Here is a 44320-nt window from a genome sequence, read left to right as displayed (position 1 = left end):
ACAATCGGACATTTTGAAGATGAAAAATCAACAGTACTTTATGGGAAATGTGGATCTCATTGCGAATGTGACCATACAGAACATACAAAAGCTTAATAATTAAGAAAAAACGCCTACACATGTAGGCGTTTTTTTAATAGATTGTAGTTGTATGTCCGACTGTTGCAACGATTGCATCATCTCTAATAGGAATAAATCCTATTGATGTTTGTGGCGTGTTAGGAGAGGCATATTGACTCATCATACGGCTATCAATACGAGTAATAAAATCGGTTAAATAAGCTGAAATAAAAGCATAAGGAATCCTTCGTTCATTCAATGAATAAATAATTTCCTCTTTCGTTTTTACGCCTACGCCATGTCCGTAAAAAAAGAAGTTTCCTAGATAGATTGTATTTTCTCCTTGCCACTCAATCGTAGCTGGATTAACTTGTGGGTTTTTAAAGTAAACGAGGTCACCTGGAACGATATCGCCACTCGTTTTTGTTATGAGCTTTAAGTCGCGATCGTAGTCCCATGTATAAAGTAAGAGGTTTGCGAATAGACGGTTGAAAGTTTTTTCCTCATATAATGATAGTAATGCTTTGTAAAAAATGATAATCATTGCGGTGGCACATTCAGTTCCATATAGTTTTCCGTTTTTAAAAATATCTTGGATGGCAATAGAGGATGGTACGTTTGGGAGTAGTTGAAATCCGCCAAGTGATGTTCTTTCCCAAAACTGAGGGTTGCAAAAAGATTGTTGAAATGTACGAAACTGAAAGCCACTTTGAAAAAGTTCTAGCGCGGAAGTAATAATATTAACTCGTAAATTAAGATCAAAGCTGAGTTCATCGGCTGTTCGGAAGGAATGAACTTCTTGATTTCCAGCCATTATGGATAAAATCTGTTGTTTTTCAGCTGCAAATGGCTCATATTCATTTGTGATATAAGGGTGTACAATAGAACGGCCTATCACAATCATAAGGGTATCCCCACCTATACGTTACAGATTTCGCGATACGGAAAATCCCATATTGGACTTTAGTCCGCCTTTAAGCATAGGATGAAAGTATCGCTTTTTCATAGAAAAACATTTATATTTTGGTATACGTTAACTATCGACAAGTACAAGTCTTTAAAACGCCAATGTGTTCCTTGAATAAAAGATATCATATGGAGTTCGATATCCGAATTCAAGCATGATATGTGTCGTCAAGAACAAAGCGCTAAAACACTTGAACACGAATCTGTACGGTTAGTACCGTAGCTCACGAACCTATACGGTCTGTTGTGAGAGTGGTGATGGCACACCGCAATCTAGCGCGTTAGCGATACCAGAAATGGACTTCGCCTTTCATAGCAAGAGTCCCACTGACGTTAGTCAGCTGGCCCCATAAGGGGTGGGAATGTCAAATTCTTTAGTATCGTATGAAAAAAAGAGAAAAAAGGTGAAAGAAAAGCCTATCAACTGATAGGCTTGTACTCTTTAATAACACGTAATGTTTGTAATGTCATATCTTCGGGACCTTGTACAGGTAACCCAGCTTCTAAATTTTTACGAATATACTCTAAGTTATCTTGTGTAATAATTTCCCCCGGAGTAAAGATTGGAATCCCTGGCGGATAAACCATAACAAAATCAGCTATAATACGACCTGCTGCGTTTTCAAATGGAATGACTTCTGTTTCTGAATAAAAAGCATCTCTAGGAGAAAGTGCTAGCACAGGTATTTCTGGTATTTCTACTTGTACCTGAACACCTTTATCTGCTCTATTTCCATATGTTGCTGCTAAATCTTGTAATGCTGTAATAAGTATATCTGTTTCACTTTCTGTATCTCCAAATGTGATAAGACAAAGTATGTTATATAAATCAGAGAGTTCTACTTCAATGTTGTAATGTTCTCTAAGCCATACTTCAGCCTGATGGCCTGTAATACCTAAATCTTTTACAGATACAATTATCTTTGTAGGATCATAGTTAAAAGTAGCATCTGTACCTAGCATCTCTTTTCCAGGACAATAAAGATGCTCAATAACATTTATAGCATCACGAACATGTTCAGCTAATTGTATTGTTTGTTCTATGAGAGCTGTTCCTTCTGTAGCAAGACGTTTTCTGGCAACATCAAGAGATGCTAACAAAATGTAAGAAGTTGATGTAGTCGTAAGCATGCTAATAATGGATTGAACATGTTTTACGTTAACAAGACCCTCTTTTACATTAAGAATAGAGCTTTGGGTTAAAGACCCTCCTAATTTGTGAACACTTGTTGCTGCCATATCTGCACCTGCTTGCATAGCTGACATCGGCAGTTCATCATGAAAATGGATATGAACACCGTGAGCTTCATCAACAAGTACAGGAATATCGTAAGAATGAGCTAATTCTACAATCTGCTCTAAATCTGCAGCAAATCCAAAATATGTTGGATTTATAACAAGTAAGCCTTTCGCATCTGAGTGCTCTTCAAGAGCTTTTTTGACAGATTGAATTGTGATCCCATGTGAAATACCGAGCTTCGGATCAATCTCAGGATGCATGAAAATTGGTTTTGCACCTGAGAAAATAATAGCTGACATTACTGATTTATGCACATTCCGTGGCACGAGGATTTTATCCCCAGGACCGCACACGCTCATCACCATTGTCATAATTGCACCACTTGTACCTTGAATAGAAAAGAACGTATGATCTGCACCGAAAGCAGCGGCTGCTAAATCCTGTGCTTCTTTAATCATACCTTTTGGATGATGTAAATCATCGAGCGGCGCAATATTAATTAAATCAATTGCTAATGCATTATGCCCAATAAATTCGCGAAATGTAGGATCCATGCCCTGTCCTTTTTTATGACCAGGAATATGGAATTGAACTGGATTTCGCTTACTGTGCTCAACTAAAGTGGTAAACAATGGTGTTTCGTATTGGGACAATCTATACACCCCTTCTTCTTCGTAATATTTATTAGAGTTTGTTTTATATGATTTCATCTCATTCTAAAAGGAAATTAAGATGACAAACTTTTAGAACTTGACTTGTTTTTCTGCCATTCACAAGCGTCTTTTTGGGGATGGTAGTCTCACTTTATTCTCTATAAAACAAAAGCATTATATCACCAATAATTATAGATGTATAGAAAAATCTCATTTTCAAGGTGAGTATGTTTAATAGTTATATTTTAAATAATACAAAGAGGAAGACAATTCCATCGAAATGGATAAATGGTGTATAATGCAGAGTGGCTATAGTGAGGAATAAAAGGTTCTCTTAAAGGTAGCATAATGGAAAAAGAAAGAATACTGAATGAGGTGCAAAAATGGAATATCAATATCCACTTGATTACGATTGGTCAAATGAAGAAATGGTAGCAGTTGTAAAGTTTTATGAAGCGATTGAAAAGGTATATGAAAAAGGAGTTTTGAGAGAAGATTTGATGGAATTATATCGTCGTTTTAAAGAGATTGTGCCATCGAAGGCAGCGGAGAAAACAATTGATAAAGAATTTCAAGAAGTAAGTGGATATTCTATATATCGTACGATTCAAAGAGCAAAAGAAGTAGCGGAAAAAAAGATTGTTAAAATGTAAAAATATTTTGAAAAATAAAATACAAAGTGCTATAATGTGATAACAACTAAAAACGGACAATATAAATTGTCCGTTTTCTACTATCGATTTATCGATTAGAAATCGCATATAAAGGAAGGAGTGATTGCATCGTAGATTCAATCTTAGCAAGGAATTGTTCGTTGGTCATTGCTGAAAACTCCTCTGGTGATATATGAATACCGACTAATAATTCTGCTTTTTTCACAGTAGCTAAACGTTCAATCATCTTTTGTAAGTCTTCCGTTTCAAGCGTTTTATGTGATTTTACACCTGGTTTAGTATGGTCAATGGACCAAACGAAGTCATTTGGAATATTTGTTTTTAAATCATTTAAATGTTCTAAGAAGGCGTGAGCCGTCTCCACTTTTTGTGGACACTCATAGATTAAACCAAAGTATATGAAGGCATGAGTACCCCATAAACCAATTTGGAAGTGTGGTAACATTTTATATCCACGTTTATTTGTTGAAAAAGCAACCCAAGTATCGTTTGGTGGATTGACTTTGCGGCGTGCATGTTTTGCTACATGGTAGAAAAAGTTTTCATCGGTTTGTTGTGATAAATATTCTGCAAACTGTTCCCCTAAAGCTTCTAGCTTAGGATGAATATTCGTTTTAATTGCGCTCATTCGTTCTTCAAGACCATCAACAGTAAAGACTTCAAAATCAGTTGATGTGAATGTTTGTAGTGTCATGATTGTTCCTCCAACTCCTATTTTGTTTTAATTTTAGCATAGCTTGTACTATTCATAAAAAAAACAGCACAAAAAAATTTAAATAAAAAAATATAATTGTGTTGCATAGATGATTTATCCAACATAGTATAGTATAAAACAAAAAATCAGAAAATTGAATCAATTCTAGTCCGAGGGCAGACGAATATTGGGAGGAGGCAAAAAAATGAGACAGGTGATTAATGCGTTAAAGAGAACAGATGCTGAAAAGAGAATTCCGGTGCTACGTTTGGAGCTAGATTATGAATTAGCAACTTTATATGATGCGATGATGGATAACGACAACCAGAAAAAAGAAGAGTGCGTACAAAAATTAGAAGTGTTAAGACTTGAAATGATCCGTTTAGAAGCGTAATAATAGTATATGTATAAATAATTAGTTGGTGCGAACCTTATAAAGGGTTCGTTTTTTCTGTGAACAGTATAGATCGGAGTGTTTAAACATGCAAGAAGTATGGAAAGACATCGATACACACGCGAAACAGTGGATTCGAGAAGCGGGAGAACATTTAATGGCGTCACTGAAAAAAACACTTATTATAGAAACAAAGTCAAATGCAGCTGATCTAGTAACAAACATGGACCGAGAAACGGAGCAGTTTTTAATTGGGAAAATTAAAGAAACATTCCCGGCTCATAATATTTTAGGAGAAGAAGGCTACGGAGATGAGATTACCTCTTCTAATGGGGTTGTTTGGTTAATTGATCCAATTGACGGCACGATGAACTTTGTTCATCAAAAAAGGAATTTTGCAATCTCAATCGGGATTTATGAGAACGGTATCGGAAAGATTGGTCTTATTTATGATCCAGTTCATGACGAACTATATCATGCGGTAAAGGGAGAAGGGGCTTTTTGCAATGATTTAGCTATTCCCATGTTGGAAAAAGGAACGGTAGAGCATGGAATTATAGCTTTGAATGCGATATGGCTTACTGATAATCCATTGCTTAATATGGAAAAAATGATGATGCTCGTTAAGAAGGCGAGAGGTACGAGGTCATATGGTTGTGCAGCGTTAGAAATGGTATATGTTGCAACGGGAAGATTAGATGCATATGTAACACCGCGCTTATCGCCATGGGACTTTGGCGGGGGACAGATTATTGTAGAAGAAGTTGGCGGTAAAGTGACAACGTTCTTGGGAACACCTCTTTCTATTGTAGAGAAAAGCAGTGTGTTAGTTGCAAAACCAGGAGTATACGAAGAATTATTACCATTTGTATCGCAATAATAAAAAAAGTAAGAGGCATAAAGAAGCTTCTTACTTTTTAATGTTATTGCGATTTACGCATTTTTCTTTTTGTTACAAAACCGTATCCGACTGTAACAAATGTGCCGATAATGCAAATGATAATGCCGATGGGACTATTTTCAGCAATCATAATTCCGATACCAATTAAGAAGATAACACCGATAATTGCTGTTAATAAAAAGCGATATTGAATGTGTTCCATTTCTTCACCCTCCAATCTCATTTTACTTTCACAAAAGTAAGAATACAACTATATTTTCATTCTAGATTTTATTTTGATTGCCATTGTATCCCCTTCGCTCTTATAATAGAGAAGGATTAAAAAGACATTAGGAGTTGGACATGTTGAAAAAACGACAAGATTTACGAAATATAGCAATTATTGCCCACGTTGACCATGGTAAAACAACACTTGTTGACCAGTTATTACGTCAAGCGGGGACGTTCCGTGCGAATGAACATATTGAAGAACGCGCAATGGACTCAAATGATCTAGAAAGAGAACGTGGTATTACAATTTTAGCGAAGAATACTGCGATTCACTATGAAGATAAAAGAATTAACATTTTAGATACACCTGGTCACGCTGACTTCGGTGGAGAAGTAGAACGTATCATGAAAATGGTTGATGGTGTTCTACTTGTTGTTGATGCATATGAAGGTTGTATGCCACAAACACGATTTGTTTTAAAGAAAGCTCTTGAGCAAAACTTAACTCCAATCGTTGTTGTAAACAAAATTGACCGTGACTTCGCTCGCCCTGATGAAGTAGTTGATGAAGTAGTTGACTTATTCATCGAACTTGGTGCAAACGAAGATCAATTAGAGTTCCCAGTTGTATTTGCATCAGCAATGAACGGAACAGCAAGCTTAGATTCAAATCCAGCAAATCAAGAAGAGAATATGAAATCATTGTTTGACACAATTATTGAACATATTCCAGCACCAGTTGATAACAGCGAAGAGCCACTTCAATTCCAAGTAGCACTTCTTGATTACAATGACTATGTTGGTCGTATCGGGGTTGGACGCGTATTCCGTGGTACAATGAAAGTAGGACAACAAGTTGCATTAATGAAAGTTGACGGAAGTGTAAAACAATTCCGTGTAACTAAATTATTTGGTTACATTGGATTAAAACGTCAAGAAATTCAAGAAGCAAAAGCTGGAGATTTAGTAGCTGTTTCAGGTATGGAAGACATTAACGTAGGTGAAACGGTATGTCCGGTTGAGCATGAAGAGGCTTTACCATTATTACGTATTGATGAGCCAACACTACAAATGACATTCCTTGTAAATAACAGCCCATTTGCAGGTCGTGAAGGTAAATTCATTACATCTCGTAAAATTGAAGAGCGTCTTCGTTCACAATTAGAAACAGATGTAAGTTTACGTGTAGATAATACAGATTCTCCTGATGCATGGATCGTATCTGGACGCGGGGAATTACATTTATCTATCTTAATTGAAAACATGCGTCGTGAAGGTTATGAACTACAAGTATCTAAGCCTGAAGTAATTATTAAAGATGTCGATGGCGTAAGAAGTGAGCCTGTAGAGCGCGTACAAATCGATGTGCCTGAAGAATACACTGGTTCTATTATGGAATCAATGGGTGCACGTAAAGGTGAAATGTTAGATATGGTGAATAACGGAAACGGTCAAGTTCGCCTTACTTTCATGGTTCCAGCACGTGGTTTAATTGGTTACACAACAGAATTCCTAACATTAACTCGTGGTTATGGTATTTTAAACCACACATTTGATTGCTACCAACCAGTACATGCTGGACAAGTGGGTGGACGTCGCCAAGGTGTTCTAGTTTCACTTGACGCAGGAAAAGCATCACAATACGGTATTATGCAAGTTGAAGATCGCGGTGTAATCTTCGTTGAACCAGGTACAGAAGTATATGCTGGTATGATCGTTGGAGAACATACACGTGAGAATGATTTAACAGTTAACGTTGTAAAAATGAAACAACAAACTAACATTCGTTCTGCAACGAAAGATCAAACGTCAACAATGAAAAAACCACGCTTAATGACTTTAGAAGAGTCATTAGAGTACTTAAACGATGATGAGTTCTGTGAAGTAACTCCAGAATCAATTCGTCTACGTAAAAAGATTCTTGATAAGAGTGAGCGCGAAAGAGCTGCTAAGAAAAAGAAATCTGTTGAAGCATAAAATAATAGAACAGCTACCTTTTATAAAGGTAGCTGTTTTTTTGTTTTATGTTTATTTTTTTGGAATATTTACTCTTTTTTGTGGACAGTATTTTTTTTGCGAGTTACTCTTGTATTAAGTACATAAAGAGAATTTGTTTCATGAGAAGAGGTGAAAGATAGTGTTAGAAAGAATGTCATTTTTCGCGAAACTTTGCAAAGTTGATGAAAATCCAGAGTTAGGGATGTGGTTGCTTTATGGAACAATAATTTTATTAAGTGCACTTGTATATAATTTAGGATTTGCAAGGAAGCTATCGGTACTAAAAAATATGGTGATATATACATCTTTAGCAATTGGATGCACGGTATTAACTTTTTTTGCAGTTTTTTTACCCGTTGGAGAGGGGCTCGTTGTAGCGGCAATTGTACTTGGAATTTATAGACTGCGTTTACGTCAAGCTAAACAACAAAAAACAGGGTGAGAAAAGGAGGGGCTTTCATGCGCTCAGTACAAGATGCATTATATAATTGGTTAACAATTAAAACGGTTGCGGAAGCACGTCCAGATGATAGCGCTGCACAAGAAACGTATGTATTATTTCAAAATATGATATATGAAGAGCATAACTTACGAAATGTAGAAGTTGAAAAGAACGAGGAAATGTATTTGATTACATATGAAATTGATGGAGAAATAAGGTGTGCAAGATTTCCGGTAGAAGCCATTGATTGTTTTTTGGATCAGATGAATCGTGAACCAGAAAAATACAAATAAGTCCTTATCTATATGATTAAGGACTTATTTCCGGTTTACCAATCGTCTTCTACTTTTTTATCACGATATAATCGGAAATTACCACTCGCATGGCGTTCCATAGTACGCTCTGCAATTCGTTCCGTACATTCCATGCATATATATGTATGAATAGGGCGATTACGCAGTTTTTTTGCCATAGGATTTTCGTCATCTAACATATCTTTTTTATCACAAATCATACATTTGACTCTCATTTCGTCACCTCAATACGAATTCTATCAGTATAAGTATATCATGGAAGTATAATGTTTTTGAATAATAGCAGGAAAAAATAATATTTTCGCAATTCGAAAAATAGGTTATGATAAGGATGTATAAATAATATTTGGAGGTGGAAATATGGCGAATGTAGTTGAGCCTACATTGACAGGTGATTTAGTACAATCTTTGCGTAAAGAGTGTATCGTTATGATAGCAACAACAGATTTCGAAAAACAAATTCCTAACGTAAGTGCTATTTCTTGGGTATATGCAGTGAGTGAAACTAGTATTCGATTTGCGGTAGATCAACGCTCACGTATTGTGGGGAATATACGGCATAGTGCAGGGGTTGTATTGACTATAATGGCGAATGAATCCGTATTTTCCATAAGTGGTGAAAGTAAAATTTTAACAGATAGAATGGAAGGGATTCCTCTAAAATTAACGGTAGTAGAAGTGAATGTACAAGAAGTTCGTGATGTTATGTTTTATGGTGCGAAACTTGCTACTGAACCAACATATGAAAAAACATATGATCTTCGAGCTGCTAAAAAGCTTGATAATCAAGTATTAGTAGGAATGAAAGAATTATAAAGAAGATGAATAGGAACATCGTTCATAAACTTTTATAAGTGAGTATTGTGATTTAATGTGAAAAATTATAATAAAAAGTAATATATTGAATAGAAATGAATAAAAAATAAAGAAAAGGTTTAATTTCTATGAATTTCGATTCTACCTCGTTTTTACGGTACATATAATTATAACAATGGTTCGTCCATATTTTATGGATGAAACCCTTGTTCTACAAATTTAAAAGTGGAGTCAGGGGGTAACAGGTTGGATAAAATTTATGTGTTAGATACGAATGTACTTTTGCAGGATCCTTTATCTATTTTTTCATTTGCAACAAATGAAGTAGTGATTCCAGCAGTTGTATTAGAAGAGGTTGATTCGAAAAAACGTTATATGGATGAAGTAGGACGAAATGCTCGCTATGTATCTAAGTTAATCGACAAATTTCGCGAAATAGGAAAGCTGCATGAAAGTATTCCGTTAGAAAACGGCGGTACATTTCGTATTGAATTAAATCATCGCTCATTTGTTCAACTGCAAGATATTTTTGTAGAAAAAACAAATGATAATCGAATTTTAGCGGTAGCGAAAAACCTCTCTTTAGAAGAACAAGAAAAAGAGGACGGAAAATCAGTTATTTTAGTAAGTAAAGATGTACTCGTAAGGGTAAAAGCTGATGCAATCGGATTGCAGGCCGAAGATTATTTAAGTGACCGAGTAATCGAAGTGGAAAATATATATTCAGGATTTTTAGAAGGGTATATATCAAAAGAACAGTTAGATTATTTTTATGAAAAAGGTGAACTACCTTTATCTGAAATCGCAAATCATCCTTTTTATCCAAATCAGTTTGTTGTAATGAAAGATGCACTAGGTGGTTCTAGCTCTGCACTTGGGATTGTGGATCATTTAGGTAAGAAGGTAAAAAAACTTGTTTTTCACAATGAGCAAGTGTGGGGGATACGCCCACGAAACGTGCAGCAAATTATGGGGTTGGAATTGCTACTTCGGGAAGATATTCCACTTGTAACGTTAACAGGGAAAGCCGGTACAGGAAAAACGTTACTTGCATTAGCTTCGGGACTAATGCAAACGGAAGATTTAGGGTTATATAAAAAACTACTTGTCGCGAGACCAATTGTACCGGTAGGAAAAGATATAGGCTATTTACCAGGAGAGAAAGAGGAAAAATTAAGACCGTGGATGCAGCCGATTTTTGATAATCTAGAGTATTTATTCAATACGAAAAAGCCTGGGGAGCTAGATGCTATTTTAGCTGGAATGGGTTCGATTGAAGTAGAAGCGCTTACCTATATACGCGGGAGAAGTATTCCAGATCAGTTTATTATTATTGACGAGGCACAAAATTTAACGAAGCATGAAGTGAAGACGATATTAACAAGGGTAGGCGAAAAAAGTAAGATTGTATTAATGGGGGATCCTCAGCAAATTGATCACCCGTATTTAGATGAATATAATAATGGTTTAACATACGTTGTAGAGAAGTTTAAAGAACAACGTATTAGTGGTCATGTAAAGTTTGTTAAAGGAGAGCGTTCTAATTTAGCACAACTAGCAGCGGATTTATTATAAAAAGGAGTGAGCCTAAGCTCACTCCTTTTTTTCCTTTTAATTATACAATTTAAATGATTGTAAATTTACGGATGTTACGAATCGGGTTTTGTCTATTAGATCCATCATGGAAATATAGATGAACAGGCCCGTCTTCTCGTAATGGTTTACCTTCTTTTGAAAAACCGAGAATAGCTTTATGGGCTGTTTCTAACGGAAGTGTAATTGTATTGTCTGTGGTTTCAATTTCGACTTGAGTAGCATCTTCTAAAATTTCAGCATTTTTAAGAAATGGATGAAGTGGTATGCCAAATGTCCCGTTAATAAGCTGTTCTTTTTTATATTTCTTTACACTTTGTTGTATTGGCGGGAAGGCAGCACCATCACGGATTTCGCGATCCCAATGCTCTGAAGTATGTTTTAAGTATGTTTCTAATTCGGATGATTCTTCTCTAGTTTCATCAAAGTAAGTTGTCAAATCTATTTTTCGATCATCGAAAATCCATACAGTTGGATCGATAGTGATTGGAAAACGAACTTTTCCATTAATAAATAAAATTTCGCTCATTGTTGTTCCCCCATTTGTGTTATACTCCCACTTTTCAGTATAATAGTATTAGGCACTGTTGTCACAAAAAATGTTTCTATTGCAATTTATTAAAACTATCGCTAATATTAATAGATATGAGAGAGTAGGACGGAAACGGAGGGAATCAATTTGGCGTCTGAGACAGTATCAAATCATCAGGAAAAGGCACTAGCCCTTCTACAAGCGGATGCAGAGAAGATTTTAAGACTTATTAAGGTACAAATGGACAATCTTACAATGCCGCAATGTCCATTATATGAAGAAGTATTAGACACACAAATGTTTGGACTATCCCGCGAGGTCGATTTTGCGGTTCGCCTTGGTCTTATTGCAGAAGAACAAGGGAAAGCCATGTTAGGAGAGCTCGAACGTGAGTTGTCTGCACTTCATGAAGCATTTACAAACAAACAACAATAACGGGTTCAAATAAGGGGGCTCAAACTGAAATAGTTTGGGCTTTTTATTTGTATAATAAAGAAGGAAGAACCTATATACATATGGAATACAACAATAATTAAATTGAAACAGAAAGAGGAAATGAAATGAAAAAAGTATGGAAATCGATGGATTATTCATTATTACTTCCTCTTGTTATCTTATGTGTGTTGGGAGTTATAATGGTATATAGTTCTAGTTCCATTGTTGCGATTTCGAGGCATAACTGGCCAGCAAATTACTTTTTTAAAAAACAATTAATTGCTTTAGCTATTGGAACGATAATGTTAGCGATTATCGTTGCTATTCCTTATAAGTTGTGGAGAAAGCGAATAGTTTTGATCGCAATGGGAATAGGGAGTATTGGTCTATTATCAGCAGCCTTGATTTTCGGTAAGGACGTAAATGGTGCAAAAGGATGGATATTAGGTATACAACCAGCTGAGTTTGTGAAAATAACGGTTATTATTACGTTAGCAAACTTTTTTGCTAAGAAACAAGAAACGCAAACAGCTTTTGTACAAGGGATAATTCCTCCTCTAGCTGTTGTTGGTGGAGCGATGGGATTAATTTTACTTCAAAATGACTTAGGTACCGATTTGTTAATTGCGGGAACGGTAGGAATTATGTTTCTTTGTTCGGGAGTCCGGATTAACTTATGGATTAAACGAATTGTTTTAACTTCTATAGTGTGGATTCCGGCACTATATTTTCTCGGAAATTATGCATTAAGCCCATATCAAAAGGCACGTTTTTCAGTTTTTCTTGATCCATTTAGCGATCCGCAAAAGGATGGATTCCAATTAATAAATTCATTTATTGGAATTGCTTCAGGAGAGCTAAACGGTAGAGGATTAGGGAACAGTGTCCAAAAATATGGCTACTTACCAGAACCGCAAACAGATTTTATTATGGCAATTATATCTGAAGAGCTAGGTTTTATTGGTGTAGCTGTTATTTTGATTTGCTTGTTACTCATTATTATTCGTTCATTTAGAATTGCACAAAAGTGTAAAGATCCGTTTGGAAGTTTAATAGCTATCGGAATTGCAAGCTTGCTTGGAGTTCAAACTTTTATAAATGTCGGTGGTATGTCGGGGTTAATACCGCTTACAGGGGTACCGTTACCGTTTGTTAGTTACGGTGGGAGTTCCTTATTAGCTAATCTACTTGCAATGGGCATATTATTAAATATTGCTAGTCAAGTCAAACGACAAGAGAAACAACAAAATGAAATGACTAAAGAAATAGAACAAGGTGGACCACATCTTGTTGTTGTAAAATAAAAAACACATTGAGCTCTAGAGTTCAATGTGTTTTTTATTTTGTTAGGTTTCAAATGTGATATAATATTGATTCTTTTAAAATGAAAAGTATATTACATTTAAGTGAATGTGATATACAATAGTGTTGTTAGAAAAGGAAGAGGTATGCTATACTATTTTTGTGAAACAAATTGATCAGAAAACTTATCATTTGTTGAAAAATAAGGTATGATGGATAAAAATAAAGTGAAGCTTTCTAAGTATAATATAATGTAGAAAGTGAAGAACTTCACGCTCTTTAGAGTGTGTATGTATTTTATCTCTAGAGTGGTAAGAAAATAGAGGGGGAAAATCATGACAAAGCTGCAACGTATTCAAAAAGTATTGGTAGCTAACCGTGGAGAGATAGCAATTCGTGTGTTCCGAGCATGTTCAGAACTTGGATTAAACACAGTTGCGATCTATTCTAAAGAGGATAGCGGTTCTTATCATCGCTATAAAGCCGATGAGTCCTATTTAGTTGGGGAAGGGAAAAAGCCAATTGATGCTTATCTAGATATTGAAGGCATTATTGAGATTGCGAAAAGTAATCATGTAGATGCAATCCACCCTGGATATGGTTTCTTGTCAGAAAATATTCAATTTGCAAAACGTTGTGAAGAAGAAGGGATTATCTTTATCGGTCCAAAAAGTAAGCATTTAGACATGTTTGGAGATAAAGTTAAAGCAAGAACACAAGCGCAGCTAGCACAAATTCCAATTATTCCTGGTAGTGATGGTCCAGTAGATTCAATAGAAGAAGTTAAAGAATTTGCTGAAAAGTATGATTACCCGATTATTATTAAAGCATCCCTTGGTGGCGGCGGTCGCGGTATGCGTATTGTACGTGCTAGTGAAGAATTAAGAGAATCGTATAATCGCGCGAAATCAGAAGCAAAAGCAGCCTTTGGTAATGATGAAGTGTACGTTGAAAAATTCGTTGAAAAACCTAAACATATAGAAGTACAAATTTTAGCAGATGAAGAAGGTAATGTTGTACATTTATATGAGCGTGATTGCTCTGTACAACGACGCCATCAAAAAGTAGTTGAAATTGCACCGAGCGTGTCGCTTTCAGATGATTTGCGCCAGCGTATTTGTGATGCTGCAGTAAAGTTAACGAAAAATGTAAATTATTTAAATGCTGGAACAGTTGAATTCCTAGTGAAAGATGATGAATTTTACTTTATTGAAGTAAACCCACGTGTTCAAGTAGAACATACAATTACAGAAATGATTACAGGAATCGATATTGTTCAATCACAAATTTTAATTGCAGATGGACATGCTTTACATAGCAAGATGGTAAGTGTGCCGAAACAAGAAGAGATTATTGTGCATGGTTATGCAATTCAATCTCGTGTAACGACAGAAGACCCACTTAATAACTTTATGCCGGATACAGGGAAGATTATGGCGTATCGATCAGGCGGTGGTTTTGGTGTGCGTCTTGACACAGGTAATAGTTTCCAAGGTGCAGTTATTACACCGTACTACGACTCTTTACTTGTAAAAGTTACAACTTGGGCGCTTACTTTCGAACAAGCTGCTGCAAAAATGGAACGTAACTTAAAAGAATTCCGTATTCGTGGTATTAAAACAAATATTCCATTCTTAGAGAATGTAGTGAAACATAGAAACTTCTTATCAGGAGAATATGATACTTCGTTTATTGACGCGTCACCTGAACTATTCCTGTTCCCGAAACGTAAAGACCGTGGAACGAAAATGTTAAATTATATTGGTACAGTAACAGTAAATGGTTTCCCAGGAGTAGGGAAACAAGAGAAGCCAATTTTCTCAGATGCTCGTATACCAAGTGTGAAACATTCAGAAACGATTCAAAACGGAACGAAACAAATTTTAGATGAACGTGGAGCAGATGGATTAGTAAAGTGGGTTCAAGATCAAAAACGTGTACTTTTAACGGATACAACATTCCGTGATGGACATCAATCTTTACTTGCAACACGTATTCGTACAAAAGATTTACATCAAATTGCAGAACCGACAGCGAGAATGTTACCAAACTTATTCTCAGCGGAAATGTGGGGCGGTGCAACGTTTGATGTTGCGTATCGCTTCTTAAAAGAAGATCCGTGGGAAAGATTACTAGATCTTCGTGAAAAAATGCCGAATGTTTTATTCCAAATGTTACTTCGTTCTTCAAACGCAGTTGGATACAAAAACTATCCAGATAATTTAATTCAAAAATTTGTAGAATGTTCTGCGCAAGCTGGAATTGATGTGTTCCGTATTTTTGATAGCTTAAACTGGGTAGAAGGTATGAGAGTTGCAATTGATGCTGTACGAGATACTGGTAAAATTGCAGAAGCAACAATGTGTTACACAGGAGACATTCATGATCCGTTACGCAGTAAATATGATTTAAATTATTATAAAAATTTAGCAAAAGAGTTGGAAGCATCAGGAGCTCATATTTTAGGAATTAAAGATATGGCGGGCTTATTAAAGCCAAACGCAGCATATGATTTAGTTTCAGCACTAAAAGAGACGGTGTCGATTCCAATTCACCTGCATACACATGATACGAGCGGAAATGGTATTTTAACGTATACGAAGGCAATTGAAGCAGGTGTTGATATTGTCGATGTAGCGGTGAGTTCTATGGCTGGTCAAACGTCACAGCCAAGTGCGAACACACTATACTATGCGTTAGGTGGAAACGAAAGACAGCCAGATGTTAATATAGATTCATTAGAAAAACTATCTCATTATTGGGAAGATGTACGAAAATACTATGCCCCATTTGAAAGTGGTATGAACGCTCCTCATACAGAGGTATATATGCACGAAATGCCAGGCGGACAGTATAGTAATCTTCAACAACAAGCGAAAGCGGTTGGCTTAGGAGATCGCTTTGATGAAGTTAAAGTGATGTATCGCCGTGTTAATGATATGTTTGGCGATATTGTAAAAGTAACACCATCATCTAAAGTTGTCGGTGATATGGCATTATTTATGGTTCAAAATCATCTGACAGAGCAAGATATTTTAGAACGTGGACATGCTATGGACTTCCCAGGATCTGTTGTTGAAATGTTCTCTGGAGATTTAGGTCAACCATATGGTGGTTTCCCGAAAGAATTACAAAATATTATTTTAAAAGGGAAAGAGCCTTTGACGGTAAGACCAGGTGAATTATTGGAGCCAGTAGATTTTGACGCTTTAAAAGAAGAGTTATTCCACAAACTTGGACGCGAAGTAACAATTTTTGATGTAGTCGCATATGCATTGTATCCAAAAGTGTTTATGGACTACGAAAAAGTTGTTGGGCTTTATGGAAATGTATCTGTGCTTGATACACCTACTTTCTTCTATGGAATGAGACTTGGTGAAGAAATTGATGTAGAAATCGAACAAGGTAAAACATTGATGGTTAAACTAGTTTCCATTGGGGAGCCACAGCCAGATGGAAATCGTGTGCTTTACTTGGAATTTAATGGACAACCGCGTGAAATCGTAGTGAAAGATGAAAGCGTGAAAGCAACTGTTGCACAGCGTGTGAAGGGGAATCGTGAAAATCCAAATCATATTAGCGCAACGATGCCGGGAACTGTTATTAAAGTAGTTGTAAAAGAAGGCGATGAAGTGAAAAAAGGTGATTCCATGGCAATTACAGAAGCGATGAAAATGGAAACAACGGTTCAAGCGCCATTTAATGGTAAAGTGAAAAAAGTACATGTAAATGATGGGGATGCAATTCAAACGGGAGATTTACTCATTGAATTAGATCATTAAAATAAAGAAAAAGAGCTGTGCGAAAGCAGCTCTTTTTTGTGTGTAAATAATACCTTGCCGAATTGGCAAGGTATTAAAGTTTTACTTTATTTTATTTTGCTTAGAAGTTGATTCAGTTTCTTTTGCATTGACTGTACTTCTTGTACCTATCATAACTAAATAGCATAGTACAGCAAACAGGCAAGAAATGAAGAGTGAATGTAATAATGCCATTGCTAAACTAGCATTTGTAAATACGACTAAAATCCCTACTATAGCTTGAAGTGTAACAAGGATAAATGAAATAATCCATCCCCAGTATACTACACGCTGCTGCTTGTAATGACGAATAGCTATAAACATTGCATATAGTATCCAAACGAATATTAACATAGCTGCAAGTCTATGCCCCATTTGGACCCACTCATGTAGTTGAGTTGGCATAGGTCTATTTTTACTGCATAAAGGGAAGTCTGGACAGGCTAAGGTAGCTCGTTCGTGACGTACTAAAGCTCCTGTGTAGACAACAATATAACTGTAAATTGTTACACCATAAATATGAAATTTCATTTTTTTGTCCATAATAAGTGAGCGTGCATCAAATTTCTGATCAATTTCAAAAATAAGACACGTTAACAAGATGACAGAAGCAAATGAAATTAAGGAAATACCGAAGTGAATAGCTAATACTGCAGGCATTTGTCCCCAAACAACTGCTGCCGCCCCCATTAATGCTTGTGCAACTAAAAATACGAAGGATAAAATTGCTAACGTTTTTGTTTCGCGCACATGTTTATAATATTTCCAGGACAAGATACAAAGAAGAGTAACAAGGATTCCTGCTGATCCCGATGTTAAGCGGTGACTTAGCTCAATAATAGTTTCCATTGATAAATTAGATGGAAACCATTCACCGTTACAAAGTGGCCATGATTTACCGCATCCTTGGCCTGAACCTGTTTTTGTAACTAAAGCGCCTCCTAGTAAAACTACTAATAAATCGAGACTTGTAATGACTGCTAACCATTTAATAAAGCGTTGCAATCTCTTTCACCATCTTTCTGCTATGAAGTTATTGAGAAATATTTTCATTCCATTATATATAGAATAAAACGTGCTACAGTCCTATGATATATAAAAAATAATAAAATAGCAAAGAAATGGAGGGCGAGGACAACGTACGTAGTATAAAGAAAAAAATGGGATTTTAAATACATATTTTAGGTGAAAATCAGGCTGTTTTGAAAAGAAATGGGGAGAATACATGCTAAATATGACAAAATAGTTTATTATAGAAGATAACATCATGGTATGATAAGGATAAATTAGAATAAAGTTTTTTAATGTTCGACACAAAAAGTTCATGTTTTCTTCACAAAATGTTCGGGAAATGTGATTTAATATATTGGAGTATGGGCGTAGATTAGTAGTAGAATGGGTTAACAATATTTCTACTGTAATAATATTGCTATATAGAAGCGAAATATTTCACATGAAATATATGCTTAGAAAGATGATAGGTTTAAGAGGGGGTTAAAGTGATGAACCATGCAACAAGTGAGCTGCATGATGAGTCAGCTGTTTCAAGTGTACCGGAAACAACTCGGTTACAAGATTTATCAGCGCTCGTTAAAATGGGTATTGTAAACTCAAATACACTTACTGTATTTACAGGATTTTGGTTGGCTTTATATTTTAATGGATTGAGTGTTATGGACAATCTGGATAAGTTGTTTTTCACAATCGTTGGTTCTGCATTAATTATGGCTGGGGTATGTTGTTTAAATAACTACATTGACCGAGATATCGATCCATTAATGGAAAGAACAAAAAACCGTCCAACGGTAACAGGTAAATATAAACCTGGCTTTGCACTTGCATTTGGACTTGTAATTTTACTTCTTGGCTTTGTATTTTTATTACTTACGACACCGATGGCAGTATTAATCGCATTTATTGGTGCCTTCACATATGTAGTTTTATATACATTATGGACGAAGAGAAAATATACGTTAAATACTGTTGTGGGTAGTATATCAGGAGCAGTTCCACCTTTAATTGGATGGGCGGCAATTGATCCGTCTTTAAGTCATCCAATTGCTTGGATGTTATTTTTAATTATGTTTATTTGGCAAATCCCACATTTCCTCGCATTAGCGATGAAGCGTGTTGATGAATATCGAAATGCAGGAATCCCAATGCTTCCTGTTGTACAGGGATTTGATATTACGAAACGTCAGATTATGATTTGGACAGTATGTTTATTACCACTACCATTTTATATGAGTGGGCTTGGAATAACATTCATGGTAATTGCAACATTGCTTAACATCGGATGGATCGCATTAGGGCTTTATGGCTTCCGTAAGCAAGATGACATCAAATGGTCCGTAAAAATGTTTGTTTATTCCCTGAATTACTTAACAATCTTATTTGTGTCAATGATTGTAGTTACATTCTTCTAAGACAACGACATGATTGGATTTCTTTACGTTGAGATTTACTTTACTTAACTATAAAGTGCAATCTAATTCACAAAGAAAGTGGGGGTTGTTTGTATGAAGAAACAGTGGCGACTGCTTTCGTTCGTTTCACTGCTGGCTTTACTGTTAGGGGGATGCGGTAAAGCTTTTCAGTCTACTTTAATTCCGCAAGGGGAAGTAGCAAAAATGCAATATGATTTGCTCTTGCTAGCGAGTGCAATCATGGTAGGAGTAGTACTTGTAGTTACTATTATTTTCTTATATGTAATTGTGCGTTTCCGACAAAAAAAGGGTGAGGAAGATTATATTCCAGAGCAAGTTGAAGGAAATCACAAACTAGAAATTATATGGACAGTTATTCCGATTATTCTTTTGTTAATCTTGGCTGTTCCGACTGTTACATATACATTCAAGCTTGCTGATGTAAGTGCGATGGAGAAAAAGAATATTGATAAAGATACTATCGTTGTTGATGTAACAGCGAATCTTTATTGGTGGGAATTTTCTTACAAATCAGAAAAAATAGTAACTTCTCAAGATTTAGTTATCCCCACAGGTAAGAAAGTGTATTTGAATTTGAAGGGTGCCGATATTAAACACTCGTTTTGGGTTCCATCTTTAGCTGGGAAAATGGATACAAATACAGATAATGTAAACAAAATGTGGTTAAAGGCAGATAAATCGGGCACTTATAATGGTTTTTGTACAGAATTTTGTGGCCCATCACATTCTTTAATGCAGTTCAAAGTGAAAGCTCTGGATGAAAGCGAGTACAAAAAGTGGCTTGCTGACATGAAGAAAATTGATGGGAAAAAAGAAGTAGCTTCTACAAAGGCGCAAGAGGGTCAAGAAATATTTAATAAAAGCTGTATTGGTTGTCATGCAGTTGGATCAAATGATAGTAGACCACCTTCTGCTCGTATCGCACCGAACTTAGCAAACTTTGCAGATCGCGATATGGTTGCTGGTATTGCCGAAAATAATGAAGAGAACTTAAAAAAATGGCTCAAAGATCCTGAAAATATGAAACCAGGTAATAAAATGACTGGTAAATATGGCAACTTAACGGATGATCAAATTAATGCATTAAATGCATATTTACAAACGTTAAAGATTGAAAAGTAAAGAGGGATCATTTGCGAAGGGGAGGTTGAAAACGTGAGTTCTGTAGCAAAAAAACAGGGGATGGGTGCTGTCATATGGGATTATTTAACGACAGTAGACCATAAAAAGATTGCCATTCTCTATTTAATTGCAGGTGGATTGTTTTTTGTAATAGGTGGAATAGAAGCACTATTTATTCGCCTGCAGTTAGCGATTCCTAACAATGCTTTTCTTGTTGGGGATGCTTATAATCAAGTATTAACGATGCACGGTACAACAATGATTTTCCTCGCAGCTATGCCACTCGTGTTTGCATTTATGAACGCCGCTGTACCACTTCAAATTGGAGCACGTGATGTGGCGTTCCCGTTTTTGAATTCGCTCGGATTTTGGTTATTTTTCTTTGGTGGATTATTTTTAAATTTAAGTTGGTTTTTAGGAGGAGCGCCTGATGCAGGGTGGACATCGTATGCATCTTTAGCTTTAGCCTCTAAAGGACATGGTGTTGATTTTTATGTACTCGGCTTGCAAATATCAGGTATTGGTACATTAATTGGAGGTATTAACTTCCTTGTTACAATTATTAATATGCGCGCGCCAGGGATGACTTACATGCGCATGCCGATGTTTACATGGACAACATTTGTAACGTCTTCACTTATTTTATTTGCATTTCCACCATTAACTGTAGGATTAGGACTTTTAATGTTAGATCGTTTATTTGGCACAAGTTTCTTTAATCCGGCACTAGGTGGGAACACGATTATATGGGAGCATTTATTCTGGATCTTCGGTCATCCGGAAGTATACATTCTTATACTCCCAGCTTTCGGAATATTCTCAGAAATCTTCGCCACATTTTCGAAAAAACGATTATTCGGTTATTCCTCGATGGTGTTCGCGACAGTATTAATAGGGTTTTTAGGATTTATGGTATGGGCGCATCATATGTTCACTGTTGGTCTTGGGCCTGTTGCAAATGCTATCTTCTCAGTTGCAACAATGGCGATTGCAGTTCCGACGGGTATTAAAATATTTAACTGGCTCTTTACAATGTGGGGTGGAAGTATTAGGTTTACAACACCAATGATGTGGGCGGTAGCTTTTATTCCATCCTTCGTTATGGGTGGAGTTACGGGCGTTATGCTTGCTTCTGCACCAGCTGATTATCAGTTTCATGATAATTATTTCGTAGTAGCACACTTTCATTATGTAATTGTTGGCGGTGTTGTATTTGGTTTACTTGCAGGTGCGCATTATTATTGGCCACTTATGTTTAATAAAGTATTAAATGAAACGTTAGGAAAGATAACATTTTGGTTATTCTTTATCGGTTTCCATTTAACGTTCTTTATTCAGCATTTTCTGGGTCTAATCGGTATGCCGCGTCGTTACTACACATATCTAGAGGGGCAAGGATTGGAAATGGGGAATATGATTAGTTCTATTGGGGCAGTGTTTATGGCTCTTGGAACGATTGTTCTTTTATTCAATGTAATAAAAACAACGGTATCAAAAGAGAAGGCTGGTCGTGATCCATGGGATGCGCGTACGTTAGAGTGGACAATGCCAGCACCTACACCGGAATATAATTTCAAACAGTTACCATTTGTTCGCGGATTAGATCCGTTTTGGATTGAAAAACGTGAGGGTAATAAAGAGATGACAGCAGCGGAACCGGTCGGTGATATTCATATGCCAAATTCTTCATTTTCACCATTTATTATTTCTCTAGGTTTATTTATAGCTGCTTTTGGTGCGATGTATATGCAGGGTGGCAAAGATAAATTTTGGTTATTAGTAGCAATTATCGGTTTAATCATTACATTTGGTACAATGTTCCTTCGTTCAGTAATTGATGATCATGGATATCATATTCATAAGGAAGATTTAGATGATAAGGGGGGCAAGGCGTAATGCATGTAGATGAGAAATTAACGAATGAAACATTTCCAGCAGAGCCTGAAAAAGCAACCCTTGAGGGAAAAAATAAGTTTGTTGGTTTTTGGTTATTTCTTGGAGGCGAAACAGTGTTGTTCGCTTCCTTATTTGGCACATATTTAGCATTAAAGAACTCTACAAATGGTGGACCAACATCTCAAGAGATGTTTCAAATGCCGCTCGTTTTCATTATGACGATGCTTTTGTTAACAAGTAGTTTAACGAGTGTATACGCAATGTATCATATGAAAAATTTCAACTTTAAGAAAATGCAACTTTGGTTACTTGTAACAGTGTTGCTTGGCTTAGGATTTTTGGGGTTTGAAATATATGAGTTTTATCATTATACGCATGAATTTAAGCATACTATGAGAAGTAGTGCATTTGGTTCTGCATTTTATGCTCTTGTTGGTACACACGGGCTCCACGTGTTGTTTGGATTATGTTGGATTTTAACATTAATCTTTAGAAACGCGAAGAGAGGTTTAAATTTATACAACGCACCAAAGTTTTATGTTGCATCAATTTATTGGCACTTTATTGACGTAGTTTGGGTGTTTATTTTCACTGTAGTATATTTGATGGGAATGGTGGGATAAACAATGGCGGTTAAGCAAACGAATAATCCTAAGGTGGATCTTGTTTATCGGAAGAGAAAAAGTGCAGAGGAAATGAAGCACCAAGTTGTTACATTTTCACTAATGATTTTTTTAACATTAGTTGCATTTGCAGCGGTGGCATATCCGAAAACATTTAGCCCGATTTTTTCGGTTCCATTTATATTATTGTTAGCAGTCATTCAAGTTATATTTCAGTTATATTATTTCATGCATATGAGTCATAAAGGGCATGAAGCGGCGAGTTTCTTCTTGTACTCTGGATTGTTAATTGGTTTATTAACAATATTAGCCTTTATGACAATTGTGTGGATTTAAACAGTGATAGTAGGGGGCTCTGATTTATCATAGCCCTCTTTTTATATGAAATATAAGGATTTTGAAAAGGTAGGTGTGGAAATGGAAAACTTATGGGTATTTGGTTTTCAAGCTTTATGGAGTCCAATTTTTTTATTATTTATGATCTCGATTCTTATTAGTTATTTTTTAATTATTGGACCATATAGAACGCGATTTGAAAATGCGACGAAGGTAAGTAAGAAGAAAATTTTTTATTTTACGACCGGGATTGTTCTTTTGTATTTTGTAAAGGGAGGACCTATTGATTTAATTGGTCATATTATATTTAGTGCACATATGTTTGAGATGGCAGTAATGTATATTGCGGTGCCGCCGTTATTACTGCTTGGTATACCAGTTTGGTTATATCGTTATATTACTTCTTTTAAGTTCGTTCAAATTGTGATAAAGTTTTTTGCTAAGCCGCTTATTGCGTTGTTTGTATTTAATGGCCTGTTTTCCTTTTATCATTTGCCAATTGTTTTTGATGCAGTAAAACAAAGTCAAATAGCGCATCCGATTTGCCTTGCTATATTGTTTTTTGCAGCAATGATGATGTGGTGGCCGATGTTAAATCCGCTGCCAGAATATCAAACTTTAAGTGATATTAAGAAGCTTGGTTATATGTTTGCTAATGGTATGTTATTAACGCCAGCTTGTGCGTTAATAATTTTTGCGACTGCACCATTATTTGCAACATATACAGATCCGGCCGCTTGGATGAAGGCAATGGAACTCTGTGTACCGGCGGGTACTTTATCAGATTTAAATATAACTGGACCAGAATTTTTACATTGGATGCCGGTAGTACAAGACCAGCAAACAGGTGGTATCATTATGAAAATTGTCCAGGAAATAGTGTACGGTACGATTATCGGTTATGTGTTCTTTAACTGGGCACGTAGAGAGCGTGAAAAGGATAAAGAGCAGCTGCAAGAGTTACCTCCTTATTTGCAGACGAAATAAAAACTAGCGCATCGTGTTAATGCGCTAGTTTTTTTGTTATTCAATAATTTGAAATTCTTTCAACTCTTTTTCAATATTTTGTAGGAGTTGTTCGCTTTTTTGAAGTACATTCGTTGGGAAAATCTCATCATCTCCATATTCAACGCCATGAGGATAATAATGTTTTCCTAATAAGGGTGGCAATAGTTTTACTTGAGCGTGTCTGCCGCCGATGTCACCTTCAACAGCAAATCCTTGTACACGTAAATAATAAATATCCTTTAATATTTCAAATTTATAATCATATGTAACGCGTTCGTAATCCCATTGTCCAGCAAGTACAAAATGATTGTTTTCCATAATCTCAGTTAAAAGAGTTAAATCGACGACTGCATCATTAAAGTTTGTATTTGTAAATTGCATAGAATACCTCCTTCTTTTAATGTTAGTGCATTATTTTTATAATAGTATGAATAATAAGAAAGTGCAATTCATATTGCGAGAAAAGGGATATTCCAGACTTTTTTCGTGAAAATATGATATAGTGAAAAGAGTACGGTACACACAAAAAAGGAAAGAAAAGGATTTGTGTATATCTCGATTTTATGCTTTGTTCAGGAGGTATATCGTTTGAAGAAATTATTGCGTATCGTAATGATTACATTTTTAATTTTAGCTGTTGATTTATACGGGAAGTTACTCGTATCACAATATATATTAACCCCATCTCACTCTAAGCAAGAAAATAAAATTGTGAAAAAGAAGAAGCAAGTAAATGAAGAATCCACAGATACTGTTTTAAGTATGATTGGTGGGGACTCTGAGAATTTATTAGCGAAGTGGGGCGAACCGTCTCGAATAGAGCCGTCTGCTTATGGATATGAATGGTGGGTGTATAACCAAGATTTAGCTCAGTATGTTCAATTTGGAGTTGCTGAACGTAAAGTTGTAACGGCGTATGTTGCTGGTGAGCAAGTTAAGGTGGCTCCCTATTATATAAATGAAAAGTATGAAGAGGTATATAAAAAGAATCCACTTTCACATGAGATTTCATTAAAAAGAGGAAAGAATAGTTATCAATTTGAGTTATCTGATACGGAAGTAATGGAACAACCGCTAGTACCTGTAGAAGATGGATGGGCACAATTATACTTTGATCACTTTACACATGAGCTTGTTGGTCTTCGTTATATGGATGATGAAACGTTATTACGACAAAGACCATATCAACTTGTTTATTCAGGTGAATTAATAGCGGAACAGCCGCTGACGCCAGAAAAAATGAAGCAAGTTGAAAATGGGAATATGCAACAAATTCTCGATTTAACAAATGTTATTCGAAGTCGTCATCAATTACCGTTGTTAACCTGGGACCAACAAACTGCAGATGTTGCATTTGGCCATAGTAAAGATATGAAGGATAATAATTATTTTTCACACGATTCACCTACTTTTGGTACGTTAGGAGATCGTTTGCAACGTGGGCAAGTGGCTTTTCAACTTGCTGGTGAGAATATAGCGGCGCAACATAGTGATGGAATTGCGGCGGTACAAGGTTGGTTAAATAGTGAGGGTCACAGAAAGAATGTATTAAATGAACAATTTACTGGATTAGGTGTTGGGGTATATGATAAATTTTACACTCAAAACTTTATCCGAAAATAAAATGAAACTTTAATCAGTGGGAGTCTTACTGTCCACAAATAGGGAGATAAAAAGGTGCATGAATCGTCTAAAAATAGGCGAACCATGTGCCTTTTTTTTCTTACAATATAGTAGATATACATGAAGAGGTGAGGATTATGCCAACAACAAAAGGGCCGTTACATCCATCGGTTCAACAGTTTAAAGAGTTTGTAAACCATCACCCTAAAATGGTTCATGAGGTTAGAAGTGGTCAAAAAACTTGGCAGCAATTTTATGAAGAATGGTACTTACTTGGTGAAGAAGATCAAATATGGACAGCGTATAGACCTGATGGAGCACCTGCTTTTTCTTCGGTAAAAGAAAATAAAGAAGAAAAAGAAAGTCGAACAGAAGAGGAAAAAACTGCTGATGTGATGGGGCAAATGCTTTCTTTCTTTAAAAAGTTAGACGTAGAGCAAATGCAACATCATTTAGCAAATGTAACGAGTGCGATTGGTAGCGTGCAACAAGTTATCCAACAATTTCAAGGGAACCGTGCGCAGCCAGAACAAAGTACTTCTGAAAATAATCCTTTTTTCTTTCAAAAGGATTAGGGGGAAAGAGGATGAGAGCAGAGCTTATGGAGTTTATAAAAGCTGATGAGGATTTAGCTCGCTATATTCGGGAACAGCCATACTGGTACCGGAAATTGACGCGTAACCCAGAAGAAAAAGAAGCTTTTGAGTTAGCTGCCATGCAGCATTTCAAAAAAACGATACCAGATAAAGTGGAAAAATTTCAAAATCAATTGGCGGTTGCTTCAATTATGATTGATATGTTCCAGTATATGAAGCAGCAAAATACGACGTAATTGGAAGGGAAAACTATGTCCGTTATGCAAAACTTTTGTTACAATAGAATCGCATTATTTAAAAAAGGAGTTGCAGCATGACGGAAATTTGTTTAGTACGACATGGACAAACTGATTGGAACTTTCAAGAGATTATTCAAGGGCGCGAAGATATTCCACTTAACGAGGTTGGGAAGAAGCAAGCGAGTCAAAGTGCAGCTGCTTTGCAAGCGGAATCGTGGGATATAATTATAAGTAGTCCGTTAATTAGAGCGCAAGAAACAGCTAAGGAAATTGCTGGGGCTATTGGATTACCATCTATTTTATTAGATGAGCGATTTATGGAACGTAATTTTGGGGAAGCTTCTGGGAAGCCAGTTGCGGCCGTTAGAGAGTTAATTGCAGAAGGTAATGTAGAAGGAATGGAGCAGGATAAAGAAATTGTAGAGCGCTGTTTTACGGCTTTACAAGAGGTTGCAGTAGCACATGGAGATAAACGTATTATCATTGTTGCGCATTCACATGCAATAAAAGCTATTTTACACGCAATTGCACCAGATGAAATTACATTTAAAACGCCGTTAAAAAACGCATGTATTAGCTACGTGAAAGAGAATAGCGGGAAATGGGATGTTCTTAAATATAATATTGCGGAGCATATTAGTGTATAAGAGTGCAAGGGGATGGTATGAAAAGTAGTTAGTATCATATCTTTCTTTTAGGTGAGACACTTCAATTAGTAGTTCTGTTCCAAATGTGTTATGATGAATACTCGGAGGTGTCTCTCATGATTGTAGCGACGCTGGAAAGCGTATTGATTTTAGATAAGGCAGAGCAGCTTGCAAAAGCGATTATCTGTTCAGATATAGCAGAAGATTATCGTAAGTATTATAAGGATTTACAAGAAGATATAGAGGTCCAGACGCTAATTCAGCAATTTACAGTGATGAAAGAGCGATACGAAGAAGTGCAACGTTTTGGTAAATATCATCCTGATTATACTTTCGTTTCAACGAAAATGAGGGAATTAAAGCGTTCTGTAGATATGCATGATAAGGTTGCAGCCTTTAAAAGAGCAGAAACTGCTTTACAAAAGTTATTAGATGAAGTTAGTGTAGCAATAGGTTCTGAGGTGTCATCTTCCGTTAAAGTCCCAACAGGAAATCCGTTTTTTGATGCGGGTGGCTGTGGCGGTGGTTGTGGTACCGGAGGCGGTTGTGGTTGTAAAAAAACGGGGTAATTTACCCTGTTTTTTAGAATATAGAAGAAAACGTATACAGAGTTTGTCCTTTAATGTCATAAATTTTTGATTGGTTTTCATAAAATATAAGAATATAAGTTTTTAAAAGGAGAAGATGGAGAAGATTATGTTCGGGCAACGACAAAGTATGATTGTTTATTTACATTCATTGAAACATGCCAAGATTTTAAGGAAATATGGTAACATTCATTACATATCAAAACGTTTGAAATATGCCGTTGTATATTGTGATATGGAACAAATTGAGCATATGATGCAAAAATTGAATAAACTTCCTTTTGTGAAAAAAGTAGAACAGTCGTATCGCCCATTTTTAAAAACAGAATTCGAAAATTCGCGTCCTGATCGGGCAAAAGAATACGATTATAGCTAAGTGAAAAAATCCCCTGCTAAATTTAGCAGGGGATTTTTTTATTTGAAATAACGTTTTATTTCATTGGAGGAATGAAATTGTTCATTCGTAAAATACCAATTAGATGATTAAAAAATAGTTCTTTTTCAGGGAAAGTTGTTGATGGTTTTACAGTAAAGGGAGTAACTTTTTTCCCTATTTGTTCCGCCATTTCTTCAAATAAAACGACACGTTTACTTTTCTTATTTTCCAGTAAAGGAATGCCTTCACGACATATGTATAATGGTTGGAAATCACCAGTAGTTGTCGGTTTTAGTATTACAACAAGTGAACACATTTTTTTTTCGTTTTTTACAGTTTCGAATTGTAACATATGTGTTACACGTTCTTGGTTTGTTTTGGCAATTTCAAGTAATTCATATAAGTCAGAGTAGCCTTCTCCGAGTTCTATAAAGCGTTGAATCATATTTTTTCCTCCTCTTTCTTTTACTGTACCATCTCACTTTTTAAATGAAAAGTAGACAAATAAAAAAACCCTGCAAAGCAGGGCCCTTCTAATACTAGTATGTACTACTAGTAAGAAGGCAAAGGGAGAGGAGAAACCGGAGGAAGAACTTATGGGGAAACGTAAGTCTTCTCCGCGGTTGGCAACAACATCGAAGATGATGTTGTTATATTTATTTATGTCCAATCTGAATGAAGATATACATAATGAAATTAAAATTTATGTTAGGCTTTTTATTTTTCTTTTTTTTATTTTATGATAGGATAAAAAAGGTAAAGTGGAACTGATGTACATAAAGGGTTTTTGTTCGCAAATAGTGAGATGAATATGCAAGAAATAGCGAACGGTTATTTTAACTAAAGTTCTCTATAGGTTAAGTAACGAATTAGTGAAGAATTGTATGGTTTGGTAGCGGTTACTGACTTGAGATGGATTTACTGTAATCGCTCGATAGATTGAAATAAAGGTAGTGACAACAGATGAGAGTAGTTTCAGGAAAATGTAAAGGGCACCCACTTAAAGCGGTACCTGGTAATACAACACGTCCAACGACAGATAAAGTGAAAGAATCTATTTTTAATATGATAGGTCCTTATTATGATGGTGGTATCGCTCTTGACTTATTTGGTGGTAGTGGTGGTCTTGGAATTGAGGCCATAAGTAGAGGGATTGATAAAGCGATTTTTGTTGACCGAGATAGTAAAGCGATAAAAGTCATTCATCAAAATTTAGAAAGCTGTAGAATACAAGAACAAGCTGAAGTGTATCGAAATGATGCGGAACGGGCGGTAAAGGCGCTTATAAAGCGTGAAATATCATTCGATCTTATACTAATAGACCCTCCATATAAAGGTCAAAAAATTGTGTCTTTAATTAGTGTGATCGATCAACATGGATTGTTAAATAAAGATGGCATCATTATGGCAGAGCATGGGGATGACGTGGTTTTACCTGATTCCATAGGAGAACTTGTAAAAGTACGGGCAGAAAACTACGGGATTACAGCAATTTCGATTTATAAGTATGAAGGTGAGGGGACAGAATGACAAGTATAGCTATTTCTTCAGGGAGTTTTGATCCAATTACCCTTGGACATTTGGATATTATTAAAAGGGGAGCAAAAGTATTTGATGAAGTATATGTAGTTGTTTTAAACAATTCATCAAAAAAACCATTCTTTTCGGTAGAAGAACGCCTAGAGTTAATTCGAGAGGCGACAAAGGATATACCGAATGTAAAAGTTGATTCACATAGTGGATTATTGGTGGAATATGCAAAAATGCGTAATGCAAATGCAATATTACGTGGTTTGCGAGCGGTTTCTGATTTTGAATATGAGATGCAAATTACTTCAATGAATCGAAAATTAGACGAAAATATCGAAACCTTCTTCATTATGACAAATAATCAATATTCATTTTTAAGTTCAAGTATTGTGAAAGAAGTTGCGAGATATGGGGGAAGTGTAGTAGACCTTGTTCCTCCGATTGTAGAGCGTGCTTTAAAAGAAAAGTTTCAAACCCCGTTAAAGTGAACGGGGTTTTTCTTTATGAATGCGTAAAAACAATAAGATAACATATAAATATAAACAAAATAAGGTGAAGATTGGTCCATAGTGTATAAATGATGTCCAAATATCAGTTAGTGTGTAAGAATGATTCAATAAAAATACGGGAAGATCTTCTTGCGTAGGCGAGAAAGAATGAACCTTTTCATAAAATGGCCCCCAAAATATAAAAGTGAAAATAGGAGCGAGAATACTTTGGATAATTCGAGCTAAAAAATATGGTTTAAAGCGGATATCTGTCTCCGCTAATATGCTTGCTACTTGTGCCTGAATAGAAAGGCCGCTAAATGCTAAAATGAAGCTTGTTACCATCGCTTGTTGAAGAAGTGTTGATTCATTAATTTGACTAATCATTTGGCTTCCAAGCGTCATTTCAAAAATACCGGATAATATCGGAATACTAAATTGGGATGTAAGTTGGAAGAATGATAAAATATGTTGCATAATAAAAGAAAGCGCTTCTGTAATTTCGAAAACAGTAATCATTTTATTTAAAACAGAGAATAAAATAATAAACCCACCAATCATGAGCAATGTTTGAATAGAAGAAACGATAGCGTCACCGAGTAGTTTTCCAATCGGTCTTTTTTCTTGCATACGTGTTTGGTGGAGGATGGAAAAAGGGTTTTGAAAGGCACGCTTTTGATTCGTATGTTTGTCTTTTATGTAAGTATCGTTATTACCATAAAAGCGCATAAGTAATCCGACGATAAAGTTACTTATATAATGTGCTGCTGCTAATACGAGCCCTAATTTCGGATTATTGAAAAAACCAATAGAAACCGCTCCGAAAATAAAAAGTGGATTAGAAGAATTTGTGAAAGATACGAGTCGTTCCGCTTCGATTTGTGTTAGTTGATTGCTCTTGCGTAGTCTAGCGCTTAATTTGGCGCCAGCGGGGAATCCTGAAGCCATTCCCATTGCCCAAACAAACCCACCTACCCCTGGAACACGAAACAGTGGACGCATTAGTGGTTCTAATATAACACCGATAAATTTTACAATACCAATACTGATTAGAAGTTCCGCAATGATGAAAAACGGTAGTAGTGAAGGGAATACAACTTCCCACCATATATTTAACCCGCGAATTGAAGCTTGCAAAGCAGCTTGGGGGTGAAGTACAAGAGAAAAGGTTAAAAATAACATTGATATGGTAAGAAAAGCAGTTTTCCATTTTTCGTACATGTAAGAAAATCCCCCTTTGTCCCAAAAACGTTCATTTCAGTATACGTGGATATGTGGTGAATTTAGACCATAAGTATGAAAAAGGAATGAAAAAAATTAAAGGGTGAGAAAAATGAAGGAACCAAAAATCGGTTTAGCGCTTGGATCCGGAGGTGCAAAAGGTTTTGCTCACATAGGGGTAATAAAAGTGTTAAGGGAAGCTGGTATCCCTATTCATATGATAGCAGGTAGTAGTATAGGAGCGTTAATTGGTACATTCTATGCAGCGAGTTGTGACGTTGAAAGACTGTATAAATTGGCAGCTGTTTTTAAAAGGAAATATTATTTGGATTTTACAGTTCCTAAAATGGGATTTATTGCTGGAAAACGTATTAAAGATATGATTAAAATGTTTACATATAATAAAAATTTAGAAGAGTTAGATATCCCGACGGCTGTTGTGGCTACTGACATTTTGAAGGGGGAAAAAGTTGTTTTTACAAGCGGTCCGATTGCGGAGGCGGTTCGAGCTAGTATATCTGTGCCAGGGGTGTTTGTTCCAGAGAAAATAGATGGCCGCTTATTAGTGGATGGAGGGGTAATTGACCGTATTCCCGTATCGGTTGTAAAAGATTTAGGGGCTGATATTGTTATTGCTGTAGATGTATCTCCAATTAAGGTGAATGGAGAGGTTACATCGATTTATGATGTAATTATGCAAAGTATTGAAATTATGCAACATGAACTTGTGATGAATCGGCAAATAGCATCAGATTTAATGATGCGGCCAGCAGTAGAACAATTTAGTTCGCGTGCTTTTACACATATTGAAGACATCATTCGGGTCGGAGAAGTGGAAGCAGAAAAACACATTTCAAACATTTATTTACTAATTGAGCAGTGGAAGGAGAAACATAATGTTTAAGCGTTTTCGGTTTATATATGCAATTTTAATAGGGGTTATATTGGCGATGCTACTTGTTTATGTGCGTTTGCCATACTTTGTGACAAAACCAGGTATGGCCGCAAAATTAGCGCCGTACGTGCAAGTTGACGGTGGTACTAAAGAGTCTGGTGATTTTATGCTTGTCACTGTCTCAATGGGGCCTGCAAATGTTGTGAACTTAATAGCCGCGCAATTTAATAAATATACACACATTTCGAAGGCGGAAGAAATATTGCAAAAAGGTGAGAGTGATGAAGAATATCAATTTCGTCAAGATTATGCAATGAAAGATTCACAAAACGCTGCAATTTATAATGCATATAAACGTGCAAATCGCTCTGTTTCTTTTGAAAATAAAGGTGTACTAGTGGCTGGTGTAGCAAAGGGTATGCCGTCAGAAGGAAAGCTTAAGCTTGGAGATGTTATAGTAGCTGTCGATGGGAAAATATTCGACAAGACGGAACAATTTATTGAGTATATGACAGGGAAAAAAGAAGGGGATACAGTAAATATTGAATACAAGCGGGGCGGAAAACAGTTTAAAGAAAATTTAAATGTAAAGACAATCCCTAATGGGAATGGACGTGTCGGTATAGGGGTCTCTATCGTTACGGAAAGAGAGTTAGTAGTAGATCCGAAAGTGAAAATTGATTCCCATGAAATAGGGGGGCCATCAGCAGGGTTAATGTTTACACTAGAAATTTATAATCAGCTCGTTGAAGAAGATTTAACAAACGGACATGAAATAGCTGGAACAGGTACAATCAATGATAAAGGGGAAATTGGTCCAATTGGTGGTATTCAGCAAAAAGTAGTAGCTGCTAGTGATGCAGGAGCTGAAGTGTTTTTTGCGCCAAATGAAAAAGGTGTAGAGAAATCGAATTATAAAGATGCTCTTGAAGCTGCGAAAGATATTAAAACAAAGATGAAAATTGTACCGGTGGACACACTGGATGATGCATTAACGTATTTGGAAAAAATGGGTGAAATAAAGTAAACCTCTCTGAAGAAGAGAGGTTTTTCTTATAGGAATTTTTTCATTATTTCATCATAACGAATTGGATGATGCGTTGCGTCTTGTTTTAGTAGTTGTGTCCGCAAAGGTTCTTGCATTATGGAGAAATATACAGCATTTGATTTTCGTTCTATGTCTAAAGTCGGATGTTCAAAAGTTTTTGTATGAGTAAGGATTGGAAGTTCTATTTTTTTCTTATTTTTAGAAAGATAAGTTTGTCCCTTTTGTGACATTCCGAGAAGACGGATATACGGCGCATGTTGCGCTATATTTGCTTTGTGTATTTCTTCCTTCGTTGTATTTGTTAAAATATGTGTACAAGCTCTTTGTAATCTAGTCCATGTATAACGTTTTGTTTTTAATGCTTCCATGAATGAATAGAAAGATGAACTGTTTTGTATTTTTGATAAAATACGATGCTCTAAACCTTCTTCCATTTCATATATATGTTGTAAGTCCTCTGAAGACATCGTCATAAGTTTGTATTTGAAAAATGAAAAGTATTTTTCCCAGTTATGTAACGTCCCGTAGTTTTGCTTGTAGTTTTCTAAAAGAGAAGCAGTCATTTTCGGGATAAAAGGCTCAATAGTTGTAGAGGAACTGTTTTCAATAAATAGCTGTTTGCGAATACTTGTTGCACTTGCAATATGTTGATCGTGAAATGTTTCATCATGATAATGAGAGGCGAATCTTTTTATAGTTTGTGCTTGCATGGAACTATTTTGTAAGAGAATGGCTTTAATGTACTGTAAGCCTAAAATGTTATTTGGTTGTGACATATCTACGTTTTTTTCGGGTGGTAAGATGTGTAGAAAGGCTTCAGATGTAGCTTTTGCATAACTATTACCTGCATTCATAAATTGCTTCACAAGACGATTAAAAGTCTTTTCTTCATTTTTTTGTATAGCGATGGTAGTGTAGAAATTTTCAGTTTGTCCATCTTCACTACCAAAACAAATTTCAGAAACACCAAGGGCGTTTAAAATCGAAATTGCGCCATTTGCGAAAGTTTCGGCCTTTTGTGTTGCGAATGCATAAGGAAGCTCTACAACAAGGTCTACGCCGTTTGTTAAGGCCATTTTAGTACGATACCATTTGGAGATGAGTGCGGGCTCACCACGCTGCAAAAAAGGACCACTCATAACGGCGATAATAATATCAGACTGTGTTAACTTTTTTGTTTCTTGCACATGATAAGCATGACCGTTATGAAAAGGGTTATATTCAACAACAATACCACTGGATTTTATGGTAATCTCTCCTTTCGATGTAGCATCTTTTTGGAAAACGTGATAATGTATATATTATTTCCTATGATGACTTCATTATAGTGTAAAGAAAAAACATTGACAAATATAAAATGGCTAGCTATAATTTTGTTTGTTGCCTTGAGGTGATATGATATGAAATGGTCCATCCATCAATTGAATAAATTGAGAAATAAAGGATTGACATTAAATGAAATGGTAGATGTAAGTGAGCTAAAAGAGGTCGAGAAAGATATTCGTGAAATTAATCCTGTTCATGTAACAGGAAGAGTTGATTTTGGCTCCAGTAAGTTTACGTTTCATCTACATATAACTGGAAGCATGGTTTTACCATGTTCTCGCTCTTTAGTAGATGTGACATTACCATTTGACATTAAAACAACTGAGGTGTTCCAAACTTCAGAAGAAGAATTTGAAACAGAAGCTGAAATTCATTGTTTAGAAGGAGAAGTACTTGACTTACTGCCCGTAATCAAGGAAAATATACTTTTGGAGATTCCAATGCAAATTTTCAGTGATGATGTTTCTGGTGGAGCACCGATGCAAGGTCAAGACTGGCAAGTGATTTCGGAAGAAAACAAAGAAAAGACTGTTGATCCAAGATTAGCAGGACTTGCAAAGTTTTTTGACAAATAATCGGAAGACTGGTTTAGGCCTTCATATGAAAATAATTATTTCTTTTAAGGAGGTGGGAAGAATGGCTGTACCTTTTAGAAGAACTTCTAAAACAGTAAAAAGAAAGCGTCGTACGCATTTCAAATTATCAGTACCTGGTATGGTAGAGTGCCCAAGCTGTGGTGAAGCGAAATTAGCTCACCGTGTATGTAAAGCATGCGGTACTTACAAAGGTAAAGAAGTAATCAGCAAGTAATTGCGAAAAATAAACGTAGAAGATATCTTCTACGTTTATTTTTTTTGTCTTATTCTTTATTTGTTGTATTCTATCTTTTCTAGTAACTGCATATGCTTAATAAAAAATGCATAGGGAGGACTAGAGAGATGGCGACAACAAGACAAGATGCTTGGACTGATGATGAAGATTTGCTTCTGGCAGAAGTAGTACTCCGGCATATTCGTGAAGGTGGAACGCAACTTTCCGCTTTTAAAGAAGTGGGGAGGCATTTGTCTCGTACACCTGCAGCTTGTGGATTTAGGTGGAATTCTTACGTTAGAAAGCAGTATAAAGAACGTATTGAAGAAGCAAAGCAACTTCGTAAGGTAGAAAATTATGAAGTGAAAGAGACAACGGTATTAGAGCCAAAATCTATTACATTGAATGATGTTATTGAATTCTTGCGAAATTATAAAGATGAAAGCTCTTTAATGATGTTACAACAACAAATTGAATCGTTACAAACAGAGAAAGAACGTCTTCTGGAGCGATTATCAGTATATGAGGAAGAATATAGAACATTACTTGATTATATTGATCAAAAAAGAAGTGTAATGGTAGCAGAAAGAAATGGCGCTCGCTCGAATGGAGAATTAGAAAAATTAAAGAAATAAAAACAGCTGCGTAACAGCTGTTTTTTTTATTTCTTATGCAGATTCTTCGTTTGTAATCGCATTCGAATTTGTTTCTGGTTGCCAAATATAAAAATCACCATTAGTTACTGATACTGGCTGGAAACTTAATTTATCCCAAAAACCAGCTGACTGGATACGTGCTATCGTTTTAATTGGGAATTGTAGTTGTTGCGCATAATTAACAAGCATTTGTCCGAATCCTTGTTTTTGAAAAGTCGGCAACACTTCGAGTTTATAAAGTTCTAGGTAAGTACCTGTAATTTCAAATGGTTCTCCACCGTTCCTTTTCATGTATAGACTCATACGTGCGATTAGCGATCCTCCATAATAAATACCGTAAAATGGAGACTCACTATCATTTTCAATAATGTTTGCTTGTAATTCTTCCAACATGGATAGTTCTTGAGCTCCGCACCCTTTAAATTTTTTAAATGCATCTAATGTTTTATAATTGATGAGCAAGCGTTCAACTTTTGGGAATCCCATTACATCACATCCTTTTCTTATCTTGTTGAATACAGAAAAGTTAAAATTTTTATAATAATATTATAACTCATTTTTTAATTTTTATGAAGAAGATAGAATATTTCTTTCATTATTTTTTTGAGGATTTGCTAAACTAAGAATAGAACTATGTATATAGGTAGTATATACATAGTGAAAGAAGGGGTTGCATTTGTTACAAGATAATTGAATCCTTAACTATGTAATTGTAATTTAATAAGATGTAAAGGGGGGAGGGCAAGGGAACTTATATCACTTGTTAATATGAGTTCTTTGTGTGAAGATGAAAATTGGAATTGTTGGACCGGGAGCTATTGGTCTCCTATATACATTTTATTTACAAAAAAGCAATCAAGATGTTACGTTGTTTACAAGAAACGCTAAGCAAGCAGAAGAATTAAACTTAACAGGCGTAAGTTGTATTAGGAATGGAGAACGTGAAACAGTATTTCCATCTATTTTACCGATAGAAAGTATGCTGGATAAACAGTTAGATTATACATTTATTGCTGTAAAGCAATATCATGTAACTGATATCTTACCTTTTGTGCAGGGAGAATCGTCATTAATCTTTTTGCAAAATGGAATGTCGCATCTCCACGTTATGCAAAAAATAGGAAATGAACGTATAGCAGTCGGGATTGTGGAGCATGGTGCAAAAAAAGAGGATGGACATACAGTTCGTCATACTGGAATAGGTGTTACAAAGTTTGGTGTAGTGCGTGGTCAATCTAGTTGTTTTAAAAAGGTATTTAATTGTTTTCCTTTTGATTATTTTCCGATTCAGATAGAAGATGATTGGAAGGGGATTATGCGTAATAAATTAGTAGTCAATGTATGTATTAATCCATTGACGGCATTATTGCGGGTTGAGAACGGGGAGTTAATTTCAAACCCGTTTTTTTATCAAATGATGGAGCAAGTATTTCAGGAAGTTGCATTTCTTGTTAAAGAAGAAGATAGGGAAATGCTATGGCAAATGGTATGCCAAGTATGTGAAAAAACATCTCATAATACTTCATCTATGTTAGCGGACGTAAGAGCGAATAGACAAACAGAAGTTAATGCGATTGTTGGATATGTATTAGAAGAAGCTAAGGAACAACAACAATCTGTTCCGACACTTCGATTTTTGTTCAATGCAATAAAAGGAATGGAATTATAAGTGTTTTTCTTTGCTTTTACGTGAAACATTGACTACAATGTGGGTTGGTGAGAGAACAGGATACGAAAGGAAGAATTATATGGAGATAAAAGAGATCTCTGTTCCACTACAAGGTGTTGTAGCGGACTATATGAACGTTAAAAAAGAGATACAGTCATGTTTTGATTATCTGTTAACAGAGGATGCTTTTAAACAGCGTTTACATGATTTGCGTGAGAGAGAGTTCTTCCGTCAAGATTTAGTAACGCATTTATTAGAATATAATACACAATTGCAAGCGGGAGAATTTACAATTCAAAATATAAAAGCGCTTGAAGATGAAAATACATATGTAGTTATAGCTGGACAACAGGCGGGGTTATTAACAGGTCCGCTTTATACAGTGCATAAGATCATTTCAATTTTACAGCTTGCAAAAGAAAAAGAAGAGAGCTTAGGGGTTCGGGTTGTTCCTGTCTTTTGGATTGCTGGTGAAGACCATGATATGGATGAAATTAATCATACATTTGTAACGAAAAATAAAAAAATAAAAAAGACCATTTTTCATGATCGTTATCCAAAAAAGGCGAGTGCTTCTGAGTCTGAACTTTCTATTGAAGACTGTAGAAAATGGGTCGAAGAGATTTTTAAAACATATCCGGAAACGAATTTTACAAAGGATGTATTACAATTTGTTGAGGATGCTTTAGGTCAATCGCATACATATGTAGATTTCTTTGCGCGCCTTATTACGAAAATGTTCGCAAATTCTGGTTTAATTCTTGTAGATTCACATCATCCTGCATTGAGAAAATTAGAAGTGCCGTTTTTACAACAAATTATAAGTAAATATAAAGAAATTCAAGTAGCACTTCATAATCAACAGAAAGTAATTAAGGAATTAGGATTTAAACCGATTATTGAAACGAAGACAAATGCGGTGCATATATTTATGGAAATTGATAATGAGCGAGTATTGCTTGAAGAGAATCAAGGGAAGTTTATTGGAAAAGATGGAGTGCATTCATTTTCGTATGAAGAATTGATGGAAGAGATGGAAAGAAGTCCAGAACGTTTTAGTAATAATGTTGTAACGCGCCCTCTTATGCAAGAATATGTGTTTCCTACGTTAGCGTTTATTGGCGGTCCAGGGGAGTTAGCTTATTGGAGTGAATTGCAACAAGTGTTTCATACGGCCGGTTTCCAAATGCCACCTGTTGTTCCGCGCCTTACAATTACTTATATGGAGCGAGATATAGCGACAGATTTATACGATTTAGATTTGCAAGAAATTGATCCATTTCTAAATAATATAGATAATCTGCGTGACAATTGGCTTTCTAATCAAATAGAGGAACCGATAGACGAGCGATTTATAGAAGCGAAAAAAGAAATAATGGATATTCATACATCATTACAACAATTCGTGAAAAAAATAGATCCAGGGTTAAATGAGTTTGCTGGGAAAAATGAACTGAAAATTAATGAGCAAATTGAACTGTTAGAAAGAATGTTGAAAAGAAATGTTGAGAAGAAACATGAGGTTCAACTGAATAAATTCCGCCGTTTACAATTTGCGCTTCGTCCGTTAGGAGCACCGCAAGAACGTGTGTGGAATGTTTGTTATTATTTAAATCAGTTCGGCCTTGATTTTGTTGACCGGGTAATGGAACAATCTTTTTCGTGGGACGGAAAACATCATGTAATAAAACTATAGAATCTTGCTCTTTTGAGCAGGATTTTATTTTTATTCTGTTGAATTAACTGTGAAGTGAAATATTTCTGAATTATTAATCTTATGTTATTGTAATGAATCGCTATGTATCAGGTATATATATATGACAAAATAGCACAAAATGTAAACGGATTATTATCTTTTTCGACAGGTTTTTGTTTAAATTCCCGCAAAAAATGATAAAATTTAGTATATAATAAAATAAAATAGCGATTTGTATAGCGTACTACCTTGTTGGAAGTTAAATGAGTCGTTCTTTAGTAGCATTTCATCCTCTAGTAGTAAATTGTGTTTGTAGAGTGAGAAATGTATTTAACATAATTAATTGGAAAAAGAGTAGGTGCAGCAATGTTCAAACACGTAACAGTACTTTTGAAAGAAACAGTAGATGGCTTAGATATAAAACCGAGTGGTACATATGTAGATTGTACACTGGGTGGAGGAGGACATAGTTCTTATTTATTATCTCAGCTAACAGATGGTGGAAAATTAATAGCATTTGATCAAGATGAAATAGCGATTCAAAATGCGAAGGAAAAATTTTCTTCTTATGGTGAACAATTTGTAACAGTGAAGAGCAACTTCCGTTATTTATCTGAAAAACTACATGAATTAGGTATCACAGAAGTAGACGGGATTTTATTCGATTTAGGTGTTTCATCCCCACAATTAGATACACCAGAGCGTGGCTTTAGTTATCATCATGATGCACCGTTAGATATGCGGATGGATCAAGATGCCCCATTAACAGCATATGATGTTGTGAACAGCTGGTCATATGAACAACTCGTAAGAATTTTCTTCCAATACGGCGAAGAAAAATTTTCAAAGCAAATAGTAAGGAAAATTGAAGCGTATCGCGAGAATAAGGCTATTGAAACGACAGGAGAATTAGTGGAATTAATTAAAGAAGGTATTCCAGCTCCGGCACGTAGAACAGGTGGACATCCTGCGAAGCGAGTATTCCAAGCGATTCGTATTGCTGTAAATGATGAATTAAAAGTATTTGAAGAAGCGTTGGAATCTGCAATTGGTATGGTCAAGCCTGGTGGAAGAGTTAGTGTTATAACATTCCATTCTTTAGAAGATCGTATTTGTAAAACGACGTTTAAGCGAAATAGCACAACGCCGCAATTACCACAGGGACTACCGATTATTCCGGATGAATTTAAGCCGAAATTAAAGCTTATTACAAGGAAACCGATTTTACCTTCTGACATTGAATTAGAAGAAAATAATCGAGCGCGTTCTGCGAAGTTGAGAATCGCTGAAAAACGATAAAAAGGAGAGAGAGGTATGACTAATTTAGCTGTAAAGTATAAACAACAGGCGCAAGAAGAGGTACAAATTCAAGCGCCGCCACAGCAGATGGTTAAACCAAAAGTTAAAACGAAAATTACAAGAATTGAAAAGCTATTGTACGTAACGTTTATTGGATTTTTATTATATGCCTGTGTAGCTTTTATTGGGAATAAAGCGGGTCTATATCAAGTTAATGTAGAAGCAGCGACGATAGAAGAAGAAATTGTGAAAAAACAAAAGGAAAATCAAGAATTGCAGGCTGAAGTAGAGAAGTTAAGTCGTTATGAGCGTATCGCTGAAGTTGCAAAAAAACACGGGCTAGAAATTAATGCGAATAACGTGAAAGGCCTAAAGTAAGGCAAATAGGTGTGAAGAAAAGATGAATAAAAATATGACCAAATTTCATACCAATAAGGGAGCAGGTTATTTTATGATATTTTTCCTCCTGCTCTTTTTGCTGTTATTAGCCCGATTTTTTTACATACAAGTAACAGGAACAGTGGACAATCATGATTTGAAAAAACTTGCTGAACAGAAACATAGTAAAAAAGGAGTTCTCGAAGCGAATCGAGGAACAATTTATGATCAAAATGGCCATGTACTAGCGCAAGACGCAAATTCTTATAAACTTGTAGCCGAGTTAAAAGGAGCCAATGCCGTTAAGGATAAAGAGGATACTGCAAAAAAAATCGCAGGGGTACTCGGAAAAGATGAAGATAAAATTTTAGCTACTTTAACTAAAGAAGGCAGAAGTCAAGTGGAATTTGGAACATTAGGTAAGGACTTGACGAAAGAAAAGAAAGAACAAATAGAAGCATTGAAATTGCCGGGAATCTCTTTCATTACTGAAAATGCGAGGGTGTATCCAAACGGTGATTTCGCATCTTACGTCATAGGGCATGCCAGCCCTGATGAGAATGGAATCGCAGTAGGTCAATTTGGCTTAGAAAAGAGTTTAGATAAGTATTTAGGTGCTTCTAATGGTGAGGTAGCTTATACAGGGGACCGTAAAGGTGTATCTCTTGACGGTGGAAAGGTGAATGTAAAGGCGCCTAAAAATGGAGATAATGTGTATTTAACGCTTGACCAACGTATTCAAAGTTATTTAGAAGACGCAATGAAAGAAGCGAGTAAACATTATGAGCCAGAAAATTTAATTGGAATTGTAGCGGATCCAAAGACGGGAAAAATATTAGCGATGTCTAGTAAACCTAGTTATGACCCTAATGATCGTCAAATTAAATATTTCTTCAACGACGCAATTGCAAATGCATTTGAACCGGGATCAACAATGAAGATTTTCACATTAGCAGCGGCCATTAATGAAGGTGTATACAATGGACAAGACTTTTATCAATCTGGTACATATCAAGTTGGTAATCGCAAAATAAAAGATCATAACGGCGGCGCTGGATGGGGTTCTATTACTTTTGATGAAGGGGTAGAGCGCTCTTCAAACGTAGCGTTTGCAATTTTAGGTGATCAAAAACTTGGTCCAGATCGTTTCCGAAAATATATTCATAATTTTGGATTAGATGAAAAAACAAACATTGATTTACCTGGTGAAGGGTCAAATACAATTTTATTTGATCAACAAATACAACAAGTAACAACAGCATTTGGACAAGGTTCTACAGTTACACCAATTCAACTTGTACAAGCTGCAACAGCGATTGCAAATGATGGGAAAATGATGAAACCTTATACAATTGATAAAATTGTGGATCCAATAACAGGTAAAGTACAGCTAGAGCATAAACCAGAAGAAGTAGGAAAACCTGTTTCCAAAGAGACAGCAGCGCAAGTAAGGCAATTACTAGAACGTGTTGTTACATCACCGAAAGGAACAGGGACTGCATATAAAATTGATGGGTACTCAGTCGGTGGTAAAACAGGTACAGCACAAATTCCTGACGGGAAAGGTGGCTATATGACGGGAAGAGAGAATTATATATTCTCATTCTTAGGTATGGCACCGATGGACGATCCGCAACTTGTTGTGTATGTGGCCGTTAAACAACCAAAATTAAAAGATGATGAAAACGGGGCTAAACCTTTAGCTGATATCTTTAAATATGTAACGAAAAATAGTTTAGAGTATTTAAAGATTAAGCCAAATGAAGTAAAAGACCCGAAAAAATATGTGAAAGAACAACAAACTGTCGTTCCAGATGTAACTGGAAAAACGATGGAAGAAGCGAAAAAAACAATTGATAAAGCAAAACTTCGTCCAATCGTATTAGGTGAAGGTAAAGTGCAGCAGCAAGTGCCAAAAGCAACTGAACAAACATTAAAGGGTGATCGAGTCTTCTTAGTAGGAGATAAACCTACAATGCCAAATATACAGGGGTGGGCACTGCGTGATGTTATGAATTTAGCAAAAACATTAAAGCTTAACTTAAAACCTGCTGGTACAGGGTATGTAACGGAACAAAGTGTGGCAGAAGGAACAGTGTTGCAACCTGGTACAGAATTAGGTGTAACACTCGTACCACCACTTGAGCCGCAGCAAGAAGCAGAAAAGCCATAATGGTAATAGGGAAGAAGTTCTAATTAAATAAGTACAAGCATATATTGGAACAAGCTAGGCGTAAGGGAGGCTTGTTCCAATATGCGTGTATCAAATGTAACGGTTAGGAAACGACTTATTTTTATACTTATATCGGGTATACTCATTTTCACCATCATCGATATTCGTCTTGGATATGTGCAATTTTTTCTTGGAAATATGTTAACGGATCGTGCGAAGGATTCATGGAGTCGTAATATTACTTTTGAACCAGAGCGAGGGAAAATTTTAGATCGAAATGGTGTGGAGCTTGCTACGAATAAAAGTGCACCTACCGTCTTTGTTGTGCCAAGGCAAATTGAAAAACCAGCAGAGACTGCAGAGAAGTTAGCTGCAGTATTAGGTGTGGAAAAAGATGATGTTTATAAGCGGATTACAAAAAAAGAATCGATTGTAAGGCTTGATAAAGGCGGAAGGAAAATATCGCATGACAAAGCGAAAGAAGTACGCGGATTAAGTTTAAAGGGTGTGTACATCGCAGAGGATTCTATCCGGTACTATCCATTCGGTAATTTTTTATCACACGTATTAGGATTTGCGGGCAGTGATAATCAAGGGCTTATGGGAC

General features: G+C 35.9%; 49 protein-coding genes (1 of these 49 cut by a window edge). 37 read left to right on the top strand and 12 right to left on the bottom strand.

Going from position 1 to position 44320, the window contains the following annotated elements; genetic code table 11:
* On the top strand, positions 1-96 hold a 96-nt coding region (locus JTF23_RS05665), incomplete at its 5' end, for a GapA-binding peptide SR1P (RefSeq protein ID WP_204208261.1).
* A gap of 37 nt (positions 97-133) precedes the next feature.
* Here the strand turns inward: JTF23_RS05665 and JTF23_RS05660 are convergent.
* Positions 134-964 carry a protein-glutamine gamma-glutamyltransferase gene (locus JTF23_RS05660; protein WP_002160678.1) on the bottom strand — a complete coding sequence of 277 codons (831 nt, stop codon included), beginning with the start codon at positions 962-964 and terminating at the stop codon, positions 134-136.
* A 482-nt stretch (positions 965-1446) separates the two neighbouring features.
* Positions 1447-2919, bottom strand: a complete 1473-nt coding sequence (speA, locus tag JTF23_RS05655) for an arginine decarboxylase (RefSeq protein ID WP_002160679.1) — start codon at positions 2917-2919, stop codon at positions 1447-1449.
* 383 nt (positions 2920-3302) lie between these two features.
* Between speA and JTF23_RS05650 the strand changes: the two genes are divergently transcribed.
* Positions 3303-3572, top strand: coding sequence for a UPF0223 family protein (locus tag JTF23_RS05650; RefSeq protein ID WP_002146003.1), 270 nt, complete (start codon positions 3303-3305; stop codon positions 3570-3572).
* A gap of 88 nt (positions 3573-3660) precedes the next feature.
* Here JTF23_RS05650 and JTF23_RS05645 read toward each other — a convergent pair whose 3' ends face one another.
* Positions 3661-4287 (bottom strand): YktB family protein, encoded by a 627-nt coding sequence (locus JTF23_RS05645; RefSeq protein WP_002160680.1) that lies wholly within the window; start codon positions 4285-4287, stop codon positions 3661-3663.
* A gap of 205 nt (positions 4288-4492) precedes the next feature.
* Between JTF23_RS05645 and JTF23_RS05640 the strand changes: the two genes are divergently transcribed.
* On the top strand, positions 4493-4681 hold the full coding sequence (locus tag JTF23_RS05640; RefSeq protein WP_002088326.1) for a hypothetical protein: 189 nt from the start codon (positions 4493-4495) through the stop codon (positions 4679-4681).
* 88 nt (positions 4682-4769) lie between these two features.
* A complete protein-coding gene (locus JTF23_RS05635; protein WP_078181626.1) occupies positions 4770-5561 on the top strand; it encodes an inositol monophosphatase family protein in 792 nt (263 codons plus the stop codon).
* Positions 5562-5604: 43 nt separating this feature from the next.
* Here JTF23_RS05635 and JTF23_RS05630 read toward each other — a convergent pair whose 3' ends face one another.
* Positions 5605-5784, bottom strand: a complete 180-nt coding sequence (locus tag JTF23_RS05630; protein WP_000400127.1) for a DUF5325 family protein — start codon at positions 5782-5784, stop codon at positions 5605-5607.
* Between the two features lie 140 nt (positions 5785-5924).
* Here JTF23_RS05630 and typA point away from each other — a divergent pair, with 140 nt between their 5' ends.
* The 3 genes from typA (at position 5925) to JTF23_RS05615 (ending at position 8525) form a co-directional block, all read left to right on the top strand.
* Positions 5925-7769, top strand: coding sequence for a translational GTPase TypA (typA, locus tag JTF23_RS05625; RefSeq protein ID WP_078172902.1), 1845 nt, complete (start codon positions 5925-5927; stop codon positions 7767-7769).
* Between the two features lie 160 nt (positions 7770-7929).
* Positions 7930-8232 carry a YlaH-like family protein gene (locus JTF23_RS05620; RefSeq protein WP_204208258.1) on the top strand — a complete coding sequence of 101 codons (303 nt, stop codon included), beginning with the start codon at positions 7930-7932 and terminating at the stop codon, positions 8230-8232.
* 17 nt (positions 8233-8249) lie between these two features.
* Positions 8250-8525, top strand: a complete 276-nt coding sequence (locus tag JTF23_RS05615; protein ID WP_204208257.1) for a hypothetical protein — start codon at positions 8250-8252, stop codon at positions 8523-8525.
* A 35-nt stretch (positions 8526-8560) separates the two neighbouring features.
* Here the strand turns inward: JTF23_RS05615 and JTF23_RS05610 are convergent, their stop codons facing one another.
* Complete coding sequence (locus tag JTF23_RS05610) at positions 8561-8761, bottom strand: YlaI family protein (protein ID WP_204208256.1); 201 nt, start codon at positions 8759-8761, stop codon at positions 8561-8563.
* A gap of 145 nt (positions 8762-8906) precedes the next feature.
* Between JTF23_RS05610 and JTF23_RS05605 the strand changes: the two genes are divergently transcribed.
* Entirely contained in the window at positions 8907-9362 is a 456-nt protein-coding gene (locus JTF23_RS05605) for a PNPOx family protein (RefSeq protein WP_002033724.1), read from the top strand.
* A 246-nt stretch (positions 9363-9608) separates the two neighbouring features.
* Positions 9609-10937 carry a PhoH family protein gene (locus tag JTF23_RS05600; RefSeq protein WP_204208255.1) on the top strand — a complete coding sequence of 443 codons (1329 nt, stop codon included), beginning with the start codon at positions 9609-9611 and terminating at the stop codon, positions 10935-10937.
* Between the two features lie 49 nt (positions 10938-10986).
* On the opposite strand, the gene JTF23_RS05595 is transcribed toward JTF23_RS05600, so the two are convergent.
* The gene (locus JTF23_RS05595) at positions 10987-11484 is read right to left on the bottom strand and encodes a hypothetical protein (RefSeq protein ID WP_078172903.1); all 498 of its coding nucleotides are present in this window, start codon (positions 11482-11484) and stop codon (positions 10987-10989) included.
* Between the two features lie 150 nt (positions 11485-11634).
* On the opposite strand from JTF23_RS05595, the gene JTF23_RS05590 reads away from it, so the two are divergent.
* The 3 genes from JTF23_RS05590 (at position 11635) to pyc (ending at position 17006) form a co-directional block, all read left to right on the top strand.
* Positions 11635-11922: an Fpa/YlaN family protein gene (locus JTF23_RS05590; RefSeq protein WP_000135698.1), complete on the top strand. Its 288-nt coding sequence runs from the start codon at positions 11635-11637 to the stop codon at positions 11920-11922.
* A 125-nt stretch (positions 11923-12047) separates the two neighbouring features.
* Complete coding sequence (ftsW, locus tag JTF23_RS05585; protein ID WP_002160686.1) at positions 12048-13226, top strand: putative lipid II flippase FtsW; 1179 nt, start codon at positions 12048-12050, stop codon at positions 13224-13226.
* Positions 13227-13559: 333 nt separating this feature from the next.
* On the top strand, positions 13560-17006 hold the full coding sequence (pyc, locus tag JTF23_RS05580) for a pyruvate carboxylase (protein WP_204208254.1): 3447 nt from the start codon (positions 13560-13562) through the stop codon (positions 17004-17006).
* An 81-nt stretch (positions 17007-17087) separates the two neighbouring features.
* Here the strand turns inward: pyc and ctaA are convergent, their stop codons facing one another.
* The gene (ctaA, locus tag JTF23_RS05575) at positions 17088-18029 is read right to left on the bottom strand and encodes a heme A synthase (RefSeq protein ID WP_128281141.1); all 942 of its coding nucleotides are present in this window, start codon (positions 18027-18029) and stop codon (positions 17088-17090) included.
* 497 nt (positions 18030-18526) lie between these two features.
* Here ctaA and ctaB point away from each other — a divergent pair, with 497 nt between their 5' ends.
* The 6 genes from ctaB to ctaG all read left to right on the top strand — a co-directional run bounded on the left by ctaB (position 18527) and on the right by ctaG (position 24435).
* Entirely contained in the window at positions 18527-19450 is a 924-nt protein-coding gene (gene ctaB, locus JTF23_RS05570; protein ID WP_002199498.1) for a protoheme IX farnesyltransferase, read from the top strand.
* A gap of 93 nt (positions 19451-19543) precedes the next feature.
* Positions 19544-20593 (top strand): cytochrome c oxidase subunit II, encoded by a 1050-nt coding sequence (gene coxB / locus JTF23_RS05565; protein WP_002088304.1) that lies wholly within the window; start codon positions 19544-19546, stop codon positions 20591-20593.
* A gap of 60 nt (positions 20594-20653) precedes the next feature.
* Positions 20654-22489 carry a cytochrome c oxidase subunit I gene (gene ctaD, locus JTF23_RS05560; RefSeq protein WP_171903074.1) on the top strand — a complete coding sequence of 612 codons (1836 nt, stop codon included), beginning with the start codon at positions 20654-20656 and terminating at the stop codon, positions 22487-22489.
* A complete protein-coding gene (gene ctaE, locus JTF23_RS05555; RefSeq protein ID WP_000557861.1) occupies positions 22489-23112 on the top strand; it encodes a cytochrome c oxidase subunit III in 624 nt (207 codons plus the stop codon). Before ctaD ends, ctaE begins: the two co-directional genes overlap by 1 nt.
* 3 nt (positions 23113-23115) lie before the next feature.
* The gene (gene ctaF, locus JTF23_RS05550) at positions 23116-23448 is read left to right on the top strand and encodes a cytochrome c oxidase subunit IVB (RefSeq protein WP_002014776.1); all 333 of its coding nucleotides are present in this window, start codon (positions 23116-23118) and stop codon (positions 23446-23448) included.
* Between the two features lie 81 nt (positions 23449-23529).
* Positions 23530-24435, top strand: a complete 906-nt coding sequence (ctaG, locus tag JTF23_RS05545) for a cytochrome c oxidase assembly factor CtaG (protein WP_204208253.1) — start codon at positions 23530-23532, stop codon at positions 24433-24435.
* Positions 24436-24471: 36 nt separating this feature from the next.
* Here ctaG and JTF23_RS05540 read toward each other — a convergent pair whose 3' ends face one another.
* The gene (locus tag JTF23_RS05540; protein ID WP_002066906.1) at positions 24472-24837 is read right to left on the bottom strand and encodes a YugN family protein; all 366 of its coding nucleotides are present in this window, start codon (positions 24835-24837) and stop codon (positions 24472-24474) included.
* A 207-nt stretch (positions 24838-25044) separates the two neighbouring features.
* Here JTF23_RS05540 and JTF23_RS05535 point away from each other — a divergent pair, with 207 nt between their 5' ends.
* The 6 genes from JTF23_RS05535 (at position 25045) to JTF23_RS05510 (ending at position 28524) form a co-directional block, all read left to right on the top strand.
* On the top strand, positions 25045-26079 hold the full coding sequence (locus tag JTF23_RS05535; RefSeq protein WP_002111471.1) for a CAP domain-containing protein: 1035 nt from the start codon (positions 25045-25047) through the stop codon (positions 26077-26079).
* A 137-nt stretch (positions 26080-26216) separates the two neighbouring features.
* On the top strand, positions 26217-26654 hold the full coding sequence (ylbD, locus tag JTF23_RS05530) for a YlbD family protein (RefSeq protein ID WP_002111470.1): 438 nt from the start codon (positions 26217-26219) through the stop codon (positions 26652-26654).
* Between the two features lie 11 nt (positions 26655-26665).
* The gene (locus JTF23_RS05525) at positions 26666-26911 is read left to right on the top strand and encodes a YlbE-like family protein (RefSeq protein WP_002014770.1); all 246 of its coding nucleotides are present in this window, start codon (positions 26666-26668) and stop codon (positions 26909-26911) included.
* A 77-nt stretch (positions 26912-26988) separates the two neighbouring features.
* Positions 26989-27561 carry a histidine phosphatase family protein gene (locus JTF23_RS05520; protein WP_002160690.1) on the top strand — a complete coding sequence of 191 codons (573 nt, stop codon included), beginning with the start codon at positions 26989-26991 and terminating at the stop codon, positions 27559-27561.
* A 116-nt stretch (positions 27562-27677) separates the two neighbouring features.
* Positions 27678-28130 (top strand): YlbF/YmcA family competence regulator, encoded by a 453-nt coding sequence (locus tag JTF23_RS05515; RefSeq protein ID WP_002111468.1) that lies wholly within the window; start codon positions 27678-27680, stop codon positions 28128-28130.
* Between the two features lie 127 nt (positions 28131-28257).
* Positions 28258-28524: a YlbG family protein gene (locus JTF23_RS05510; protein ID WP_002088292.1), complete on the top strand. Its 267-nt coding sequence runs from the start codon at positions 28258-28260 to the stop codon at positions 28522-28524.
* 55 nt (positions 28525-28579) lie between these two features.
* On the opposite strand, the gene JTF23_RS05505 is transcribed toward JTF23_RS05510, so the two are convergent.
* A complete protein-coding gene (locus tag JTF23_RS05505) occupies positions 28580-28969 on the bottom strand; it encodes a DUF7147 family protein (RefSeq protein ID WP_002111466.1) in 390 nt (129 codons plus the stop codon).
* Positions 28970-29487: 518 nt separating this feature from the next.
* On the opposite strand from JTF23_RS05505, the gene rsmD reads away from it, so the two are divergent.
* Both rsmD and coaD read left to right on the top strand, forming a co-directional pair.
* Positions 29488-30054 carry a 16S rRNA (guanine(966)-N(2))-methyltransferase RsmD gene (gene rsmD / locus JTF23_RS05500; protein ID WP_002066890.1) on the top strand — a complete coding sequence of 189 codons (567 nt, stop codon included), beginning with the start codon at positions 29488-29490 and terminating at the stop codon, positions 30052-30054.
* Complete coding sequence (gene coaD, locus JTF23_RS05495) at positions 30051-30542, top strand: pantetheine-phosphate adenylyltransferase (protein ID WP_000200601.1); 492 nt, start codon at positions 30051-30053, stop codon at positions 30540-30542. The genes rsmD and coaD overlap by 4 nt, the downstream gene beginning before the upstream one ends.
* Here coaD and ylbJ read toward each other — a convergent pair.
* Positions 30534-31763 carry a sporulation integral membrane protein YlbJ gene (gene ylbJ, locus JTF23_RS05490; RefSeq protein ID WP_016106037.1) on the bottom strand — a complete coding sequence of 410 codons (1230 nt, stop codon included), beginning with the start codon at positions 31761-31763 and terminating at the stop codon, positions 30534-30536. The genes coaD and ylbJ overlap by 9 nt on opposite strands.
* Before the next feature lie 112 nt (positions 31764-31875).
* On the opposite strand from ylbJ, the gene JTF23_RS05485 reads away from it, so the two are divergent.
* Both JTF23_RS05485 and JTF23_RS05480 read left to right on the top strand, forming a co-directional pair.
* Positions 31876-32667 (top strand): patatin-like phospholipase family protein, encoded by a 792-nt coding sequence (locus tag JTF23_RS05485; RefSeq protein ID WP_002160692.1) that lies wholly within the window; start codon positions 31876-31878, stop codon positions 32665-32667.
* Complete coding sequence (locus JTF23_RS05480) at positions 32660-33685, top strand: SepM family pheromone-processing serine protease (protein WP_002160693.1); 1026 nt, start codon at positions 32660-32662, stop codon at positions 33683-33685. Before JTF23_RS05485 ends, JTF23_RS05480 begins: the two co-directional genes overlap by 8 nt.
* A gap of 26 nt (positions 33686-33711) precedes the next feature.
* Here the strand turns inward: JTF23_RS05480 and JTF23_RS05475 are convergent, their stop codons facing one another.
* Positions 33712-34953 carry a nucleotidyltransferase gene (locus JTF23_RS05475; protein WP_165762447.1) on the bottom strand — a complete coding sequence of 414 codons (1242 nt, stop codon included), beginning with the start codon at positions 34951-34953 and terminating at the stop codon, positions 33712-33714.
* Positions 34954-35106: 153 nt separating this feature from the next.
* Here JTF23_RS05475 and JTF23_RS05470 point away from each other — a divergent pair, with 153 nt between their 5' ends.
* The 3 genes from JTF23_RS05470 to JTF23_RS05460 all read left to right on the top strand — a co-directional run bounded on the left by JTF23_RS05470 (position 35107) and on the right by JTF23_RS05460 (position 36477).
* A complete protein-coding gene (locus JTF23_RS05470) occupies positions 35107-35607 on the top strand; it encodes a YceD family protein (protein WP_098565001.1) in 501 nt (166 codons plus the stop codon).
* Between the two features lie 61 nt (positions 35608-35668).
* On the top strand, positions 35669-35842 hold the full coding sequence (rpmF, locus tag JTF23_RS05465; protein WP_001984764.1) for a 50S ribosomal protein L32: 174 nt from the start codon (positions 35669-35671) through the stop codon (positions 35840-35842).
* 128 nt (positions 35843-35970) lie between these two features.
* Positions 35971-36477 (top strand): RsfA family transcriptional regulator, encoded by a 507-nt coding sequence (locus JTF23_RS05460; protein ID WP_002160695.1) that lies wholly within the window; start codon positions 35971-35973, stop codon positions 36475-36477.
* A 33-nt stretch (positions 36478-36510) separates the two neighbouring features.
* On the opposite strand, the gene JTF23_RS05455 is transcribed toward JTF23_RS05460, so the two are convergent.
* Positions 36511-36984 carry an N-acetyltransferase gene (locus JTF23_RS05455; RefSeq protein WP_002160696.1) on the bottom strand — a complete coding sequence of 158 codons (474 nt, stop codon included), beginning with the start codon at positions 36982-36984 and terminating at the stop codon, positions 36511-36513.
* A 295-nt stretch (positions 36985-37279) separates the two neighbouring features.
* On the opposite strand from JTF23_RS05455, the gene panE reads away from it, so the two are divergent.
* From panE to JTF23_RS05425, 6 genes are all read left to right on the top strand, one after another.
* Complete coding sequence (gene panE, locus JTF23_RS05450) at positions 37280-38167, top strand: 2-dehydropantoate 2-reductase (RefSeq protein ID WP_002111450.1); 888 nt, start codon at positions 37280-37282, stop codon at positions 38165-38167.
* A gap of 79 nt (positions 38168-38246) precedes the next feature.
* Entirely contained in the window at positions 38247-39863 is a 1617-nt protein-coding gene (gene bshC / locus JTF23_RS05445; RefSeq protein WP_204208252.1) for a bacillithiol biosynthesis cysteine-adding enzyme BshC, read from the top strand.
* 366 nt (positions 39864-40229) lie between these two features.
* Positions 40230-41162, top strand: coding sequence for a 16S rRNA (cytosine(1402)-N(4))-methyltransferase RsmH (gene rsmH, locus JTF23_RS05440; protein ID WP_002160698.1), 933 nt, complete (start codon positions 40230-40232; stop codon positions 41160-41162).
* A gap of 15 nt (positions 41163-41177) precedes the next feature.
* Entirely contained in the window at positions 41178-41540 is a 363-nt protein-coding gene (gene ftsL, locus JTF23_RS05435) for a cell division protein FtsL (RefSeq protein ID WP_002111445.1), read from the top strand.
* Positions 41541-41562: 22 nt separating this feature from the next.
* Positions 41563-43713 (top strand): penicillin-binding protein, encoded by a 2151-nt coding sequence (locus JTF23_RS05430; RefSeq protein ID WP_483862068.1) that lies wholly within the window; start codon positions 41563-41565, stop codon positions 43711-43713.
* An 81-nt stretch (positions 43714-43794) separates the two neighbouring features.
* Positions 43795-44320, top strand: the 5' portion of a protein-coding gene (locus tag JTF23_RS05425) for a stage V sporulation protein D (RefSeq protein WP_002014741.1). Its footprint extends 1391 nt past the window's final position; the window shows 526 of its 1917 coding nt (coding positions 1-526); it begins with the start codon at positions 43795-43797; its stop codon lies off the right edge, out of view.

The sequence above is a fragment of the Bacillus sp. RIT 809 genome (assembly GCF_016892495.1).
In the GTDB taxonomy this organism is placed as follows: Bacteria; Bacillota; Bacilli; order Bacillales; family Bacillaceae_G; genus Bacillus_A; species Bacillus_A cereus_U.
The sequence above is the reverse complement of the archived record's forward strand: the minus strand, read 5'-3'. Positions and strand labels throughout refer to the sequence as shown.

Excerpts from the sequence above, each read along its gene's own strand:
- JTF23_RS05660 (WP_002160678.1), bottom strand. The coding sequence starts at position 964 with ATGATTGTGATAGGCCGTTCTATTGTACACCCTTATATCACAAATGAA.
- JTF23_RS05650 (WP_002146003.1), top strand. The coding sequence starts at position 3,303 with ATGGAATATCAATATCCACTTGATTACGATTGGTCAAATGAAGAAATG.
- JTF23_RS05645 (WP_002160680.1), bottom strand. The coding sequence starts at position 4,287 with ATGACACTACAAACATTCACATCAACTGATTTTGAAGTCTTTACTGTT.
- JTF23_RS05640 (WP_002088326.1), top strand. The coding sequence starts at position 4,493 with ATGAGACAGGTGATTAATGCGTTAAAGAGAACAGATGCTGAAAAGAGA.
- JTF23_RS05635 (WP_078181626.1), top strand. The coding sequence starts at position 4,770 with ATGCAAGAAGTATGGAAAGACATCGATACACACGCGAAACAGTGGATT.
- JTF23_RS05630 (WP_000400127.1), bottom strand. The coding sequence starts at position 5,784 with ATGGAACACATTCAATATCGCTTTTTATTAACAGCAATTATCGGTGTT.
- typA (WP_078172902.1), top strand. The coding sequence starts at position 5,925 with ATGTTGAAAAAACGACAAGATTTACGAAATATAGCAATTATTGCCCAC.
- JTF23_RS05615 (WP_204208257.1), top strand. The coding sequence starts at position 8,250 with ATGCGCTCAGTACAAGATGCATTATATAATTGGTTAACAATTAAAACG.
- JTF23_RS05610 (WP_204208256.1), bottom strand. The coding sequence starts at position 8,761 with ATGAGAGTCAAATGTATGATTTGTGATAAAAAAGATATGTTAGATGAC.
- JTF23_RS05605 (WP_002033724.1), top strand. The coding sequence starts at position 8,907 with ATGGCGAATGTAGTTGAGCCTACATTGACAGGTGATTTAGTACAATCT.
- JTF23_RS05595 (WP_078172903.1), bottom strand. The coding sequence starts at position 11,484 with ATGAGCGAAATTTTATTTATTAATGGAAAAGTTCGTTTTCCAATCACT.
- ftsW (WP_002160686.1), top strand. The coding sequence starts at position 12,048 with ATGAAAAAAGTATGGAAATCGATGGATTATTCATTATTACTTCCTCTT.
- pyc (WP_204208254.1), top strand. The coding sequence starts at position 13,560 with ATGACAAAGCTGCAACGTATTCAAAAAGTATTGGTAGCTAACCGTGGA.
- ctaB (WP_002199498.1), top strand. The coding sequence starts at position 18,527 with ATGAACCATGCAACAAGTGAGCTGCATGATGAGTCAGCTGTTTCAAGT.
- coxB (WP_002088304.1), top strand. The coding sequence starts at position 19,544 with ATGAAGAAACAGTGGCGACTGCTTTCGTTCGTTTCACTGCTGGCTTTA.
- ctaD (WP_171903074.1), top strand. The coding sequence starts at position 20,654 with ATGGGTGCTGTCATATGGGATTATTTAACGACAGTAGACCATAAAAAG.
- ctaE (WP_000557861.1), top strand. The coding sequence starts at position 22,489 with ATGCATGTAGATGAGAAATTAACGAATGAAACATTTCCAGCAGAGCCT.
- ctaF (WP_002014776.1), top strand. The coding sequence starts at position 23,116 with ATGGCGGTTAAGCAAACGAATAATCCTAAGGTGGATCTTGTTTATCGG.
- ctaG (WP_204208253.1), top strand. The coding sequence starts at position 23,530 with ATGGAAAACTTATGGGTATTTGGTTTTCAAGCTTTATGGAGTCCAATT.
- JTF23_RS05540 (WP_002066906.1), bottom strand. The coding sequence starts at position 24,837 with ATGCAATTTACAAATACAAACTTTAATGATGCAGTCGTCGATTTAACT.
- ylbD (WP_002111470.1), top strand. The coding sequence starts at position 26,217 with ATGCCAACAACAAAAGGGCCGTTACATCCATCGGTTCAACAGTTTAAA.
- JTF23_RS05525 (WP_002014770.1), top strand. The coding sequence starts at position 26,666 with ATGAGAGCAGAGCTTATGGAGTTTATAAAAGCTGATGAGGATTTAGCT.
- JTF23_RS05520 (WP_002160690.1), top strand. The coding sequence starts at position 26,989 with ATGACGGAAATTTGTTTAGTACGACATGGACAAACTGATTGGAACTTT.
- JTF23_RS05515 (WP_002111468.1), top strand. The coding sequence starts at position 27,678 with ATGATTGTAGCGACGCTGGAAAGCGTATTGATTTTAGATAAGGCAGAG.
- JTF23_RS05510 (WP_002088292.1), top strand. The coding sequence starts at position 28,258 with ATGTTCGGGCAACGACAAAGTATGATTGTTTATTTACATTCATTGAAA.
- JTF23_RS05505 (WP_002111466.1), bottom strand. The coding sequence starts at position 28,969 with ATGATTCAACGCTTTATAGAACTCGGAGAAGGCTACTCTGACTTATAT.
- rsmD (WP_002066890.1), top strand. The coding sequence starts at position 29,488 with ATGAGAGTAGTTTCAGGAAAATGTAAAGGGCACCCACTTAAAGCGGTA.
- coaD (WP_000200601.1), top strand. The coding sequence starts at position 30,051 with ATGACAAGTATAGCTATTTCTTCAGGGAGTTTTGATCCAATTACCCTT.
- ylbJ (WP_016106037.1), bottom strand. The coding sequence starts at position 31,763 with ATGTACGAAAAATGGAAAACTGCTTTTCTTACCATATCAATGTTATTT.
- JTF23_RS05485 (WP_002160692.1), top strand. The coding sequence starts at position 31,876 with ATGAAGGAACCAAAAATCGGTTTAGCGCTTGGATCCGGAGGTGCAAAA.
- JTF23_RS05480 (WP_002160693.1), top strand. The coding sequence starts at position 32,660 with ATGTTTAAGCGTTTTCGGTTTATATATGCAATTTTAATAGGGGTTATA.
- JTF23_RS05470 (WP_098565001.1), top strand. The coding sequence starts at position 35,107 with ATGAAATGGTCCATCCATCAATTGAATAAATTGAGAAATAAAGGATTG.
- rpmF (WP_001984764.1), top strand. The coding sequence starts at position 35,669 with ATGGCTGTACCTTTTAGAAGAACTTCTAAAACAGTAAAAAGAAAGCGT.
- JTF23_RS05460 (WP_002160695.1), top strand. The coding sequence starts at position 35,971 with ATGGCGACAACAAGACAAGATGCTTGGACTGATGATGAAGATTTGCTT.
- JTF23_RS05455 (WP_002160696.1), bottom strand. The coding sequence starts at position 36,984 with ATGGGATTCCCAAAAGTTGAACGCTTGCTCATCAATTATAAAACATTA.
- bshC (WP_204208252.1), top strand. The coding sequence starts at position 38,247 with ATGGAGATAAAAGAGATCTCTGTTCCACTACAAGGTGTTGTAGCGGAC.
- rsmH (WP_002160698.1), top strand. The coding sequence starts at position 40,230 with ATGTTCAAACACGTAACAGTACTTTTGAAAGAAACAGTAGATGGCTTA.
- ftsL (WP_002111445.1), top strand. The coding sequence starts at position 41,178 with ATGACTAATTTAGCTGTAAAGTATAAACAACAGGCGCAAGAAGAGGTA.
- JTF23_RS05430 (WP_483862068.1), top strand. The coding sequence starts at position 41,563 with ATGAATAAAAATATGACCAAATTTCATACCAATAAGGGAGCAGGTTAT.